Annotated in this window: 51 protein-coding genes and 1 tRNA gene (1 of these 52 running past the window's edge); 19 read left to right on the forward strand and 33 right to left on the reverse strand. The window is 66.2% G+C overall.

Annotated elements, in window-relative coordinates; genetic code table 11:
• The 4 genes from rpoC to V2B31_RS10430 all read right to left on the reverse strand — a co-directional run.
• Positions 1-2,386: DNA-directed RNA polymerase subunit beta' (gene rpoC / locus V2B31_RS10415; protein WP_328278180.1), on the reverse strand; the 2,386-nt coding region annotated here is incomplete at its 3' end.
• Positions 2,387-2,414: 28 nt separating this feature from the next.
• A complete protein-coding gene (locus V2B31_RS10420) occupies positions 2,415-2,696 on the reverse strand; it encodes a hypothetical protein (RefSeq protein WP_328278186.1) in 282 nt (93 codons plus the stop codon).
• Complete coding sequence (rpoB, locus tag V2B31_RS10425; protein WP_328278189.1) at positions 2,693-6,859, reverse strand: DNA-directed RNA polymerase subunit beta; 4,167 nt, start codon at positions 6,857-6,859, stop codon at positions 2,693-2,695. Before rpoB ends, V2B31_RS10420 begins: the two co-directional genes overlap by 4 nt.
• A gap of 306 nt (positions 6,860-7,165) precedes the next feature.
• Positions 7,166-8,329 carry an MFS transporter gene (locus V2B31_RS10430; RefSeq protein ID WP_328278193.1) on the reverse strand — a complete coding sequence of 388 codons (1,164 nt, stop codon included), beginning with the start codon at positions 8,327-8,329 and terminating at the stop codon, positions 7,166-7,168.
• 178 nt (positions 8,330-8,507) lie between these two features.
• Here V2B31_RS10430 and V2B31_RS10435 point away from each other — a divergent pair, with 178 nt between their 5' ends.
• Complete coding sequence (locus V2B31_RS10435) at positions 8,508-9,593, forward strand: helix-turn-helix transcriptional regulator (protein WP_328278197.1); 1,086 nt, start codon at positions 8,508-8,510, stop codon at positions 9,591-9,593.
• Here the strand turns inward: V2B31_RS10435 and V2B31_RS10440 are convergent.
• The 8 genes from V2B31_RS10440 to hflK form a co-directional block, all read right to left on the reverse strand.
• Positions 9,577-10,917 carry a cell wall hydrolase gene (locus V2B31_RS10440; protein WP_328278200.1) on the reverse strand — a complete coding sequence of 447 codons (1,341 nt, stop codon included), beginning with the start codon at positions 10,915-10,917 and terminating at the stop codon, positions 9,577-9,579. The genes V2B31_RS10435 and V2B31_RS10440 overlap by 17 nt on opposite strands.
• A gap of 18 nt (positions 10,918-10,935) precedes the next feature.
• A complete protein-coding gene (gene cysK / locus V2B31_RS10445; RefSeq protein WP_328278202.1) occupies positions 10,936-11,853 on the reverse strand; it encodes a cysteine synthase A in 918 nt (305 codons plus the stop codon).
• Positions 11,850-13,154 carry an MFS transporter gene (locus V2B31_RS10450; protein WP_328278204.1) on the reverse strand — a complete coding sequence of 435 codons (1,305 nt, stop codon included), beginning with the start codon at positions 13,152-13,154 and terminating at the stop codon, positions 11,850-11,852. Before V2B31_RS10450 ends, cysK begins: the two co-directional genes overlap by 4 nt.
• Before the next feature lie 89 nt (positions 13,155-13,243).
• Positions 13,244-14,362 (reverse strand): prolyl hydroxylase family protein, encoded by a 1,119-nt coding sequence (locus V2B31_RS10455; protein WP_328278206.1) that lies wholly within the window; start codon positions 14,360-14,362, stop codon positions 13,244-13,246.
• Between the two features lie 36 nt (positions 14,363-14,398).
• Positions 14,399-16,033 (reverse strand): helicase HerA-like domain-containing protein, encoded by a 1,635-nt coding sequence (locus V2B31_RS10460; protein ID WP_328278208.1) that lies wholly within the window; start codon positions 16,031-16,033, stop codon positions 14,399-14,401.
• A 161-nt stretch (positions 16,034-16,194) separates the two neighbouring features.
• Entirely contained in the window at positions 16,195-17,700 is a 1,506-nt protein-coding gene (locus V2B31_RS10465; RefSeq protein WP_328278210.1) for a Do family serine endopeptidase, read from the reverse strand.
• A 126-nt stretch (positions 17,701-17,826) separates the two neighbouring features.
• The gene (gene hflC / locus V2B31_RS10470) at positions 17,827-18,672 is read right to left on the reverse strand and encodes a protease modulator HflC (RefSeq protein ID WP_328278212.1); all 846 of its coding nucleotides are present in this window, start codon (positions 18,670-18,672) and stop codon (positions 17,827-17,829) included.
• Positions 18,672-19,778, reverse strand: coding sequence for an FtsH protease activity modulator HflK (gene hflK / locus V2B31_RS10475; protein ID WP_328278214.1), 1,107 nt, complete (start codon positions 19,776-19,778; stop codon positions 18,672-18,674). Before hflK ends, hflC begins: the two co-directional genes overlap by 1 nt.
• A 73-nt stretch (positions 19,779-19,851) precedes the next feature.
• On the opposite strand from hflK, the gene V2B31_RS10480 reads away from it, so the two are divergent.
• Positions 19,852-20,829 (forward strand): Mrp/NBP35 family ATP-binding protein, encoded by a 978-nt coding sequence (locus tag V2B31_RS10480; RefSeq protein ID WP_328278216.1) that lies wholly within the window; start codon positions 19,852-19,854, stop codon positions 20,827-20,829.
• Between the two features lie 174 nt (positions 20,830-21,003).
• Here the strand turns inward: V2B31_RS10480 and V2B31_RS10485 are convergent, their stop codons facing one another.
• The 5 genes from V2B31_RS10485 to zwf all read right to left on the reverse strand — a co-directional run bounded on the left by V2B31_RS10485 (position 21,004) and on the right by zwf (position 26,570).
• Positions 21,004-21,516 (reverse strand): hypothetical protein, encoded by a 513-nt coding sequence (locus V2B31_RS10485; protein WP_328278218.1) that lies wholly within the window; start codon positions 21,514-21,516, stop codon positions 21,004-21,006.
• Between the two features lie 41 nt (positions 21,517-21,557).
• A complete protein-coding gene (gene eda, locus V2B31_RS10490; protein WP_328278219.1) occupies positions 21,558-22,187 on the reverse strand; it encodes a bifunctional 4-hydroxy-2-oxoglutarate aldolase/2-dehydro-3-deoxy-phosphogluconate aldolase in 630 nt (209 codons plus the stop codon).
• A 1-nt stretch (position 22,188) separates the two neighbouring features.
• Positions 22,189-23,163, reverse strand: a complete 975-nt coding sequence (gene glk, locus V2B31_RS10495) for a glucokinase (RefSeq protein ID WP_328278221.1) — start codon at positions 23,161-23,163, stop codon at positions 22,189-22,191.
• 127 nt (positions 23,164-23,290) lie between these two features.
• A complete protein-coding gene (edd, locus tag V2B31_RS10500; RefSeq protein WP_328278223.1) occupies positions 23,291-25,117 on the reverse strand; it encodes a phosphogluconate dehydratase in 1,827 nt (608 codons plus the stop codon).
• The gene (zwf, locus tag V2B31_RS10505) at positions 25,110-26,570 is read right to left on the reverse strand and encodes a glucose-6-phosphate dehydrogenase (RefSeq protein WP_328278224.1); all 1,461 of its coding nucleotides are present in this window, start codon (positions 26,568-26,570) and stop codon (positions 25,110-25,112) included. The genes edd and zwf overlap by 8 nt, the downstream gene beginning before the upstream one ends.
• Positions 26,571-26,751: 181 nt before the next feature.
• Here zwf and V2B31_RS10510 point away from each other — a divergent pair, with 181 nt between their 5' ends.
• From V2B31_RS10510 to V2B31_RS10530, 5 genes are all read left to right on the forward strand, one after another.
• Complete coding sequence (locus V2B31_RS10510; RefSeq protein ID WP_328278226.1) at positions 26,752-27,363, forward strand: flavodoxin family protein; 612 nt, start codon at positions 26,752-26,754, stop codon at positions 27,361-27,363.
• Positions 27,364-27,556: 193 nt separating this feature from the next.
• Complete coding sequence (locus tag V2B31_RS10515) at positions 27,557-28,006, forward strand: hypothetical protein (protein ID WP_328278228.1); 450 nt, start codon at positions 27,557-27,559, stop codon at positions 28,004-28,006.
• Positions 28,003-28,938, forward strand: a complete 936-nt coding sequence (locus V2B31_RS10520) for a cation transporter (protein ID WP_328278230.1) — start codon at positions 28,003-28,005, stop codon at positions 28,936-28,938. The genes V2B31_RS10515 and V2B31_RS10520 overlap by 4 nt, the downstream gene beginning before the upstream one ends.
• Positions 28,939-28,999: 61 nt before the next feature.
• Positions 29,000-29,084: transfer RNA gene (locus V2B31_RS10525), tRNA-Leu, on the forward strand.
• A gap of 115 nt (positions 29,085-29,199) precedes the next feature.
• Positions 29,200-29,586 carry an endonuclease domain-containing protein gene (locus tag V2B31_RS10530; protein WP_328278304.1) on the forward strand — a complete coding sequence of 129 codons (387 nt, stop codon included), beginning with the start codon at positions 29,200-29,202 and terminating at the stop codon, positions 29,584-29,586.
• A gap of 13 nt (positions 29,587-29,599) precedes the next feature.
• Here the strand turns inward: V2B31_RS10530 and V2B31_RS10535 are convergent, their stop codons facing one another.
• Positions 29,600-30,730, reverse strand: a complete 1,131-nt coding sequence (locus tag V2B31_RS10535) for a pyridoxal phosphate-dependent aminotransferase (protein WP_328278232.1) — start codon at positions 30,728-30,730, stop codon at positions 29,600-29,602.
• Between the two features lie 62 nt (positions 30,731-30,792).
• Here V2B31_RS10535 and V2B31_RS10540 point away from each other — a divergent pair, with 62 nt between their 5' ends.
• Entirely contained in the window at positions 30,793-31,056 is a 264-nt protein-coding gene (locus V2B31_RS10540; RefSeq protein WP_328278234.1) for a hypothetical protein, read from the forward strand.
• 113 nt (positions 31,057-31,169) lie between these two features.
• Here the strand turns inward: V2B31_RS10540 and pgl are convergent, their stop codons facing one another.
• The 5 genes from pgl to V2B31_RS10565 form a co-directional block, all read right to left on the reverse strand.
• Positions 31,170-31,862, reverse strand: a complete 693-nt coding sequence (gene pgl, locus V2B31_RS10545; RefSeq protein ID WP_328278236.1) for a 6-phosphogluconolactonase — start codon at positions 31,860-31,862, stop codon at positions 31,170-31,172.
• A 4-nt stretch (positions 31,863-31,866) separates the two neighbouring features.
• Positions 31,867-32,343: a YbaK/EbsC family protein gene (locus V2B31_RS10550; protein WP_328278238.1), complete on the reverse strand. Its 477-nt coding sequence runs from the start codon at positions 32,341-32,343 to the stop codon at positions 31,867-31,869.
• Positions 32,340-33,338 (reverse strand): UDP-glucose 4-epimerase GalE, encoded by a 999-nt coding sequence (gene galE, locus V2B31_RS10555; RefSeq protein ID WP_328278240.1) that lies wholly within the window; start codon positions 33,336-33,338, stop codon positions 32,340-32,342. The genes V2B31_RS10550 and galE overlap by 4 nt, the downstream gene beginning before the upstream one ends.
• Positions 33,339-33,495: 157 nt before the next feature.
• Positions 33,496-35,670 (reverse strand): 3-hydroxyacyl-CoA dehydrogenase NAD-binding domain-containing protein, encoded by a 2,175-nt coding sequence (locus tag V2B31_RS10560; RefSeq protein WP_328278242.1) that lies wholly within the window; start codon positions 35,668-35,670, stop codon positions 33,496-33,498.
• A 124-nt stretch (positions 35,671-35,794) separates the two neighbouring features.
• Positions 35,795-37,003: an acetyl-CoA C-acetyltransferase gene (locus V2B31_RS10565; RefSeq protein WP_328278244.1), complete on the reverse strand. Its 1,209-nt coding sequence runs from the start codon at positions 37,001-37,003 to the stop codon at positions 35,795-35,797.
• A 220-nt stretch (positions 37,004-37,223) separates the two neighbouring features.
• Between V2B31_RS10565 and V2B31_RS10570 the strand changes: the two genes are divergently transcribed.
• Complete coding sequence (locus V2B31_RS10570; RefSeq protein WP_328278246.1) at positions 37,224-38,894, forward strand: MFS transporter; 1,671 nt, start codon at positions 37,224-37,226, stop codon at positions 38,892-38,894.
• On the opposite strand, the gene V2B31_RS10575 is transcribed toward V2B31_RS10570, so the two are convergent.
• The gene (locus V2B31_RS10575) at positions 38,887-39,498 is read right to left on the reverse strand and encodes a nucleotidyltransferase family protein (RefSeq protein ID WP_328278248.1); all 612 of its coding nucleotides are present in this window, start codon (positions 39,496-39,498) and stop codon (positions 38,887-38,889) included. The two genes, V2B31_RS10570 and V2B31_RS10575, sit on opposite strands and share 8 nt — an antisense overlap.
• 150 nt (positions 39,499-39,648) lie before the next feature.
• On the opposite strand from V2B31_RS10575, the gene folE reads away from it, so the two are divergent.
• From folE to V2B31_RS10600, 5 genes are all read left to right on the forward strand, one after another.
• On the forward strand, positions 39,649-40,260 hold the full coding sequence (gene folE, locus V2B31_RS10580; protein WP_328278250.1) for a GTP cyclohydrolase I FolE: 612 nt from the start codon (positions 39,649-39,651) through the stop codon (positions 40,258-40,260).
• A complete protein-coding gene (locus V2B31_RS10585; RefSeq protein WP_328278252.1) occupies positions 40,257-41,096 on the forward strand; it encodes an SDR family oxidoreductase in 840 nt (279 codons plus the stop codon). The genes folE and V2B31_RS10585 overlap by 4 nt, the downstream gene beginning before the upstream one ends.
• Before the next feature lie 89 nt (positions 41,097-41,185).
• Entirely contained in the window at positions 41,186-41,965 is a 780-nt protein-coding gene (locus V2B31_RS10590) for an enoyl-CoA hydratase-related protein (RefSeq protein WP_328278254.1), read from the forward strand.
• A gap of 188 nt (positions 41,966-42,153) precedes the next feature.
• On the forward strand, positions 42,154-44,466 hold the full coding sequence (locus V2B31_RS10595; protein WP_328278256.1) for a TonB-dependent receptor: 2,313 nt from the start codon (positions 42,154-42,156) through the stop codon (positions 44,464-44,466).
• Positions 44,466-45,689 carry a dipeptidase gene (locus V2B31_RS10600; protein ID WP_328278258.1) on the forward strand — a complete coding sequence of 408 codons (1,224 nt, stop codon included), beginning with the start codon at positions 44,466-44,468 and terminating at the stop codon, positions 45,687-45,689. Before V2B31_RS10595 ends, V2B31_RS10600 begins: the two co-directional genes overlap by 1 nt.
• Positions 45,690-45,785: 96 nt before the next feature.
• On the opposite strand, the gene mmsB is transcribed toward V2B31_RS10600, so the two are convergent.
• The 3 genes from mmsB to V2B31_RS10615 form a co-directional block, all read right to left on the reverse strand.
• Positions 45,786-46,670 (reverse strand): 3-hydroxyisobutyrate dehydrogenase, encoded by an 885-nt coding sequence (gene mmsB / locus V2B31_RS10605; RefSeq protein ID WP_328278260.1) that lies wholly within the window; start codon positions 46,668-46,670, stop codon positions 45,786-45,788.
• Between the two features lie 22 nt (positions 46,671-46,692).
• Positions 46,693-47,784 (reverse strand): enoyl-CoA hydratase/isomerase family protein, encoded by a 1,092-nt coding sequence (locus V2B31_RS10610; protein ID WP_328278262.1) that lies wholly within the window; start codon positions 47,782-47,784, stop codon positions 46,693-46,695.
• A gap of 156 nt (positions 47,785-47,940) precedes the next feature.
• Positions 47,941-49,083, reverse strand: a complete 1,143-nt coding sequence (locus V2B31_RS10615) for an acyl-CoA dehydrogenase family protein (protein WP_328278265.1) — start codon at positions 49,081-49,083, stop codon at positions 47,941-47,943.
• 132 nt (positions 49,084-49,215) lie between these two features.
• Between V2B31_RS10615 and V2B31_RS10620 the strand changes: the two genes are divergently transcribed.
• The 4 genes from V2B31_RS10620 (at position 49,216) to V2B31_RS10635 (ending at position 52,708) form a co-directional block, all read left to right on the forward strand.
• Complete coding sequence (locus tag V2B31_RS10620) at positions 49,216-50,118, forward strand: LysR family transcriptional regulator (protein ID WP_328278267.1); 903 nt, start codon at positions 49,216-49,218, stop codon at positions 50,116-50,118.
• 38 nt (positions 50,119-50,156) lie between these two features.
• A complete protein-coding gene (locus V2B31_RS10625; protein ID WP_328278269.1) occupies positions 50,157-50,786 on the forward strand; it encodes a class I SAM-dependent methyltransferase in 630 nt (209 codons plus the stop codon).
• Between the two features lie 222 nt (positions 50,787-51,008).
• Positions 51,009-51,941 carry an ABC transporter ATP-binding protein gene (locus tag V2B31_RS10630; protein ID WP_328278271.1) on the forward strand — a complete coding sequence of 311 codons (933 nt, stop codon included), beginning with the start codon at positions 51,009-51,011 and terminating at the stop codon, positions 51,939-51,941.
• Positions 51,938-52,708: an ABC transporter permease gene (locus V2B31_RS10635; protein WP_328278273.1), complete on the forward strand. Its 771-nt coding sequence runs from the start codon at positions 51,938-51,940 to the stop codon at positions 52,706-52,708. Before V2B31_RS10630 ends, V2B31_RS10635 begins: the two co-directional genes overlap by 4 nt.
• A gap of 136 nt (positions 52,709-52,844) precedes the next feature.
• Here the strand turns inward: V2B31_RS10635 and V2B31_RS10640 are convergent, their stop codons facing one another.
• From V2B31_RS10640 to V2B31_RS10660, 5 genes are all read right to left on the reverse strand, one after another.
• A complete protein-coding gene (locus V2B31_RS10640) occupies positions 52,845-53,165 on the reverse strand; it encodes a hypothetical protein (protein WP_328278275.1) in 321 nt (106 codons plus the stop codon).
• Between the two features lie 91 nt (positions 53,166-53,256).
• Positions 53,257-54,567: an MATE family efflux transporter gene (locus V2B31_RS10645; protein ID WP_328278306.1), complete on the reverse strand. Its 1,311-nt coding sequence runs from the start codon at positions 54,565-54,567 to the stop codon at positions 53,257-53,259.
• Positions 54,568-54,739: 172 nt separating this feature from the next.
• Positions 54,740-55,669 carry a DUF808 domain-containing protein gene (locus V2B31_RS10650; protein WP_328278277.1) on the reverse strand — a complete coding sequence of 310 codons (930 nt, stop codon included), beginning with the start codon at positions 55,667-55,669 and terminating at the stop codon, positions 54,740-54,742.
• Between the two features lie 83 nt (positions 55,670-55,752).
• A complete protein-coding gene (locus V2B31_RS10655; RefSeq protein WP_328278279.1) occupies positions 55,753-55,980 on the reverse strand; it encodes a hypothetical protein in 228 nt (75 codons plus the stop codon).
• Positions 55,977-56,309, reverse strand: coding sequence for a hypothetical protein (locus V2B31_RS10660; protein WP_328278281.1), 333 nt, complete (start codon positions 56,307-56,309; stop codon positions 55,977-55,979). The genes V2B31_RS10655 and V2B31_RS10660 overlap by 4 nt, the downstream gene beginning before the upstream one ends.
• A gap of 169 nt (positions 56,310-56,478) precedes the next feature.
• On the opposite strand from V2B31_RS10660, the gene V2B31_RS10665 reads away from it, so the two are divergent.
• Positions 56,479-57,009, forward strand: coding sequence for a GNAT family N-acetyltransferase (locus V2B31_RS10665; RefSeq protein ID WP_328278283.1), 531 nt, complete (start codon positions 56,479-56,481; stop codon positions 57,007-57,009).
• Positions 57,010-57,016: 7 nt separating this feature from the next.
• On the opposite strand, the gene sppA is transcribed toward V2B31_RS10665, so the two are convergent.
• Positions 57,017-57,230, reverse strand: partial view of a signal peptide peptidase SppA gene (gene sppA, locus V2B31_RS10670; protein WP_328278285.1) — the final stretch only. The gene runs 1,670 nt beyond the window's last position; only the last 214 of its 1,884 coding nucleotides appear in the window; its start codon lies beyond the right edge, outside the window; the stop codon is at positions 57,017-57,019.

The following is a 57,230-nucleotide window of genomic DNA, read 5'->3' on the forward strand; positions in this document are numbered from 1 at the left end:
CCAGACGGCGGGTCAGGTAACCCGAGTTCGCCGTCTTGAGCGCGGTGTCGGCCAGGCCCTTGCGAGCGCCGTGGGTGGAGTTGAAATATTCAAGGACGGTCAGGCCCTCCTTGAAGTTCGAGATGATCGGCGTTTCGATGATCTCGCCCGAAGGCTTGGCCATCAGGCCGCGCATGCCCGCGAGCTGCTTCATCTGCGCCTGGCTACCACGGGCGCCCGAATGCGCCATCATGTAGATGGAGTTGATCGGGGCCATGCGGCCAGTCTCGTCCTTGGGCTGGGCGCGGATTTCGTCCATCATGGCGTTCGCCACCTGGTCGCCGCAACGGCTCCAGGCGTCGATCACCTTGTTGTACTTTTCCTGCTGGGTGATGAGGCCGTCCTGATATTGCTGCTCATAGTCAGCCACCAGCGCCTTGGTCTCATCGACATAGGTCACCTTGCTGTCGGGGATGACCATGTCGTCCTTGCCGAAGCTGATGCCGGCCTGGAACGCATGGCGGAAGCCGAGGCTCATGATCGCATCGGCGAACAGCACCGTGTCCTTCTGACCCGTGTGGCGATAGACCTGGTCGATGACGTCGCCGATTTCCTTCTTGGTGAGAAGGCGGTTGACCACGTCGAAGGGCACCTTGTGGCTCTTGGGCAGGCATTCGCCCAGCAACATGCGGCCCGGCGTCGTTTCGAACCGCTTCATATATTGCTTGCCGGCTTCGTCGGTCTGCGGCACGCGGCTGATGATCTTCGAGTGCAGCGTCACCGCTTTGGCGTAGAGCGCCTGATGCACTTCCTGCATGTCGGCGAGCAACATGCCTTCGCCCGGCTCGCCCTCGCGCTCCATCGACAGATAATAGATGCCAAGCACCATGTCCTGCGACGGCACTATGATCGGCTTGCCGTTGGCGGGCGACAGGATGTTGTTGGTGGACATCATCAGCACGCGCGCTTCCAGCTGGGCCTCAAGGCTCAGCGGGACGTGGACGGCCATCTGGTCGCCGTCGAAGTCGGCGTTGAAGGCCGAGCAGACGAGCGGGTGCAGCTGGATCGCCTTGCCTTCGATCAGGACAGGCTCGAACGCCTGGATGCCGAGGCGGTGCAGCGTGGGCGCGCGGTTCAGCATCACCGGATGCTCGCGGATCACCTCGTCCAGGATATCCCAGACTTCCTTGCGCTCCTTCTCGACCCACTTCTTCGCCTGCTTCAGGGTCATGCTGAGACCCTTGGCGTCAAGGCGGGCGTAGATGAAGGGCTTGAACAGTTCGAGCGCCATCTTCTTAGGGAGCCCGCACTGGTGCAGCTTCAATTCCGGCCCGGTCACGATGACCGAACGGCCCGAATAGTCGACGCGCTTGCCGAGCAGGTTCTGGCGGAAGCGGCCCTGCTTGCCCTTGAGCATGTCGGACAGCGACTTGAGCGGACGCTTGTTCGCGCCGGTGATGACGCGGCCGCGGCGACCATTGTCGAACAGCGCATCGACCGCTTCCTGCAGCATGCGCTTTTCGTTGCGGACGATGATGTCCGGCGCGCGCAGTTCCATCAGCCGCTTCAAGCGGTTGTTGCGGTTGATGACGCGGCGGTAGAGGTCGTTCAAGTCCGAGGTCGCGAAGCGGCCGCCGTCCAGCGGCACCAGCGGACGCAGTTCGGGCGGGATGACCGGCACGACGTCCAGGATCATCCATTCGGGGCGGTTGCCGGATTCCAGGAAGGACTCAACCACCTTGAGGCGCTTGATGATCTTCTTGGGCTTCAGTTCCGACTTGGTGACGGCCAGCTCGTCCAGCAGCGCCTGCTTCTCGCCCTCAAGGTCGAGGTCCATCAGCATCTGCTTGACCGCTTCCGCGCCGATCCCGGCGGAGAAGGCGTCCTCGCCATATTGGTCCTGCGCGTCGAGCAGCTCGTCCTCGGTCAGCAGCTGGAACTTCTCCAGCGGGGTGAGGCCCGGCTCGGTGACGATGTAGGACTCGAAATAGAGAACGCGCTCAAGCTGCTTCAACTGCATGTCGAGCAGCAGGCCGATGCGGCTGGGCAGCGACTTCAGGAACCAGATATGCGCGACGGGCGCTGCCAGTTCGATATGGCCCATCCGTTCGCGGCGGACCTTCGATACGGTAACCTCGACACCGCATTTTTCGCAGACGATGCCCTTATACTTCATGCGCTTATACTTGCCGCACAAGCACTCATAGTCCTTGATCGGACCGAAGATGCGCGCGCAGAACAGGCCGTCACGCTCGGGCTTGAACGTACGATAGTTGATCGTCTCAGGCTTCTTGATCTCGCCGAAGGACCACGACCGGATGCGCTCGGGCGAGGCAAGGCCGATCTGGATCTGATCGAAAGTCTCGGTCTTGGCAACCGGATTGGCGAAGTTGGTCAGTTCGTTCATTTTTCTGTCTCCGGACCGTGCAGGTCGTTCAATCTTCAGGTTGCGCTTCGATCGTCCAGCGTTCGTCGGCCTCGCGGTGTGCCACCCAGTTAACGGGGATGTCGGGCACGTCGTTCAAGCCGGGTCGATCAATCACGCAATCTAAACACAGCACCTGGGCTAACTTCGGGTCGTCGTCAGTCGAACCGCATTGGAAGCAAAGTCCATCTTCGTCCACTTGGACCGTGCGGACCTCGCTTCCATCCGCGACATGAATACAAACAACTACCGAGGCTTTTTCACTCCATTCATGTCCCGCGAACGGGATCACTCCGCCGCCTGCGCGAGGCCGTCGTCGTCGTCCGCGACTTCGTCCATCGCGGCGAGTTCGACGTTGAGGCCGAGGCTGCGCATTTCCTTGACGAGCACGTTGAAGCTCTCCGGGATGCCGGCCTCGAACGTGTCGTCGCCCTTGACGATCGCCTCATAGACCTTGGTGCGGCCGACCACGTCGTCGGACTTCACCGTCAGCATTTCCTGGAGCGTGTAGGCAGCGCCATAAGCCTGGAGCGCCCACACCTCCATCTCGCCGAAGCGCTGGCCGCCGAACTGCGCCTTACCGCCCAGCGGCTGCTGGGTGACGAGGCTGTAGGGGCCGATGGACCGCGCGTGGATCTTGTCGTCGACCAGGTGGTGGAGCTTCAGCATATAGATGATGCCCACCGTCACCTTGCGGTCGAACTTGTCGCCCGTCCGGCCGTCATACAGGTCCGACTGACCCGAATTGTGCAGCCCGGCCAGTTCCAGCATCTTCGACACGTCGGCTTCCCGCGCGCCGTCGAACACCGGTGTCGCCATCGGCACGCCGCGGCCCAGATGCTCGGCCAGATCGATGATCTGCTCGGCATCGCGGCCCTCGATCTGGTCCGCATATTGCGGGCCATAAGTGTCGAGCAGCCGCTGCTTGACCGCGTCGGGCATTGCGCCCGCTTCCGCATTCGGATTGGCCTCGCGCCAGTCTTCCAGAGCGTGCTTGATCTGCTCGCCGAGGCCGCGCGCGGCCCAGCCCAGATGCGTCTCGAAGATCTGCCCGACATTCATGCGCGACGGCACGCCCAGCGGGTTGAGCACGATGTCGACATGGGTGCCGTCCTCCAGGAACGGCATGTCCTCGATCGGCAGGATGCGGCTGATGACGCCCTTGTTGCCGTGACGGCCGGCCATCTTGTCGCCCGGCTGCAGCTTGCGCTTCACCGCGACGAACACCTTGACCATCTTCAGCACGCCCGGCGGCAGTTCGTCGCCGCGTTGCAGCTTGTCGACGCGATCCTCGAACTTCTCGACGATCAGCTTCACCGCTTCGTCATACTGCGCCTTGACGGCTTCGATGCCGGCCTGGCGCTGATCGTCCTCGACCGCGAACTTCCACCATTCGTGGCGCTCGACCTCGCCCAGCAAAGCCTCGTCGATGACGACGCCCTTCTTGACGCCCTTGGGCGCTGCCGAAGCGGTCTGGCCCAGCAGCATTTCCTGCAACCGGTTGAAGGTCGCGCGGTTGAGGATCGCGCGTTCGTCCTCGCGGTCCTTGGCGAGCCGGTCGATTTCCTCCCGCTCGATCGCCATGGCGCGCTCGTCCTTGTCGATGCCGTGGCGGTTGAACACGCGCACTTCAACGACCGTCCCGGCAACGCCCGGCGGCAGACGCAGCGACGTGTCGCGCACGTCGGACGCCTTTTCACCGAAGATCGCGCGGAGCAGCTTTTCTTCCGGGGTCATCGGCGATTCACCCTTGGGGGTGATCTTGCCGACCAGAATGTCGCCCGGCTCCACTTCGGCGCCGATATAGACGATGCCCGCCTCGTCGAGGTTGCGCAGCGCTTCCTCGCCGACGTTCGGGATGTCGCGGGTGATGTCCTCCGGCCCCAGCTTGGTGTCGCGGGCCATGACCTCGAACTCCTCGATATGGATCGAGGTGAAGACGTCATCCTTCACGATCCGCTCGGAGATCAGGATGGAGTCTTCATAATTATAGCCGTTCCAGGGCATGAACGCGACCAGCGTGTTGCGGCCCAGCGCCAGCTCGCCAAACTCGGTCGACGGGCCGTCGGCGATGACGTCGCCGGCTTCGATCAGGTCGCCGACCTTCACCAGCGGACGCTGGTTGATGCAGGTGTCCTGGTTGGAGCGCTGGAACTTCTGGAGCGTGTAGATATCGACGCCCGACTGGCCGGGTTCGACATCGCCCGTCGCGCGGATGACGATACGGGTGGCGTCCACCTGATCGACGATGCCCGCGCGCTTCGCCGCGATCGCCGCGCCGGAGTCGCGCGCGACCGTGCCTTCCATGCCGGTGCCGACGAACGGCGCTTCGGCGCGGACCAAAGGCACCGCCTGGCGCTGCATGTTGGAGCCCATCAGCGCGCGGTTGGCGTCGTCATTCTCCAGGAAGGGAATGAGCGAGGCCGCGACCGACACCAGCTGCTTGGGGCTGACGTCCATCAGCGTGATATGGTCCTTGGGCGCCATCAGGAATTCGCCGGCTTCGCGCGCGGAGATCAGGTCTTCCACGAAGCTGCCATCCTCGTTCAGCTCGGCGTTGGCCTGTGCGATCGTGTGCTTGGCCTCCTCCATGGCGGACAGATAGACGACATCGTTCGTCACCTTGCCGTCGATCACGCGGCGATAGGGCGTCTCGATGAAGCCGTACTTGTTGACGCGGCTGAAGGTGGCGAGCGAGTTGATGAGGCCGATGTTCGGGCCTTCGGGCGTCTCGATCGGGCAGATACGGCCATAATGGGTCGGGTGAACGTCGCGCACCTCGAAGCCCGCGCGCTCGCGGGTCAGGCCGCCCGGCCCGAGCGCCGACACGCGGCGCTTGTGGGTGACTTCCGACAGCGGGTTGGTCTGGTCCATGAACTGCGAGAGCTGCGAGGAGCCGAAGAACTCGCGCACCGCGGCCACGGCGGGCTTGGCGTTGATGAGGTCGTTCGGCATGACCGTGGACACGTCCACGCTCGACATGCGCTCCTTGACCGCGCGCTCCATGCGCAGCAGGCCGACGCGATACTGGTTCTCCAGCAGCTCGCCGACCGAGCGGACGCGACGGTTGCCGAGATTATCGATATCGTCAATCTCGCCCTTGCCGTCCTTGAGGTTCACCAGCTCCTTGACCACGGCGAGGATATCCTCGGTGCGGAGCGTCGTCACCGTGTCCTCGGCGTCGAGGTCGAGGCGCATGTTCATCTTGACGCGGCCGACCGCCGACAGGTCGTAGCGCTCGGGGTCGAAGAACAGGCCGGCGAACAGCGATTCTGCCGTTTCCTTCGTCGGCGGCTCGCCGGGGCGCATGACGCGATAAATGTCGGCCAGCGCCTGGTCACGATCCTCGGCCTTGTCGGCCTTCAGCGTATTGCGGATCCAGGGACCGGTGGTGACATGGTCGATGTCGAGCAGTTCCAGCCGGTCGATGCCCGCCTTGTCGAGCTTTTCGAGATTCTCCGGCGACACCTCGTCGCCCGCCTCGATATAGATTTCGCCGGTGCTCTCGTTGATGAGGTCATAGGCGCTGTAGCGGCCATAGACTTCCTCGGTCGGAATGAGCAGCGTTTCCAGCCCGTCCTTCTCCGCCTTGTTCGCGGCGCGGGGCGAAATCTTGTGACCGGCGGCGAACACGACTTCGCCCGACTTGGCGTCGACAATGTCGAAGGCGGGCTTCAGGCCGCGCCAGGCTTCGGCGACATAGGGAATCTGCCAGCCGCCTTCCCCGCGCAGGAAGGTCACCTTGTTGTAGAACTGGCCGAGAATGTCCTCGGCGTTGAGGCCGAGCGCATAGAGCAAGGCCGTGACCGGCAGCTTGCGCTTGCGGTCGATGCGGACGTTGACGATGTCCTTGGCGTCGAACTCGAAGTCGAGCCACGAGCCGCGATAGGGGATGACGCGCGCGGCGAAGAGATATTTGCCCGACGCATGGGTCTTGCCGCGGTCATGGTCGAACAGGACGCCCGGCGAACGGTGCATCTGGCTGACGATCACGCGCTCGGTGCCGTTGACGATGAAGGTGCCGTTCTGCGTCATGAGCGGCATGTCGCCCATATAGACGTCCTGCTCCTTGATATCGAGCACGGAACGGGTTTCGGTGTCGGCGTCCACCTCGAATACGATGAGGCGCAGCGTCACGCGCATCGGCGCAGCGTAGGTGATGCCGCGCTGGCGGCATTCTTCCACGTCATATTTGGGGTCTTCCAGCTCGTAATGGACAAAGTCCATTTCGGCGGTGCCGGCGAAGTCGCGGATCGGGAACACGCTGCGCAGCGTCTTTTCCAGGCCAGACACATAGCCGATCGACGGATCGGACCGCAGGAATTGTTCGTAGCTCTCCCTCTGAACCTCGATCAGGTTCGGCATCTGCACCACTTCGTGGATGTCGCCGAACACCTTGCGGATGCGCTTCTTCGCGCCGGTGTTGCTGATGGGGGGGAGAGCTTTGGTCGCCATGCGGTTCCTGCCTGTAACGGTTCGTCGTGTTTTCCCGCATTGCAGCGGAAATTCAGTCCGGTTGCGGCGTTATGACAGGTGATTCGCGCCTGTCATATCACGCAAAAAAGTGCGGGCCGGGACTGTCCGATCCGCACTGTCAGCGTCTTGAAGACCCGCCGATTTCCGCCCAATCCCGCCGGTTTCGTGAGCTACGCGACACCGGACCCCGGGCGGACCGGGGGACGATCTCCTCTTGCCGATGGCAGAAGGCAGATCGGTTTGGAACACGCCATATAGGCGCGGAATAGGATTTTGTGAAGGGGGTCAGTCCGATCCCCTGTGCCGGACCATCGCAACGAGCGGCGCCGCCAACACGGCCAACGCCGCATAGACGAGGATAGCGAGGGTGTAGCCGCCATCGGCGCCGCGCAGCGCATCGGTCAGCACCGGCGCCAGCGCGCCGATGAGGGCGATCGACGCCGTCACTACGCCGAGCATCCGGGGGAAGGCGGCTGGCCCCACCACATCGGCGAGCAGCATCGATCCGGCCTGCCCCGGCAGCGCGCTCGCCACCCCCCAGAGCAGGACGAAGGCGGCGAGGCCCGCCAGCCCCATCGGCCCGGCGCTTGCCAGCGCCGCGCTGCCCGCCGCCAGCATCAGGCTGATCGCGACCATCGCCTGCCGTGCGCCGACCCGATCGGTCACCAGCCCCGCCATCAGCAGCGCCGGAAGTCCGACGAGGTTGGCGAGGCTGTAGGCGGCGACAGCGCGCCCCTGACCGAGCCCCTGGTGCATCAAGGCGTCCACACTGGCGAACAATATCCCGTTGATCGCCAGTTGCAGCAGCGTCATCGCGCCCGCCACCAGCAGGAAGTCCCGCTGCGCAAGCGCCACGCGGGAGGGGCGCACGCTACCCTCCGTCACGCCCGCCGGCCCGCGCGTCACCAGCAGCACAAGGGGCAGGCCCAGCGCCAGCATCAGGCCCGCGCCGCGCGCCATGGCCCCGCGCCAGCCCCAAAGGTCGATCGCCCAGGCGCTCGCCGGCGGCAGAGCCGCGCCGGCGACAATGGTCGCGCCCAGGAAGATCGCCAACGCCGTCCCGCGCCGCGCGGCCATGTCCCGGGTGATGATCGCGATTCCCGGCACGATCGTCGCGGCGGCGACGCCGACGCCGGCGATCGCCATGGCGCAGAGCAGCGCCAGCCGATAATGGCTGGCCGCCGCTCCCGCCCATCCCGCTGCGCTCAGCAGCACGCCGGCCGCTACGATCCAGCGCGCGTCCATCCGGGTCAGCGCCCAACCGACGGGCAGGCTGGCCAGGCTCATCGCGGTCAGCAGCGCGGTCCCGGCCCATCCGGCATGGCCGCCGAAATCCCGCGCCATGGCCGGCATCACCAGCCCCAGCGAGAAGAGCGTGACCCCCTGCGCCAGAAAGGCAATGATCGACAAGGCGGCCACCGATAACCAGTGGCGGCCTGTCCGGCTCAAGTTCTGCGTTCCATCATGGCAAGGCCCATCTGGTAACGCACGCCGGCATGCACAATGGAAATCGCAACCATATCATAGGTTAAAATAGAAAATGACCGATTTGTCCAATGCTCTTGTCCGGGTAGACGTGTAAGCAGGGCGCCCCGCAACAATCGGTTGGTCGGCCGAGGATGAAGAATTGATCCGCACCGAGGAGATTTACGACGCCGCGACCGACGACGCCGCGTTCGATCGGCTGGCGGCGCGCTTGGCGGAAGCGGTAGGTGCGCGGTCGGGCGTGCTGCACTGGGGTCTAGGGCCGGCGCATGTCGCTGAGGTGAGCTATTCGGGCTATTTCTCCGGCGAGCAGATGGCCCTTTATGACGAGGAATTTCTGGGCGACGATCTGTGGGGGGAGGCGCTGGAAGGGCTCGCCCCCAACCGGGTCTGGGATGTCGAAGCGCTGGTGCCCGACCGCGCCTATGAAGGCAGCCGCATCTATAATGAATGGATTCGCCCGATGGGCGACGACACTTTCCGCTGCCTTGGCGGGATCGTTCAGCATGGCGAGACGATCGGCCATGTCGGGCTGCATCGCGGCAAGAGCCAGGCGCCCTTCGACGATCGGCAGCGCGCGCTGGTGCAGGACAGCGTCGGCCATATCGGCCGCATGTTCGACATCCGTCGCAAGCTCGATCGGGCCTCTGGCCAGGGCAAATCGCTGCGTGCGACGCTGGACCTGGTCGATCATGCGGTGTTCCTGCTGGGTGCGCAGGGCAGGCTGATCGACGGCAACCGCGCGGCCGAGGCCATGCTGCGCCGCCAGGACGCGCTGATGCTGCGCCACCGCCACATTGCCGCTCGCCGTGTGCAGGACGATATGCTGCTCCAGGCAGCGCTGCGCGCGGCGGCGGACCGGGAGTCGACGGAAGCCACCGCCTGTCTGATCCAGCGCGCGGGCGGCTTGCCGCTCGCCGTGTCGGTTGCCGCCATCTGGTCGGGCGATCAGCGGCAGATCGTCCTCATCGTCACCGATCCGCAGGCAGGCGACCCCGGGCTCGCCGCGCGCGTCCGGGCGCTTTACGGCCTCACCCGCGCGGAGGCGGAGGTGGTGGTGGGCCTGAGCGAGGGCAAGCCGCTGGAGCAGGTGTCGCAGGAGCGCGGCGTGGCCCTCGCCACCGTCCGCACCCAGATGAAGACCATCTATCTGAAAATGGATTGCAGCCGCCAGTCCGAACTGGTCGCTCGCGTCGCCCGGCTGCCCCGGCTCAACGCCCCGGACTGACGGCGTTCGCAGCGGCGGGCGGGACCGGCGGCGCGATCTTCACCGTCTCGAACCGCTCCTTGCGCCGCACCCCGGCAAGCCCCGGCTGCGCGGACGGCGCGGCGGCAGCCCTCGGCACGCGATCGCGCATACAGTCGCGGGGCAGGGCGCGCGGCGTCTGCGCGCAATTCCACAGCGCCCGCTGCAAGCCGCTGCCGAGCGCATGGATATAGGCGAAGCTCATCGCGGCCATCTGCGGCTCGGTCAGCGGCAGGCCGGCGGGCGCGCTCCCCGCCTTCCATCCCATGATCCGGCAGTCGGGCCGCCCCGCGCAAAAAGTCTGCGCGATGGCGGGCCAACTGTCGGGCGCGCTGCCGCGTGGCAGTTCGACCAGAAACCCCTTGCCGTCGGGCGCGATGCCCACCAGCCGCGCGCCGCTGATGCTCTTGCCCAGCGACTCCGCCCCGATCGCCTGCTGTGGCTTGGCGGCGAGTGCCGCCAATCCTTCCACCGGCGGCGTCGCGGCTGGCAGGGGCGGAGCGCCCGGCGACGCATCCCCATGGGCGAGCGAAAGCCCGGCGATCTTCGGGATCAGCGGCTCGCCGCCGGAGCGGCTCAGGCGAAAGGCCTGCGGCGTGCCCCACCATCCGCGCCAGCGGAAGAAGAGGTGCGTGCCCACCGCCACGATCTTGTCCAGGCTGCCGCTCCAATAGGGCACCACCCAGTCGGTATGATAATGGGTGGCATGGCCGACCGGCCTGAAAACCTTACCCGCCAGCGCGGCGCGGGCGATCTCCCGCGCGCGGTTCCAAGCCGCCTCGCCGGGCGTCCGCGCCAGCGCGCCGTCGCAGGTGAAGGTGAACTGGCATCCGGTGGCGCGCTCCTGTCCCTGGAACACCACGCCGCACACGGTCTTGGGAAAGGCGGGATGGCGGACCCGGTTCAGCACCACCTGGGCCACCGCCTGCTCGCCGACAGCATCGTCGCCCGCTTCGTACAGTTCGGCCGCTGCCAGGCAATCGGTAGCCCGCGCCAGATCATCCTGCGACCCCTCAAAGACGAACGGCCGCGCCGCCGGATTGGGATCGCGCGAGAAGGGGATGGCGGCGTTGAGCGCCCGCGCCTGATCGGCGGGCAAGGCATAGACCTGGACCGGCTCGACCGGCGGCGGCGGGGTGGCAGGCCGGCGCAACCGCGCGGCGGCAACCGCATCAAACCGCGCCGTAGCCCCGTCGCGCGGCCGGCTTTCCCAGGACGCCACCGCCATCGGCAGGCCGATCAGGATCAACGCCCAGACCAGCCAGACAAGCGGATGCGGCCGGTCGCCAAAAACGGGAGATGTCATGCGACCGGCGCTTCGCCCTTACTCCGGCAGGAAGTCGGGCACGGAAAGATACCGCTCGCCCGTATCATAGTTGAAGCCCAGCACACGGCTCCCCGCCGGCAGTTCCTTCAGCTTCTGCCCGATCGCCGCCAGCGTCGCGCCAGACGAAATGCCGACCAGCATCCCTTCCTCACGCGCGGCACGGCGGGCATAGTCCTTGGCGTCGGCGGGATCGACCTGGATCACCCCGTCGAGCAATTGCGTATGCAGGTTCGCCGGCACGAAGCCCGCGCCGATGCCCTGGATCGGGTGTGGTCCCGGCTGGCCGCCGCTGATGACCGGGGACAGCGTCGGCTCGACCGCGAAGACCTTGAGGTCGGGCCACGCCTTCTTCAGCACCTCGGCGGTGCCGGTGATATGCCCGCCGGTGCCGACCCCCGTAATCAGCGCGTCGATCGGCGCGTCGCCGAAGTCGGTCAATATCTCGACCGCCGTCGTATGGACATGCACGTCGATATTGGCGGGGTTCTCGAACTGCTGCGGCATCCAGCTGCCCGGCGTCTGCGCCACCAGCTCCAGCGCGCGCTCGATCGCGCCCTTCATGCCCTTCTCGCGCGGGGTCAGGTCGAAGCTCGCGCCATAGGCGAGCATCAGCCGCCGCCGCTCGATCGACATGCTCTCGGGCATGACCAGCACCAGCTTATAGCCCTTGACCGCCGCGACCATGGCAAGGCCAACGCCCGTATTGCCCGACGTCGGCTCGATGATCGTGCCGCCCGGCTGCAACGCGCCCGACGCCTCGGCCGACTCGATCATCGCGAGAGCGATTCGGTCCTTGATCGACCCGCCGGGGTTCGACCGCTCCGACTTGATCCACACCTCTGCGTCGCCGAATAGGCGCTGCACGCGGATATGCGGGGTGTTGCCGATGGTTTCGAGTATCGAGGCAGCTTTCACGAGGTCTTCTCCTGATGGGGGTCCGCTCGCCCGATGTCGGGTGGATCGAAACTACGTGCAAGGCGCAATTCTGGAAAGAGCCGCGCCCAAATGAGCGTGATGACGATCGCGCCGATGCCGCCGCCGATCACCGCCGCTACCGGCCCCACCAGCGCCGCCAGGAAGCCGCTTTCCGCCTCGCCCAGCTCGTTAGAGGCGGAAATGGTCAGCTGCGACAGGCTCGACACCCGTCCGCGCATCGCGTCGGGGGTATGCAGCTGCACCAGCGACTGGCGGATGAACACCGACACCATGTCCGCCCCGCCCAGCACCACCAGCGCGCCGATGCCCACCTCCATCGCGATGGAGCGGGGCAGAAATGCGGTGCAGCCGAAGACGATGGTGGCGATGCCGAACAGCACCACCGCGCCCAGCATCTTCAATCCGACTTCGCGTTTCATCGGCCGGAACGAGAACCAGAGCGCCATCAGCCCCGCGCCGATCCCCGGCGCGGCGGCGAGATGACCGAGGCCCGCCGATCCCACATGCAGTATGTCGCGGGCATAGACCGGCAGCAGCGCGGTCGCGCCGGCCAGCAGCACAGCGAACAGATCCAGCGTGATCGTCGCGAGCACCAGCCGGTTGCCCTTCACATATATGAGGCCGTCGACCATCTGCCGGATCGGATGGCGGGTGAGGTCGCGCGCCGGCTGCGGCACCCTGCCGATGAAGAACATTGCGCCGAGCGCCAGCGCATAGAGCGCGCACGCCAGCGCATAGGCGCCCCAGGGCGTCGCCGCATAGGCATAGCCGCCGAGCGCCGGCCCGGCGATCATCCCCGTCTGCCACGCGACGCTGGAAATCGCGATCGCATTGGGCAGCACGGCTGCGGGCACCAGATTGGGCGCGAGCGCGCCATAGGCCGGCCCGTTGAACGCACGCGCAATGCCGACGATCACGGCGATGCCGAAGATCAGCGTGAGGCTGACCCAGCCCTCATAGGTCGCGAACGCCAGCAGCGCCGAAGCCGCCGTCAGCAAGGACAGCGTCAGCCGGGTAATCATCCGCCGGTCGAAATGGTCGGCAACCCACCCCGTCACCGGCGTCAGGAAGAAGAGCGGCAGGAACTGCGCCAGGCCGATAAGGCCAAGCTGCGCCGAAGCGCCCGCCGTGCTCATCGTTTCCCGCGCGATATTATAGGCTTGCCAGCCCAGCACGATCATCATGCTATACTGCGCCAGCACGGCCGCGAACCGCCCCACCAGATAGGCGCGAAAATTGGCGAAGCGCAGCGGATGGCGCGGCGGGGGAGGGGCCGTCATGGGAAGCGGCTTAGCCGGCCCGCCACCACCAGCGCAATCGCGCGAGCGCCCCCACCGCGCTGCTTTTCCTTGTCATGTCCAAAATCGCCCTATCCGGCCGCGCTGTCCTGCGTCGCCAGCCCGGCCTGATAGCCCTGCAATTCCGGCGCGACATAGGCCATGTTCGCCTCGCGCAGCCGCGCGCCTTCGTCATCGTAGAAGAAGGGCAGGAAGGCGTAGCGCCGGCCCCGCGTCACCGGCGTCGCTTCGTGCAGCATAGAGCAGGAGAAAAGCACCGCACCGCCGGTCGGCGCGCGATAGAGGCGCTGGCCATATTCGGGAAAGCGCAGGTCGCCGCCTTCATAGTCCTCGGCATTGAGATTGATGGTGCAGGCGAATTTCCGGTGGGCCGTGCCCTTGGTGCTATTGTCGCGGTGCGGGCGGAAATGGCCGCCCACCGCGCCGTCATAGCAGGCAACCATGAACCGCTCGATCCGGGTGGACTTGAACTGGAAAGCGCGCTCCAGCATCGGCCGGATCGTCCGTCCCATCAGCGCTTTCAGGCCATCGACCAGCTTCATATCCTCGATATGATAGTCGGCGCGCCTTTTGTGGCTATGGTCCATCTTGTGGACGGTGATGCCATTCTCCTCGCGCATGAAGCCCGATTCCTCGCCGCCATGCCCGTCATAGAGGCCGATCAGCCGGCGGCAGAGGTCGGGCGGCAATATGCCAGGCAGCACCAGCACCGGCGCGGTCGGCAGCTCCACCGGACGGTCCACCAGCCCGCGCAATTCCGCCATGATCTCAGCGACTTGGTGCAGCGGCGCCTGCCGCCGGACCCGCAGCATCGGATCGACCAGCAGCCAGAAAGGGGTATATTCCGCCTTCGTCCCGTCCAGCCGGGCCGCGCCATATTGGCTCGACACCGTCCCCTCATAATCCAGGAACCAGCGGATGCCCGGCAGGCTCTGCGCGATCCGCTGCTGCGCCGCGTCCTGCGGGTCGATCGTGACGCCGAAGAAGCAGGCGCGTTCATCGTCAAACAGGTCGCGGTACGCGGCCAGCGCGGCGAGCGGCCCCGCCGCCGCCTCATGCCCGGCCGACCCTATGAACAGCATCACCATCCACCGTCCAGCGGCGGAATCGAAGGCGTAGCGCGGGTTGCCATCCAGCGCCGGGGCGCGGAACCAGGGCACAGGCTCGCCGCTGACGAACAGCTTCTGCATGGCGCGGATGCTACACGCTCCGGCGCGGCGCGCCAGCTATTTGAACAGGCTGCCCAATATGCCGCGCACCAGCTGGCCGGCAATGCCGCCGGACGAGGACCGCCGCCGCGACGATCCGCCGAACACGGCGCGGCCCAGTTCATTGGCGACCTGCCGCCCGACCGACGATCCCGCTGCCCGTGTCGCCGACTGCACCGCCCGATCGAGGGCGCTCGGCTTCGCCGCTTCCCGCGCCGCCGCCGCGTCCCGCCGCGCCTGCTCTTTCAGGTCCGCCTCGCGCTGCTTCGCCTCGACCTTGGCCTGCGCCGCTGCCGCCTTGTCGGCCTCGGCCTGCGCCTTCTGCGCCTGCGCCGCCGCAGCCGCCGCCTGGCCGCGCGCGGCGAGAATTTCCTCAGCCGACTCCCGGTCGACCGCCTCGTCATATTTGCCGGCGCAGGGCGAGATCGACTGGATGATCGCCCGTTCCTTCGGCTCCAGCGGACCCAGGCGCGAGCGGGGCGGGGCAATCAAAGTGCGCTGGACGATGCCGGGCGATCCATCCTCCTGCAACAGCGACACCAAAGCCTCGCCCACCTTCAATTCGGTGATCGCGGTTTCGACATCAAGGTCGGGATTGATGCGGAAGGTCTCGGCCGCCGCCTTGATCGCCCGCTGGTCGCGCGGGGTGAAGGCGCGCAGCGCGTGCTGCACCCGGTTGCCGAGCTGGCCCGCCACATCCTCTGGAATGTCGATCGGGTTCTGGGTGACGAAATAGACGCCCACGCCCTTCGACCGGATCAGCCGCACCACCTGCTCGATCTTGTCGGTCAGCGCCTTGGGCGCATCCTCGAACAACAGGTGCGCCTCGTCGAAGAAGAAGACGAGCTTGGGCTTGTCGGGATCGCCCACCTCGGGCAGCGTTTCGAACAGTTCGGACAGCAGCCACAGCAGGAAGGTCGCATAGAGCTTGGGGCTCTGCATCAGCCGGTCGGCGGCCAACACATTGATATAGCCGCGCCCCTTTTCGTCCACCTGGATCATGTCGTGGATGTCGAGCGCGGGCTCGCCGAAGAAATGGTCGCCGCCCTGGCTTTCCAGCTGGAGCAACTGCCGCTGGATCGCCCCGACGCTGGCCTTGGTCACATTGCCGTAGCGGGCGGACAGCGTATCAGCATTCTCCGCGCAATAGGCCAGCATCGCCTGCAAATCGCCGAGGTCGAGCAGCAGCAACCCTTCCTTGTCGGCATATTTGAAGGCGATCGTCAGCACGCCTTCCTGCGTCTCGTTGAGACCCATCAGCCGCGCCAGCAGCAGCGGCCCCATCTCGCTGACGGTGGTGCGGACCGGATGGCCCTGCTGCCCGTACAAGTCCCAGAAGATCGCCGGATTGTCAGCATAGCTGTAGTCGGCGATGCCGACTTCCGCCGCGCGCGCGACCAGCTTCTCGGCGTTCTTGGCCGTGGGGGAGCCGGCCATCGAAATCCCGGCGAGGTCGCCCTTCACATCGGCCAGGAACACCGGCACGCCGAGCGCCGAGAAGCTCTCCGCAATGCCCTGCAAAGTCACCGTTTTGCCAGTTCCTGTCGCGCCGGCGATCAGGCCATGCCGGTTGGCGCGGCGCAGGTTCAGATATTGGGGCAAGCCGCCATCCTTCTCCGGCGCGCCCAGACCGATGAAGATGCCGTCACTCATGCCACCATCCCTCCCCAAAACGCCGTCATCCCCGCGAAGGCGGGGATCCATCTCCTGACGTCACCAGATCGGATGGCGTGGGAGATGGATTCCCGCCTTCGCGGGAATGACGAGTCTTCTAGCAACAATCGCTGCGGCGGAAAGGGGCGGCAAGCGCCCCCTTACTTATCCCGCAACCGCACCGGCAGGAAGATCGCCGGCTGGCCGCGCCGCAGAACCTGGAGCAGGATGGCGTTGCGGCCCTGCGCCGACACCGCCTTCACCTGCGCGTCAAGGTCTGCCTGGCTCAGGACCGGGCGGTTGTTGGCGCTGATGATGACATCGCCGCGCCGGAGCCCCTTGGCCCCCGCGTCGGTCGATCCGTCCACTGCGGTGATGACGATGCCGCGCGTGTCGGCGGCGATGCCGAGCTGGCGGATGATCGTCGGCGTCAGCGGGATCGCCGAAATACCGAGCGACTGCTGCGCCGCCTGGCCCGGGGCCTGGTCCTGCTGGCTGAAATCGTCGCCATCCTGTTGCTGGGCGAAGCTGTTCAGCTCATCCTCGGACGGGCGCTCGCCCACCACCGCCGTCACCGTCTGGCGCTGGCCGTTGCGGATGAGGACGATCGGCACGCGCGACCCGATCGGCTGGCTGGCGACGATCGAGGAGAGATTCTGGTCGGGGCTGACTTCCTGGCCGGCGACGCTGACGATCACGTCGCCCGCCTTGATCCCGGCCTTGTCCGCGCCCTTGCCTGGCTCCACGCCCTGGACGAACTCCCCGCGATTCTTGGCCAGCCCCAGCGAGTCCGCAAGGTCTTCGCCCAACGGGCTGATCTGCACGCCCAGATAGCCGCGCTTGACCGACTGGCCCTTCATCAGCGTGTTCACGATCGGCGCGGCCTGCTCGGACGGAATCGCAAAGCCGATGCCGACATTGCCGCCCGAGGGCGACAATATCTGACTATTGATGCCGATCACATTGCCGCGCATGTCGAACATCGGGCCGCCGCTATTGCCCTGGTTGATCGACGCATCGGTCTGGATGAACTTGTCATAGGTGCCGCCGGTGCCGCGATGCAGAGCGGAGATGATGCCCGCCGTCACCGTGCCGGAGAGGGCGAAAGGATTGCCGATCGCGACCACCCAATCGCCCACCCGCGCCTTGGTGCTGTCGCCGAACTTGACGAAGGGCAATGGCTTGCTGGCCGTGATCTTGAGCACCGCAAGGTCGGTCGCCGGATCGCGGCCCACCAGCTTGGCGGTATATTCCTCGCGATTGGTGAGCGTCACCGTGATCTGCTCGACGCTCGCACCTTCCGCGCCCGCCGACACCACATGGTTATTGGTGACGATGTAACCATCGGCCGAAATGATGAAGCCCGAGCCGAGCGACTGCGCCTGCCGCGTCTGGGGCTGGCCGCCCTGGCCCTGGCCGAACAGGTCGCCGAACGGGGTGCCGGCAAAGGGGTTCTGCACCTTCACCCGCTGCTTGGTCGAGATGTTGACCACCGCCGGCTGGAGCTTCTCGACCATGTCGGCCAGGCTCGCCGGCGCGCCCGCCGGGGCTGCGGCCTGCAAGCCTTCATTCTGCGCGACCTGCGCGCCGACATTGGAAGCGGTGGTGACGGCGATGGCGGTGCCGCCGAGCAGCAGGGCGCCGGTGATGGCATAAGCGTAACGCACTCGTGACGGTCCTCTCATGGATCTTCAGGATGGGAAGGCGGGACTCTGAACAGGAGCCCAGGAAATGCGCCGCCTTGCCTTAACCCTCATTGAATGGCGCTGGTTCCGTAACGAAGCCGGCCCGGATCAGCGCCTTCCCTGGAATTGCCGCAGGAATTCATTGTCCGGCGACAGGATGATGTTGGTCTGCCCGTTCCGGTCGGGGGAGAAGGTGTAGCGATAGCTCTGCATCGCCCGGTAGAAATCATAGAAGTCCGGGTCTTTGCCATAGCTTTCGGCGTAGATGCGCGCGGCGTTGGCGTCCGCCTCGGCGCGGATGATCTGCGCCTGCTTGGTGCCCTGGGCGCGGATCGTCAGCGCTTCCTGCTCGCGCGCCGTCCGCATCCGGGTGAAGGCGCTGTCCAGCGGCGTGCCGTCGGGCAGGTCGGCGCGTTTGATCCGCACATCCACGATCTCCGCGCCATATTGGCGGGCGACGCGGTTGAGGCCGGTCTCGATATTCTGCATCACCTGCCCCCGCTCGGGCGAAAGCAGCGCGGCGAAGGGCCGCTTGCCCAGCTCGTTCCGCAGCGCCGACCCGAGGATCGGGCGCAATGCGTCGGATACGCGCTCCTCGCTGCCCGCCGCGATATACATGCGCAGTGGATCGACAATGCGGTAACGCGCGAACGCATCGACCTGCAAGCGCAGCTGATCGGTCGAGAGCACCTGCTGCCGATCCATTTCCACCGAGAGCACCCTTTTGTCGATCCAGACGATCTGATCGACGAAGGGCGCACGCACGATGACGCCCGCGCCGGTCTTGCCGAACGTCTCGTTGGGGCGATAGCGGTTGATGATATATTCGGGATTGCCGAAGCGGACGATCACGCCCTGCTTTGTTTCGGGCACGATCGCGACGGTGCTGCCCAGCAGGATCAGCGCGAACAGCACGATCAGCGCCAGGGCGACGGGGTGGCGGAGCGCGCCCATTACTGCGCCTCCGTCGCGCCGGCGGCCGCGCCCTGCGCCGCGCGCCGCTTGATTTCGGGCAGCGGCAGATAGGGCGTCACATTGCCGCCCTCCACGATGGTCTTGTCGACGCCGGACAACACGCCCTCCATGGTTTCATAATACATACGGCGGCGGGTGACGTCGGGCGCGAGCCTGTACTGCTCATAGACCTTGTCGAAGGCGGCGGCCTCGCCCTGTGCTTGCGCCGTCACCTGCTGGGCGTTGGCGCGCGCCTTGTTGAGATAGCTCTGCGCTTCCTGCTGCGCGGCGGACACCGCCTTGAAGGCGTCGTTGACCGCGGCCGGCGGGTCGGCCTGCTTGATCGCCACGCCCTGGATGCGGATGCCCGAACGGTATCCGTCCAATATCTCCTGCATCCGCAGTTCGACCTGCTGCTCGATCGTGGTCCGCCCCGCGCCCAGCGCGTCGTCCAGGCTGACGCTGGCGAGCACGGACCGCATCGCGCTTTCCGCCACTTCGCGCACCGTGTCGTCCGGCTCGCTGAGCTGGAACAGATACAGCTCGGGATTGCGGATATTCCACCGCACCGAATAAGCGAGGTCGATGATATTCTGGTCGCCGGTCAGCACCAGATTCTCGCTCTCCGCGCTCACCGATCCAATGTCGATGGTGCGGATTTCCTCGACATCGACCGTCGTCACCGCCTCGAACGGCGCGGGCAGCGTCAGGCTGATGCCGGGTGACAAGGTGCGGCTATATTTGCCCAGCATGGTGACGACGCCGCGCTCCTGCGGCCCGACCCGGTGGAAGCTGGTGAGCACCAGCCACAGCAGCACGACGATGCCGACCGCGATCGGCCAGATCGCCCGGCCGGTGGCGCGCGGCGGAAGACCGCCGAAACCGCCGCCGCCATTGCCGAAACTTTCCCGGCCCCGCCGCAGCAGTTCCTCGATCGCGGACGGGCCTTTCTGCCCGCCGGCGGGCTTGCCCGGCTGGGTCCACGGATTGCGCGGCCCGGCGTCGCCGCCTTTCTGTCCGTCGCCGTCCGGCCCGTCATTCTTGCCGCCCCAGGGGCCTTGGACCATCGCTGTTATCGCGGGCATCCACCCGAAGTGTCGTTTCATGCCTCTTCTATAGGTAGGCTCGGTACCGAAAAACAGTGCAAATGGGCGCGATAATTTCCTAGAGCGTCGCACCATGACCGATCTAGCCGATTTCGCCGCCCGCCTCGCCGCTCTTACCGACGGCCGCGCTAGCGCGCCGCGCGTGCGCGACGGGGTCATGACCCTGACGCTCGACGTCGCCGGCCTGTCCGCCCAGCAGCGCGAAGGGCTCGCTGCGGCGATCCGCGAAGGGGCTCTGGCCGTGGACAATGTGCGCGAGGTGCGCGTCATCGAAACCGCCGAGCGGCAGAGCGCCCCCACGCCGCCGCGCATCCTCGCCGTCGCGTCGGGCAAGGGCGGCGTCGGCAAATCCACCTTGTCTGCCAATCTCGCCGTCGCGCTGCACCGGCTGGGGGTGAAGGTGGGCCTGGTCGATGCCGACATTTACGGCCCCTCGCAGGCGAAGCTGATGGGCAGCGAGGACAGCAAGCCGACCGCGCAGGACAAGAAGCTCAATCCCGTCACCGGCACGCTCGGCATCCCGATGCTGTCGATGGCGCATCTGGTCGAACCGGGCAAGGCGCTCGCCTGGCGCGGGCCGATGGTCGGCAATGCGCTCACCCAGTTGATCGAGGCGGCGTGGGGCGACACCGACCTGCTGGTGGTCGACATGCCGCCCGGCACCGGCGACATTCAGCTCACCATGATCCAGAAGCACAAGCCCGCCGGCGCGTTGATCGTCTCGACCCCGCAGGATCTGGCCCTGATCGACGCGGCCCGCGCCGTCAGCCTGTTCGCGCAGGCCGGCGTGCCGATGGTCGGCCTGGTCGAGAATATGGCCGGCTATGCTTGCCCCCATTGTGGCGAAATTTCCGACCCCTTCGGCCAGGGCGGCGCGGAACGCGAAGCGGAAGCGCTCGCCATGCCCTTCCTCGGCCGCATCCCCCTCGCCATCGACATTCGCCGACGCTCCGACGCCGGCGATCCCCCGGCGGCGGGGGACGGGGTTCATGCCGATGCGTTCATGAGCGTCGCGCGCAAAGTGGCGGACTGGTTGAAAACGGCGGGATAAATATCCCTCTCCCCTGGGGGGAGAGGGCTGCGAAGACTTGGCAGCTTGCTGCCTAGTCGTAACTGGGTGAGGGGTCTGGACGCCACGACAACGCGCTGCCCCCTCATCCAACGTCGCCTAGCCGCGACGCGGCAAGGCTCCGTATCCTTCTCCCCCCAGGGGAGAAGGAGCGTGTCAAGGCTGCGGCAGGCGCGCCTTCATCGCGTCGATGCGGTCGTTCTGCTGGTCCACAAGCGACAAAGCGGCGGCGCGCGCGGCGTCTATGTCGTCCAGGCCGCCCGTCGCCTTGCCGTCCGCCACCGCATTGCTGCGCTGGACATAGAGGGTGTCGAGGCTGGCGAGCGCCGAGACGCTGTCGTTGCGCGCCGCCTCCAGCGCGCTGATCGCGACCTGCGCGGCAACCCAGGCGTCGCTCGACACCGCCGCGCCGGCTGCCGCGCGCACCGCGCGGTCGGCCTTGTCATGCGCCGCATCGAACGCCGCCGCGCCCTTGTCCGCCTGTTCGACATAGCTTGCGATCTCGGCCGACAGCGCCGCATCGGCGGGGACAGGCGCGGGCGGCGGCGCGACATCGGCCACCGGCGCGCTCTCGATCGGCCGCTTGGCGAGCGAAGGGTAGGTTTCCGGCGCGCCGGCGCAGCCTGACAGCAGGAGAGCGAGGGCGGCAAGGAGGCGGCGCGGTGTCATGCCTGCCCATCTAGGGGGCTGCCGCGCCGCGCGCAACCGGATCAAACGCCGGCGCGGGGCAGGGCGGCGGCGTCGCGCGCCAGCGCCTCGATCCGCGCCGGATCGACCGGCCCCTTGGGCACCAGCCATGTGCCGCCCACGCATTTGATGAAGGGCTGGGCCAGCCAGTCCGGCGCATTGTCGAAGGTGATGCCGCCCGTAGGGCAGAAGCGGGCTTCGTACAGCGGCGCGGCCAGCGCCTTGAGCGCCGGCAGCCCGCCCGATGTCGCCGCCGGGAAGAATTTGAAATGGGTCAGCCCCATGTCCATGCCGCGCATGACGTCGGCGGCGGTCGCGGTGCCGGGCAGGAAGGGCAGGCCAGCGTCGATCGCCGCGCGCCCCAGCGGCTCGGTAAGACCAGGGCTCACGGCAAAGCGCGCGCCCGCTTTCATCGCCTCGTCCAGTTGCCGGGGGTTCAGCACTGTGCCCGCGCCCACCACCGCGCCCTCCACCTGCGCCATCTCGCGGATCACGTCGAGCGCGGCGGGCGTGCGCAGAGTCACCTCCAGCGCCGGCAGCCCGCCCGCTACCAGCGCGCGCGCGATCGGCAGTGCGTCCTCGACCCGCTCCACTACCAGCACCGGGATCACCGGGGCCAGTTCCATCACCTGTGCTACGGTCAGGTCGCTCATCTCACTTCTCCCGGAAAGCTGCTGCGGCCCCGAACAGGCCGATTTCGTCATGGATGGCGCAGCGGATCGGCACGGTCGCCATCAGGCTCTCGAACCGGCCCTTCGCCGTGAAGCGGGCGTGGAAGCCGCTCTGCGTCAGAAAATCCTTCATTCGCTGGGTGAGGCCACCGGCCAGCACCACCGCATGAGGGCCATGCGCCAGCGCGAGGTCGCCCGCGACCGATCCATAGCACATACAGAAGCGTTCCAGCGCGCGGCGCGCGAAGGGATCGCTACCGTCGAGCGCGGCCTGCCACAATTCGGGGTCTTCCATCAGCACGACCCGCTCATGCCCGATCGTCGCCAGCGCCTTGTAGATATAATTGAGCCCCGGCCCCGACACGATCCGCTCGGTCGAGACGCGCAGGAACTTGTCGCGCAGATAGGAGAGGATGCGCTCCTCGATATGGTCGAGCGGCGCGAAGTCGAGATGCCCGCCTTCGGTCGCCACGACATGCGGCTCGCCATTGTCATAGGCGATCATCGCGACGCCCAGGCCCGTGCCCGGCCCCAATATGGTGACGCCGCCATCATAGGGGAAAGGCCGGTCCTCGCCGAACAGCAAAGGCAGATTTTCCGGCGGCAGGCGCGAGACCGCAAAGGCCACTGCCTCGAAATCATTGACCAGCCGCACGGTGCGCACGCCCAGATCCTCCGCCAGTGTGTCGGCGCGGATCACCCAGTTGCTGTTGGTGAGCTTGATGACCTCGCGCCCGATCGCTGTTGCAAAGGCGATCGACGCGGCGTCGGGCAGAGGACCGGCGCCGGCCGCTTCCTCATCGGCGGCGAAGGCGGCCCAGCAGGTCTGGAGGCTGGCATAATCCTCCACCTTATATTTGCGCACCGTGCCGAGCGTCGGCACGCCCTTGTCGTCGAGCGACGCGCGGGCGAAGCGGGCATTGGTCCCGCCGATATCGGCGGCGATGATGTCGGTCATAGTCAGGCGCCTCTGATTTTTTTGTTCGTCATCCCCGCGAAGGCGGGGATCCATCTCCGGCCGTGCATCTTGTCGCATCGTTGGGAGATGGGTTCCCGCCTTCGCGGGAATGACGTTTGTTTTGGATTTAAAGCTCGCTCTCCATCGCCGCCAGCATGGCCGACGCGCCCTGTTCGGCAAGGTCGCTGTGATGGCGGAACAGGGCGAAAAGCTCGCGGCCCGTGTCGTAGGGCGGGGGCGGGGCGGAGGGCTGCTCGCGCGCGTCCCATTCCGCCGCCTCGACCAGCGCCTCGACCACGCCGCTTTCCGCGCAAACCCGGACCATATCGCCATCGCGCAGCCGGCCGATCGGGCCGCCGCCCAAGGCTTCCGGCGACAGGTGGATGGCCGCGGGCACCTTGCCGCTCGCGCCGGACATACGGCCGTCGGTCAGCAGCGCGACCTTGAACCCGCGATCCTGGAGCACGCCCAATGCCGGTGTCAGCTTGTGCAGTTCGGGCATACCGTTGGCGCGCGGCCCCTGGAAACGGACCACCACCACCACGTCGCGCTCCAGCTCACCGGCCTTGAAGGCGCGCAGCACATCGTCCTGATCGTGGAAGACGGCGGCGGGCGCCTCGATCGTCCATCGCTCCTTGTCGACCGCGCTCACCTTCATGACGCAGCGGCCGAGATTGCCCTGGAGCAGCTTCATGCCGCCATCGGGCTGGAAGGGATTGGACGCCGGCCGCAGCATATTTTCGTCGCGGCTTTCAGGCACATCCTTCCAGGTCAGCGCCTCATTCTCCAGCACCGGCTCCTTGCCATAGTCGGTGAGGTCCGCCCGCGCGACCGTCATGATGTCGCGGTGGAGGAGGCCCGCGTCGAGCAACTCGCGGATCACGAAGCTGATCCCGCCCGCCGCATGGAAATGGTTCACGTCGCCCGACCCGTTGGGATAGACGCGCGCCAGCAGCGGCACGACATCGGAAATCTCGGCAAGGTCGGTCCAGTCGATACTGATCCCCGCCGCGCGCGCGATGGCGGGCAGATGGATGGCTTGGTTGGTCGATCCGCCCGTCGCCATCAGGCCGATCATGGCGTTGACGATGGCCTTTTCATCGACGCAATGGCCGAGCGGCCGGTAATCCTCGCTATCCCAGCCGATCGACGCCACCCGATGCACCGCCGCGCGGGTCAGCTCGGTCCGCAGCTTCGTGCCCGGATTGACGAAGGAGGCGGCGGGCATGTGCAGGCCCATCATCTCCATCATCATCTGGTTGCTGTTCGCCGTGCCATAGAAGGTGCAGGTGCCCGCGCCATGATAGGAGGCGCTTTCGGACTCCAGCAGTTCCTCGCGCCCGACCTTGCCCTCCGCATAGAGCTGGCGGATGCGCACCTTTTCCTTGTTGGCGAGGCCCGAGGGCATCGGCCCGGCGGGGATCAGGATGGTCGGCAGATGACCGAAGCGGAGCGCGCCGATCAGCAAGCCCGGCACGATCTTGTCGCAGATGCCGAGCAGCAGAGCGCCCTCGAACATCGCATGGCTGAGCGCCACCGCCGTCCCCATCGCGATCGTGTCGCGCGAAAACAGCGACAGGTCCATGCCCGCCTGCCCCTGGGTCACGCCGTCGCACATCGCCGGCACGCCGCCCGCGACCTGCGCCGTCGCGCCGACTTCGCGCGCGGCGATCTTGATCTGCTCGGGGTAGCGGCCATAGGGCTGATGCGCCGAAAGCATGTCGTTATAGGCGGTGACGATGCCGATGTTCATCGCCTGGCCGGTGCGGATCACCGGCTTGTCTTCGCCGCTCGCCGCAAAGCCATGGGCGAGGTTGCCGCAGGAGAGTTGCGCGCGGTTGGTGCCCGCGTCGCGGCCGCGCTCGATCAGGTCGAGATAGTGTCGGCGGCGCAGTCGGCTGCGCTCGACGATGCGCTCGGTCACCTTGGCGATGGTCGGGTGAAGATCAGTCATGCCAGCTTGCTCCGTCGCGTTCGATCAGGGCAATGGCCGAGGATGGCCCCCAGTTCCCCGAACTATAGGGGGCGGGCTTCATATTGGCGTCCTTCCACCCTTCGATGATGCTGTCGATCCAGGTCCATTGCGCCTCCACCTCGTCGCGGCGCACGAACAACGTCTGGTCGCCGGCGAGCAGGTCGAGGATCAGCCGTTCATAGGCGATGCGGCGGCGCTGCCCCGCGAAGGCGGCGGTCAGGGAGACGTCGAGCGTCACTTCCTCCAGCCGCACTTGCCGTTCGAGGCCAGGCCGCTTCGACATGATCTGAAGCCGGATATATTCCTCGGGCTGAAGGCGGATGACCATGGTGTTGGGTTCAAGCCCCGTGCCATGCCCGTCGCGACCGAAGATGCTGTGCCGCACCGGCTTGAACTGGATCACGATCTCGGACTGGCGCGCGGGCATCCGCTTGCCGGTCCGCAGGTAGAAGGGCACCCCCTGCCAGCGCCAATTGTCGATATGCGCCTTCAACGCCACGAAGGTCTCCGTGTCGGACGGCTGGCCGAGTTCGTCGGCATAGCCGGTGACGATCTGGCCGCAGACGGCGCCCGGCGTATATTGGCCGCGCACGCTGTGGGTCTTGACCGTTTCGCCGGTCATCGGGCGGAGCGAGCGCAGCGCCTTCACCTTCTCGTCGCGCACGGCGGTCGGGTCCATGCGCGCGGGCGGTTCCATCGCGATGATCGACAATATCTGGAGCATATGGTTCTGCACCATGTCGCGCAGCGCGCCGACGCCGTCATAATAGGAAACGCGGCCCTCCAGCCCCACCGTCTCCCCCACGGTGATCTGCACATGGTCGATCGCGGTCGCGTTCCACAGCGGCTCGAACATGACATTGCCGAAGCGTAGCGCGAGGAGGTTCTGGACCGTTTCCTTGCCGAGATAATGATCGACCCGGAAAATCTGGCTTTCATCGAACAGCGCGCCGATGCCGTCATTGACCGCTTTTGAGGAGGCCAGATCCTTGCCGATCGGCTTTTCCATCGCGATCCGCGTGTCGGGGCGGATCAGGCCCGCATCGGCCAATCCTTGAGCGGTCGGCGCGAAGAGCGAGGGCGGGGTGGAGAGATAGACTGAGAGACCGCGCTCGGCCCGCCCATCGATCCGCTCGGCCAGCGCCGCCAGTTGATCGGCATTGCCCGCCTCGACCGGCTGATAGCAGATCATCGGCAGGAAGCTGCCCGCCAGCTCCGCCGTGTAGCGATCGCCCAGAAACTGCTGCAACGCCGCATCCACATCCTCGCGGAAGGCGTCATCGTCCATCTCCGAGCGGCCCGATGCGACGATCAGGAAATCCTCGGGCAGCAGCCCGTCGGCATGAAGATTGTAGAGCGAGGGAAAGATCATCCGGCGGGCGAGATCGCCCGTGGCGCCGAAGAGCAGGAACGTGGCAGACGGTTCGGTCAAGGGAATCCCCCCTCCGTTTGGAAGTTGTCTATGTCTGCACGATGGCGCTCTTATAGCGCGCGCCGATCGTTACGCAAGAAGGCTATCGGCGATGCGCGCCGCCCGCAACGCCGCTGTGCCGCAAGCGGGAACATGCGGCTCGCTGCCGCGCTTGGAGCCTTGCCAAACCCAAGGAGATTCCATGCTGACAGTCCAGCCCCTCAACTGCACGCTCAAGCGCGGCAGCGGGCAAGCCAGTTCGACCGACGCGATGATCGGCCTGCTCGCCACCGAATTTCGCGGACTGGGGGTGAGCGTCGCCGACACCATCCGGGTCGCCGCGCATAATGTCCTGCCCGGCGTCACATCGGACGAAGGCGAGGGCGACGAGTGGCCCGCGATCCGCGCGAAGATTCTCGCCGCCGATATCCTGATCCTGGGGACGCCGATCTGGATGGGGCAGGCGGGCAGCGTCGCCAAGCGGGTGCTGGAGCGGATGGACGCCTTCCTCTCCGAAACCGACGACAAGGGGCGGATGCCGAGCTGGTCGAAGGTCGCCGTCGCCGCGATCGTCGGCAATGAGGATGGCGCCCATGCCGCCTCCGCCCAGATGTTCCAGGCGCTCAACGATGTCGGCTGGACCATCCCCGCCATCGCTGCCTGCTATTGGGTGGGCGAGGCGATGGGGAAGACCGACTTCAAGGATCTGGAGCAGACGCCCGACAAGGTGCTGGAAACCGCGAAGATGGTGGCCGGCAACGCCGCGCATCTCGCCGGCCTGCTCAAGGCCAATCCCTTCCCCGGCCTGCCCTAAGAATGACTCTTGCCTTTTCGTATCTTGTTCCCCGGCGGAAGCCGGGGTCCAGGGTTCGAGACGGAGTGCGTGGGGCTCTGGGCCCCGGCCTTTCGCCGAGGAACAAGATTGATTTGGCTTCGTGTTTTCAAAGACGCATCTCGGTATCGCCAGATGGGAACCGGGGCCGGCTGGCGACCGTTCTAGCAGCGAAATGAAAAAGCTGCTGCCCACCGCCTGCCTGCTCCTCCTCGCCTGCGACGCCCTGCCGCGCGATCCGGAAGGAACCAGCGAGCGGATCGCGCGGAGCCACGTCATCCGCGTGGGACTCGCCACCGGCGGCACGGATCTCGGCCGCGCCGCCTCGGCCCGCCTGCTCGACCGGCTGGCGCGCGAAACCGGCGCGCGGCCGCAGCTCCGCGCCGGCGCGACCGAGCCGCTCTTCACCGACCTCCAGCAAGGCCGGCTTGACCTCGTCCTTGCGCCGCTGTCCCCCAAAAGCCCCTGGGCGACGATGGTCGCCTTCAGCCCGCCGCTCGCGACGCGCGGGCAGGGCAAGGACCGGCTCGATCAATATGCCGTCCTGCGCAACGGCGAGAATCGCTGGATCATGACAGTCGAGAAGGCCGCCCGCGCCGCCGCCGATCCGGGAGCCGGCCAGTGACCGATATCGACCGCCTCCCGCCGCATATCGTCGAGACCCTTCGCAAAGCCGAGCGGCTTCAATGGTGGAAGATCGGCTGGACTGTCAGCATCGTGATCGTGATGGGCCTTGTCATGGGGCAGAGCCAGACGATGAAAACCGCCTGGGTGGAAGACCTGCTGAGCCTGGTGCCGTCGATCGCCTTCCTCGTCGCCGCGCGCATGGAGCGCAAGGGGCAGGCATCGGCGCGCTTCCCCTTCGGCTTCGAGCGGGTGAACGGCCTCGGCTTCTTCCTCGCCGCCGTGGCGCTGGCGGCGACCGGCGCTCTGCTGCTGTGGGATTCGGCGATGACTCTGATCCATGCAGAACATGCGACGGTAGGATCGGTGCGCTTGTTCGGCCACGACATCTGGCTCGGCTGGCTGATGCTGGCGGCGCAATTCTATGCGCTCATCCCCCCGCTCATCATCGGGCGCAAGGAATTGCCGCTGGCGCAAATGCTCAACGACAAGCTGCTCCATACCGACGCTTTGATGAACAAGGCCAACTGGATGACGGGCGCGGCGGGCATGGCCGGCATCATTGGCCTCGGCCTTGGCTGGTGGTGGGCCGATTCGGTCGCGGCGGCGATCATCTCAGTGGACATCATCCATGACGGGTGGAAGGCGCTGCGCTCCTCCACCGCCGAACTGATCGACGGCGCGCCGCGCGCTCTGTCCAGCCCCGACCTGTCGGACGAGGCGCAGGCGCTCAAAGCCCGGCTGGAGCAACGCTATCCCGGCGCGGACGTGCGCCTGCGCGAAACCGGCCGCCTGATCCATGCCGAAGTCCATGGCGTCAGCGGCCCGCCCGACCCGATCGACCCAAGCGCCCACTGGCCCGCCGACGAGCAGCGCCTCTGGCGGCTCGCCCAGATCGCTTTCGTCCCCCCGCGCGCCGGCGATTCCGGCTGAGCGGCCGATTTTCGGCTGGACGAAGCCCCATGATTTTGCCATCTGGCCTCTCCCAACCGTTGCGGGTGTGGTGAAACTGGTAGACGCGCCGGACTCAAAATCCGGTTCCGCAAGGAGTGTCGGTTCGAGCCCGACCACCCGCACCACGGGCTTTCCAGCAGAAGCGCGCTGCCCAAGCAGAAGCAGATGCTCTCTTTAGCCCTCTCCCGCTTTCGCGGGAGAGGGTTGGGTGAGGGTCTTTCTTCCTTCACAGTGCAGCAAATGTACCCGGTCCGCCGCCAGATCAGCCCTCATGCCGCGGGGCTTCGACGCGATATGACCGATGCCGAACGCGCGCTCTGGGCGGTGCTGCGGAATCGACAACTGGAAAATGCGAAATTCCGCAGGCAAGCCACCATTGGACCATTTATAGTGGATTTTCTCTGCGTCGAAGCCGCCTTGGCCGTGGAACTGGACGGCGGCCAACATAGCGAGGAGCGCGACCATTCCCGCACCGATTTCCTGGAAGCGCGCGGCCTGTCTGTCATCCGGTTCTGGAATCATGAGGTGCTGGAGAATTTGGATGGCGTCATCGAAGCTATAAGATCGATGCTTCTGAAAAGAAGACCCTCACCCAAACCCTCTCCCGTGAAGACGGGAGAGGGCTAAAGGACCAGCCTGCTCAACCCCGCCCCGCAAACCAAGGCATCATCCGCGCGATCGCATCCTCCACCCGGTCGGTCGACACCGCGAAGCTGAAGCGCAGGAAGCGGTGCCCGTCGACCGGATCGAAATCGATCCCCGGCGCGGTCGCAACGCCCGTGTCGCGCAGCAGCGTCTGGCAGAAGGCGAGGCTGTCGTTGGTCAAATGCCCGACATCGGCATAGATGTAGAAGGCTCCGTCCGGCGGCGCGATCCGCTGGAGGCCGAGCGCGGGCAGCGCCTCGAGCAGCAATTGCCGGTTGCGGCGATAGGTCTCGACATGCCCCTCCAGCTCTTCGGTGCAATCGAAGGCGACCAGCCCCGCCCGCTGCGCCAGCACCGGCGGGGTCAGGAACAGATTGCCCATCCGCGCCCGCGCCACATCGATCAGGCGCGGCGGCACCACGATCCAACCCAGCCGCCACCCGGCCATGCTGAAATATTTGGAAAAGCTGTTCACGATCACCGCGTCCGGCGCATATTCCAGCATAGAGCGCGCCGGCTCGCCGAAGCTCAGCCCATGATAGATTTCGTCCGACACGATGGCGATGCCACGCTCCGCGCACACCCGCGCGATCGCCGCCAGTTCGTCCGCCGGGATGATCGTGCCCGTGGGATTGGCGGGGCTCGCAAGGATCAGGCCGTCGGGCGCCGGGTCGATCGCCGCCAGTGCGTCCGCGCTGATCTGATAGCGCTCCGCCGGCCCGCAGGCGACCTCGACCGGCTCCAGATACAGCGCCTTCAGATTATTGCGATAGGCGACATAGCCCGGCCGCGCCGTCGCCACCCGCGCGCCCGGCGCGAACAGGCTGGTCAGCGCCAGAACCAACCCCGGCGACGCGCCGCAGGTCAGCAGCACCTGCTCGGGATCGACCGCGACGCCATACCGATCGGCATAGAGCCGCGCGATCCGCTCTTTGAGCGCCACGCTTTCCCAATAGCCCATCGGCTCGGTGTCGAGCACCCGATGCGCCTCCGCAACCGCGGCGGCCGGCGCGCCGGTCGAAGGCTGGCCGAACTCCATATGCAGGATCGAGCGCCCTTGCGCGCTGAGCGCATGGGCTTCGCGGCTGATGGCGATGGCGTGGAAGGGGGCAATGTCGGCGATCATGAACTTGGCTAACCTATGTGAGTTTCGGCAACATGCGCGGGCGAAACCGCGTTGGAAGGGCCATGAACCAGACCATGCTCACCGCCCTGCAATATTATGGCGCGGGCGCGGCCACCCTTGCCGCGCTCATCGTCTCCCTCAATCTCGGCCGCCGCGTCACCGGATGGGCCTTCGTCCTGTTCGTGACAAGCTCCATCGCCCTGATCGGCTGGGGCTTTCTTGACGAGAATAGCGAAGGCATCGGCTGGCAGAATGTGGCTTTGCTGGTCATCAACGCGATCGGCGTCTGGCGGCATCTGATTTCGGGGCATGGGGCGCGAGAATAACATTTCACCCCGTCATCCCCGCGAAGGCGGGGATCCATCTCCGGCGCTACCTCTTGGTGCAAGGTCAGGAGATGGATTCCCGCCTGCGCGGGAATGACGATGTGGGTATGAACTCACCCCTCCGCGATCCACACTTCCACCGGCACCTTGTCCTGCAACAGCGCCAGCCGGATAGGCAGTTCCTCCACCGGCCCGCCCGCCAGCGCGCGATCATAGACCGCCCTCTTGCCCGCCCCGCCGATCTGGAGAAAGATATGCCGGCTGTCGAGGATCGCGCTGGCGGTCAGCGACAGGCGCTGGTGCGGCGCGGCGGGCGGGGTGACGGCGATCGTCCGCGCGCTGGATGACAACCCCTCGGCCAGTTCCGCCGCTTCTGGGAACAGCGAGGCGGTATGCCCGTCATCGCCCATGCCCAGCAGCACGATGTCGAGCGGCCAGGGCAGGGCCGCAATGGCCCGCTCTGCCTCCGCTTGGCCCGCATAGGCGTCCGCAGCCTCATTCTTCATCGGCACGAAGCGCGCTTCCGCAGCCGGCCCCTGTAACAGCGTCTCGCGCACCAGCCGCTCATTGCTGTCGGCGCTCACCGGCTCGACCCAGCGCTCATCGACCAGCGTGACCACCACCTTGCCCCAGTCGATCGGCGCTTGCGACAACGCCTCCAGCACCGGCCGCGGCGACCGCCCGCCCGACACCGCCAGTGTCGCGACGCCGCGCGCCGCGATGGCATCGCCCAGGATCGCGGCGATCCGCGCGGCAAGGTCGGCGGCGGCCTGCGCCCCGGTAGCGAAAATATGTTCGGTCGGCATGGGCTTACTCCGGCGCGTCAGGAAGCGTGCAGATGTCCACCCATGTCGCCCCGGTCAAGACGCCAAGCCGCTCCGGCGTCAGCTCGACCGAGGTGGTGCGCGATCCCGCTGCCGGAAACACGGTCTCGAACACCTTCAACGAAACATCGCAATAGACGGGCAGGGGCGCGGCAAGCCCGAACGGGCACACCCCGCCGACTGGATGCCCGGTGATCGCCTCGACCTCGTCGCCGCCCAGCATCCGGGGCTTCGCCCCCAGCGCCGCCTTCGCCTTGCCGTTGGACAGCCGCGCGTCGCCCCGCGCGCAGACCAGCACGACTTGCTCGCCCACCCGCAGCGACAATGTCTTGGCGATCCGCGCCGGCTCGACGCCGAGCGCGACGGCCGCCTCCGCCACCGTCGCCGTGCTCACCCCCTGGTCGATGATCGCCACGTCGGGCGCGTGCGCGGCGAAGAAAGCGCGGACGCTCGCCTCGCTCATTCCCGCTCCCCAAGCTTGCGCTCCCACGCCAGCGCATGGCCGACGATCTGGTCGAGATCGGCAAAGCGCGGCTCCCACGGAAAGGTCGCTATGATCGCGCTGTTGTCGGAAATCAGCTTGCCCGGATCGCCCGCGCGCCGCCCGCTCATGATCCGCTTGACCGGCATGTTCGTCACCCGGTCGACCGCATCCAGCACCTCCAGCACCGAAAAGCCCCGGCCATAGCCGCAATTGAGCAGATGGCTGCGCTCCGGCTCCGCCATCAGCGCTTCCAGCGCCAGCAGATGCGCGGCGGCGAGATCGGTCACATGGATATAGTCGCGCACCCCAGTCCCGTCGGGCGTATCGAAATCCGTGCCGAAGACGCTGACGCTCTCCCGCTTGCCCAGCGCCGCCTCGACCGCGACCTTGATGAGGTGGGTCGCGCCCGCCGTCGACTGCCCCGTCCGCCCCTCCGGGTCAGCGCCGGCGACGTTGAAATAGCGAAGCGCGCAATAATTCATCGGATGCGCCGCCGCCACGTCGCGCAGCATATATTCGGTCATCAGCTTCGACATGCCATAGGGATTGATCGGCCGCTGCGGCGTATCTTCGCGCACCGCTTCGACGTCCGGCGTGCCATAGGTGGCGGCGGTCGAGGAAAAGATGAAGTGCGGCACGCCCACGCGCACCGCGCTCTCGATCAGGTCGCGGGTCTTGGCGCTGTTGTTGTGATAATATTTGAGCGGATTCTCGACCGATTCCGGCACCACGACCGAGCCTGCAAAATGCATGATCGCGCGCACGTCATGCGCGCGCAGCGTCGCTTCCACCAGCGGCTGGTCGGCAATGTCGCCGCGCACCAGCGGCACGCCGTCCGGCACCGCCCAGTCGAACCCGGTGACCAGATTGTCGATCACCACCACGCCATAGCCCGCGTCCTTGAGCGCCAGCACCGCATGGCTCCCGATATAGCCCGCGCCGCCGGTGATCAGGACAGTGGGTTTTTCGGTCATGTCGTCTCCTTGCAAGCGTCGCGAAGACGCCTAACCCGAAGACGTTACGAATTACAATCGCAGCCCGCCATCCTGTGCCCCGGCGAAGGCCGGGGCCCAGGGGACGAGGCGCAGCGTCAAGAACCCTGGACCCTGGCCTTCGCCGGGGCACAGCATGTTAGGCCGCCTTAGCCGCCGCGCTCCCGTAGAAGGTCGCGCCGCTCGCCGCCATGTCCCGCAACTGCTGCGTCGGCGCGAACCTTGGCCCATGCGCCGCCGCCAGCCGGTCCAGTGTCTCGACCACCTGCGCGATCCCGACCGTGTCCATATGGCTGAACGGCCCGCCGGTATAAGGCGCAAAGCCCCAGCCGAAGATCGCGCCGATGTCGCCATCCTCGGGCGTCTCCAGCACGCCTTCCTCGAAGCAGCGGGCGCATTCGATCAGCTGGCGATACAGCAGCCGCTCCTTCACCGCATCGACATGCGGTTGGTGGATCGCGCGCGGGAACATCTCGGCGATGACGGGCGATAGATGCTTCTTGCCCCCCTCGGGATAGTCATACCAGCCCTTGCCGTTCTTGCGGCCCAGCCGCCCGGCCTCGACCATCTTCACCGCGACATCGTCGGACGCCTGATGGACATAGGCGTCGCCCAGCTCCTTCTTCGCCGCCGCCATGATCTTGACGCCCAGCTCGATCGACACTTCGTCGCTCACCGCCAGCGGCCCGGTCGGCATCCCCAGCTGCTTGCCCGCATTCTCGATCAGCGCCGGGTTGACGCCTTCGCCGATCAGCTCCGCGCCTTCCTGCACATAGGTGCCGAAGCTGCGCGAGGTGTAGAAGCCCCGGCTGTCATGCACCACGATCGGCGTCTTCTTGATCTGCGCCACGAAATCCAGCGCCTTGGCGATCGCGGCCGGCCCGGTCTTCTCGCCCAGGATGATCTCGACCAGCGGCATCTTCTCGACCGGCGAGAAGAAATGGACGCCGATGAAATTCTCGGGCTTAGACCAAGCCTGCGCCAATTTGGTGATCGGCAGGGTCGATGTGTTCGACCCGAAAATCGTGTCAGCGCCCAGCACCGCCTCGACTTGTTTCGTGACCTCGGCCTTGATCGCCACATCCTCGAACACCGCCTCGATCACGAAGTCGCTGCCGGCGAGCGCCGCATAGTCGGTGGTCGGCGTCACGCGCGCCAGCGTCTCGGCCATCTTCTCGGGCGTCATGCCCTTGCCAAGGCGCTTCTTGAGCTGCTCCTCGACATGCGCCTTGCCCTTTTCGGCATAAGCGAGGTCGCGGTCGAACAGCACGACCTCCATCCCGGCCTGCGCCGCCACGGTGGCGATGCCGGCCCCCATCATGCCTGCGCCCAGCATGGCGAGCTTGCGCGTCGGAACCTTCGCTTCATCCTTGGGACGGCGCGCGCCGCGTTCGGCCGCCTGCTTGTTCACAAAAAGCGTGCGGATCATGTTGCTCGCCTGCGGGTCGGCGGCGACCTTGGCGAAATATTTGCTCTCGACCCGGATCGCCCGGTCCATGGGCAGGGTGATGCCTTCATAGACCGCCGACAGCAGGGCGATCGGCGCATTCATGTTCCGCTGCGTCTGCTTCAGCGTCATCGGTAGCGCGCCCGCCATCGTCTGCACGAAAGCGGGGTTGAAGCCGCCCGCGCCGCCCGGCACCTTATAGCCCTTGACGTCCCAGGGCTGCGTATTGGCGGTCGGGTTGGCCTTCACCCACTCGCGCGCCGCGTCGAGCGCCGTGCCCTGCGGCACGACCGCATCGACCACCTTCAGCATCGCCGCTTCGGCCGGGCGGAACAGCTTGCCCTGGAGCATATACATCAGTGACGCCTGCACGCCCATGATGCGCGGCAGCCGCTGCGACCCGCCGCCGCCGGGGAACAGGCCGATGAGGATTTCGGGCAGGCCAAGCTGCGTCTTGCTACTGTCGCCCACGAAGCGGCGATGACAGGCCAGCGCCAGCTCGAACCCGCCGCCCACGCACGTTCCCTCGATCGCGCAGGCGACCGGCTTGCCGCAGGTTTCCAGCCGCCGGAGCAGCTGGTTCAGCACGAACACCTTGTCGAAGATATCGGCCGGGGCAGGGCGCTCGCCGCTTCCTGTCGCCAGCATCGACCCGAAATATTTGAGGTCCATGCCGGCCATGAAGCCGCTGTCCTTCCCCGACGCGATCACCGCGCCCTTGATCGCCTCGTCCGACGCGATGCGCGCAATCGCTTCGTCCAGATCGGCAAGCAGGTCGGGGCCGATGACGTTCATCGACTGGCCCGGCACGTCGATGGTCAGGATGGCGATCCCATCGCCGTCGATGGTGAAATTGATGCTGTTCATATGTCCGCTCCCAAAAAGCCCCTCCCCTTTAGGGGAGGGGTGGGGGTGGGGTGGTCCGCGCTCGCACAGCGTCTAGGACCGCCCACCCCCCGACCCCCTCCCGCCTGCGGGAGGGGGAGTGAAATCAAACCCGCTCGATAATGATCCCGGTGCCCATCCCCGCGCCGACGCACAGGTTGACGAGCGCGGTGCCCTTGCCCGAGCGCTCCAGCTCATCCAGCGCCGTCCCCAGCACCATCGCGCCCGTCGCGCCCAGCGGATGCCCCATCGCGATCGCGCCGCCATTGACGTTGATCTTGGCGTGATCCAGGTCCATCGCCTGCATGTAGCGCAGCACGACCGAGGCGAACGCCTCATTGAGTTCCCACAGGTCGATGTCGGCGGTCGTCATCCCGGCGCGCGCCAGCAGCTTGCCCGCGACGAACTCCGGCCCGGTCAGCATGATGAGCGGCTCCGACCCGATCGAGGCCATCGCCTTGATCTTCGCACGCGGTTTCAGCCCATATTTCTCGCCCATCTCCCGGTTGCCGACCAGCACGGCGGCAGCCCCGTCGACGATGCCGCTGCTGTTGCCGGCATGATGGACATGGTTGACCTTCTCCAGCTCGGGATAGCGCAGCAGCGCCACCGTATCGAAGCCCGGCATCTCCTCGCCCAATGCCTCGAAGCTCGGCTTCAGGGCGCCCAGCGACTGCATCGTCGCGTCGGGGCGCATATGCTCGTCATGGTCCAGCACGACTTGCCCGATCACATCCTTCACCGGCACGATCGACTTGGTGAAGCGCTTATCGTCCCACGCCGCCTTGGCGCGTCGCTGGCTCTCGACGGCATAGGCGTCCACATCGTCGCGGCTGATGCCGAACTTGGTCGCGATCACGTCCGCGCCGATGCCCTGCGGCGCGAAATAGGTCTTGTAGGCGACCGCCGGGTCCATCGCCCAGGCGCCGCCGTCCGACGCCATCGGCACGCGGCTCATCGATTCGACCCCGCCGCCGATGGCGAACATCGCTTCGCCCGAAAAGACCTTGGCCGCCGCCATGTTGACGGCCTCCAGCCCCGACGCGCAGAAGCGGTTGATCTGCACCCCCGGTACGGTCTGGGCGTAGTCGGCGTTCAGCACCGCGACCCGCGCAATGTCTCCGCCCTGTTCGCCCACCGGACTGACGCAGCCCAATATCACATCGTCCACGTCCGCCGTGTCGATCTGGGTGCGATCCCGCACCGCCTCCAGCACCTGAGTCGCGAGCTGGATCGGGGTTATCTCGTGCAGCGATCCGTCCGCCTTGCCCCGGCCGCGCGGCGTTCGGACAGCGTCGTAAATATAGGCTTCCATTGTCTTTTCCCTCTCCATCGGCCCGATGCGGCGCCTGGAATGCTGAGGTGAATGTATTTACGTTTACGTAAAGTGCAAGCCTCTCCTTGCGCCGCCGCCCTGCCGTAGCGTCACCGCCGCGACATGCCCCGCAAACCGCTCAACAGCTGTCCCACTCGCTGTTCTCTTAAGCGCGAATCTCCATCGTTGCGCGCTTGCCGGATGCGCCTATATCGGCCCCATGGACAGCGTCGCCGCCCCCTTGGCTGAAAAGCCGCCGTCCCCTTTCTCCATCCCCACCTTCCGCGCAATCTGGCTCGCGAGCCTCGCGTCCAATTTCGGCGGGCTCATCCAGTCGGTCGGCGCGGCATGGATGATGACCTCGCTGTCCGCCTCGCCGCTGCTGATCGCGCTGGTGCCGGCGGCGACCACCCTGCCGATTATGCTGCTTTCGCTCTGGGCCGGCGCGGTCGCCGACAATCTCGACCGGCGCAAGGTGATGATCGCCTGTCAGGTCGCGATGCTGCTGGTCTCCGCCACGCTCGCCGCCACCGCCTGGGCCGGGTGGATGACGCCCTGGCTGCTGCTCGGCTTCACCTTCCTCATCGGCTGCGCGACGGCGGTGAACGGCCCCGCCTGGCAGGCCTCGGTCGGCGACATGGTGCCGCGCGCCGTGCTGCCGAGCGCGGTGGCGATGAACAGCATGGGCTTCAACCTCGCGCGCAGCATCGGCCCGGCGCTCGGCGGCGTGATCGTCGCCACGGCAGGCGCGGCCGCCGCATTCCTCACCAACGCCTTCAGCTATGTCGCGCTGCTGACGGTGCTGTTCCGCTGGCGCCCGACGCTCCCGCCCAAGCTGCTGCCGCGCGAGCGGATCGGCGTCGCCATGCTCGACGGCATCGGCTATGTCGCTGCCTCGCCGAAGATCAGGCTGGTGCTGCTGCGCTCCGGCGCATTCGGCATCGGGGCGAGCGCCGTGTCCGCCCTCATGCCGCTGGTCGCGCGCGACCTGCTGGGCGGCGGGGCGCTCACCTTCGGCATCACCAGCGGCGCGTTCGGCCTCGGCGCGGTGCTGGGCGCGTTGTCCTCGCGCCGGTTGCGCACCCGCTATTCGGTCGAAGCGATCGTGCGCTGCTCGGCTCTTGCCCTCGCGCTCGGCACCGCCCTGACAGCGGCCAGCCCCTGGCTCGCCCTCGCTCTGTTTGGCTATATGCTGGCCGGGGCAGGGTGGGTGCTGGCGCTCTCGACCTTCAACGTCTCGGTTCAGATGTCCGCCCCGCGCTGGGTCGTCGCCCGCGCCGTCGCGCTGTACCAGATGATCGCGTTCGGCGGCATGGCGCTCGGCGCATGGCTGTTCGGCTGGATCGCCGAGCATCAGGGCGTGGTCGCCGGCCTCTATGCCGCCGCCGGCGCGCAGTTCGCCGCCGCGCTGCTCGGCCTGTGGCGCCCCTTGCCGCAGGTGGGGGAGGACAATCTCGACCCGCGCGGCGACTGGCACGAGCCCGACACCGCCGTTCCGGTGGAACCCCGCAGCGGGCCGATCGTCGTCACCATCGAATATCGCATCCCTGCCGGATCGGTCGTCCCCTTCCTCACCGCCATGGCCGAGCGCCGCCGCATCCGCCGCCGCGACGGCGCGCATGGCTGGCAGTTGCTGCGCGACCTCGGCGAACCGGACCTCTGGGTCGAACGCTATCATGTCGCGACCTGGCTCGATTATGTCCGCCACAACCAGCGCCGCACCGTGGCCGACATCGCCAACAGCGACGCGATCCACGCCCTCCACGCCGGGCCGGACGCCCCGGTGGTCCATCGCCGGATCGAGCGCCAGACCGGATCGCTGCCCATCAGCCGCGGCCCCGACGCCCGCGAAATGGGCGGCGGCCTGACCGACCCGACCCGGCTTAGCTAGGGCTTCCGCCCGGCGTGATCTGCGGCCGCCCGACCAGATCCTCGGGCGTGTCGATATCGTGCAGGATCGCGCCGCTCGTCTCGATCTGCAATCCCCGGCTCAGCAGCGCCCGCGCCCCCTGATCCCCTTTCAGCCCCAGCAATTCCTCGAAATGCTTGCGGCCGATGAAGGCGGGCGGCGAGGAGGAGAAGCCGTCGGTGCTCGCCACCACCGACCGTATGTCCTCCGCCGCCAGGCAGATGCGGTTATAATGGCTCTGCGGCACGTCGGGCATGTCGGCGAGGCAGATGAGGATGCCGCGTATCTTCTGGTCGGGCATCACATGGCGCACCGCGCGCACGATGCTGCCCGAAATGCCCTCCTGCGGCCGATCGTTGGTGATGATGGTATAGCCGCGCCGGTCGAGCTTGCGATGGATCACCGGCGCGAAGCGGATTGGCCGGGCTACCGCCACCAGCTCGGCAAAGGCCATCGACGCCACCGTCTCCAGCGTATGGGCAACGACCGGCTTGCCGCGCAATTCGGCCATCAGCTTGTCCTCCTCGCCGAAGCGCGACGACATGCCGGCCGCCAGCAGCACGGCGGCGATCCGTTCAGTGCGCATCTTGAAGAAGCTGAGGTTTCATTATTTGGCGTCCCGATGCGCCGATGTGCCACCACTATGCACTTGTGTCCAGTTGGGCGGAAAAGCTCTGGTCAGCGGCGGGGCGGCTCGCCATATGCGGGCGTAACGAAAACAGGAGTGATGCTGCCCATGGCCCACGATATCGACGCCGACGCCGAGACGGTCGGCGAGGGCAAGCTGCCCGTCCCCGCCGAGGTGAGCGAGGCGATCCGCACGCTGATCCGCTGGGCCGGCGATGCGCCCGAGCGGGAAGGGCTGCTGGAAACGCCCGAGCGGGTGGCGCGCGCCTGGCGCGAATATTGCCGCGGCTATGACGATGATCCGGCCTATCATCTCTCGCGCATCTTCCATGAAGTTGGCGGCTATGACGATGTCGTGCTGTTGAAGGGCATCCCGTTCCAGTCGCATTGCGAACATCATATGGCGCCGATCACGGGCAAGGCGCATATCGCCTATCTGCCCGGCGAATATGTCGTCGGCATATCGAAGCTCGCCCGCGTCCTCCACGCCTTCGCGCACCGGCTCCAGGTGCAGGAACGGCTGACCTCCGAAGTCGCCAACTGCATCTGGGAGAATTTGAAGCCCCAGGGCGTCGCCGTCGTGATCGAGGCCACCCATGGCTGCATGACCGGGCGGGGCGTGCGCACCCCCAATGTCATCATGAAGACCAGCCGTATGCTGGGCGTGTTCCGCGATGACGAGAAATCGCGCGAGGAAGTGCTCAAACTCATCGCCTCATGACGGACGCCCAGGAGCCACCCTATCGCCCGCTGGGCAAGGCGGCGGGCGCAGCCGATCCGGTCGGCGCGCCGCTCGCGCAGAAGCGGCTGGCGCTCGTCACCGGCGGGCATCGGCGGCTGGGCGGCATCATCGCCGCCGCGCTAGCGAAGGCGGGCCATTCGCTCGCTATCCATGGCAGCCACGACACGCGCCTCGATTCCCATCTCGCCCTGACCTTCGAGGAGGAGGGCACGCAGTGGGAAGGCTTCGTCGTCGATTTCGCCGACCCGGAAGGCGCGGAGGAACTGGTGGCGATGGTCGCCGAACGCTTCGGTCGCCCGCCCGACATATTGGTGAACAGCGCCGCCCTGTTCGGCCAGGACCGGCTGGAGGATGTGACCGCCGACGACCTGATGCGCCATTATGCCGTCAATTGCGCCGCGCCGGCGATGCTGACCAAGGCGTTCGCCACCATCCCCGCCGGGCCGGGCGATCGCTGCATCGTCAACATCCTCGACCAACGGATCGACCATCCGCATGCCGATCAGTTCGCCTACACTCTCTCGAAGCTGGCGCTCGCCGGCCTCACCCGCACCGCGGCGCAGAGCCTTGCGCCGCGCGTCCGGGTTAATGCGGTAGCGCCTGGCCTTACCATCGCCACGCCCGACTATGACGCGGACCAGATGGCCCGCCTTGCCGACCTGATGCCGCTCGGCTTGCTGCCGCAAGCGGAGCAGATCGCGCAGGCCGTGGTCTATCTGACGCAGGCGACCGCGACGACCGGCCAGACCCTCTATGTCGATGGCGGCGCGCATCTCAAAAGCTACGACCGCGACTTCATGCATCTGTGCCGATAGGTCTGGCGGAAATGCCGGGCCGGCGGGGGCTGGCGCAGCAGCGTCGCTGCCCATAAAGCGGGGGACAAACAGCTTGAAGGGAGATAGCGATGGCCTATGAAACGATCCTGGTCGAACAGCGCGACGCGGTGACCCTCATCACCCTCAATCGGCCGCAGGCCTTGAACGCGCTCAACAGCCAGGTGCTCGCCGACTTAAGCGCCGCTTTCCGCGCCTATGACGCCGACCCGTCGCAGCGCTGCGCGGTGCTGACCGGCAGCGGCGAAAAGGCGTTCGCTGCCGGCGCCGACATCAAGGAAATGGTCGAGAAAGAGGCGGCCGACTTCTTCCTGGAGGACTTCTTCTCCGGCTGGCAGACCGGCGTCGTCGCCACCCGCAAGCCGTGGATCGCGGCGGTGCAGGGCTTTGCGCTCGGCGGCGGATGCGAGCTGGCGATGATGGCCGACTATATCATCGCGGGCGATACCGCGAAGTTCGGCCAGCCCGAAATCAAGCTCGGCGTCGCGCCGGGCATGGGCGGGTCGCAGCGCCTGACGCGCGCGGTGGGCAAGGCGAAGGCGATGGATATGTGCCTCACCGGCCGGATGATGGGCGCGGAGGAGGCGGAACGCGCCGGTCTTGTCAGCCGCATCGTGCCGGCCGCCACCCTGCTCGACGAAGCGCTGAAAGACGCCGCGGCCATCGCCGCGATGCCGCCGATGGCCGCGATGATTAACAAGGAGATGGTCAACATCGCCTTTGAAACCGGCCTCGCCCAGGGGCTGCTGACCGAACGCCGCCTGTTCCAGATATTGACCGCCACCGAAGATAAGAAGGAAGGCATGACTGCCTTCGTCGAAAAGCGCGCCGGCGTCTGGAAAGGCCGCTAAGGCTTTACCTTCCATAAGTCCGCCACCCGCCGGTTGAGAAATTCTCATTGGCCGGTGGCGGACTGTGCGGCCACTCTCGTTTCACAAAGAAACTATAATGGGCGCCCGCCCTATCGGCGCGGCGGCCGGGACAGGATGGGGCGCGTCCGCGCCACCTGAGAGGCTCGTTGTGAAACAGGGAGCCTTCCATGCCGATATCATCCATCCTGCCTCTGTCCTCGCGCGCCACGCTGCTCGCGGCCTGCGCCGCCAGCGCCCTCGGCACCGCCCAGGCGCAGGAGCCGGCGGCCGCCGAGGATGATCTCATCACCGTGACCGGCCGTCGCGTGTCCGACGCGACCAAGGCGATCGGCACCGATCAGGCGACGGCGACGATCGCGATCACGCGGGAAGCGCTGCTGTCCGCGCCGGCCGGCATATCGGGCCTCAAAATGCTGGAAAGCCTGCCCGGCTTCAACGTGCAGGCGAACGACGCGCTCGGCCTGTACGAATTCGGCAATTCGGTGTTCGTGCGCGCCTTCAATTTTCAGCAGATCGGTTTCACGCTGGACGGCGTGCCGATGGGCCGGTCAGACCAGTTCGGGGGCAGTCCGATCTTCCGCTATGTCGAAAATGAAAATCTGGCGAGCGTCACCGCCAGCCAGGGCGCGGGTGATGTGTCGCTGCCGAGCTACGCCTCGCTCGGGCCGATCGTTCGCTATGCGACGACCGATCCAGCGGAGGAACTGGGCGGTACGGTCCAGGGAACGATCGGCAGCGACGATTTCCGCCGGCTCTTCGCCCGGCTGGACACAGGCAATCTCGGCGGCTTTTCCGCTTATGCCAGCTATTCCAAGCTGAGCGCCGACGTGTGGCGCGGGCCGGGCACGATCGACCGCGAACATGTCGAGGCGAAAGCCAAATATGACATCGCGCCGGGTTCCTCGATCGCCTTTCGCTTCCTGTACAACGACTATTTCGACTATGATTCGCCCGCCATCACCAAGGCACAATATAATGGCGTCCCCGGCGCAGACCCGCTGAGCGGTGTCGGCATCAACCGGTCCGGCCGCTATTACGCCTATCTCGCGACCGTGCCCGTCTTCCCAGTCACCGCGCCCGGCGTCCAATATTCGAACACCGGTTACAACCAATATTATAAGCAGGCGATCAATTCGCGGACTGACTATCTCTACAGCTTGCACGGCGACTTCGCCGTGACCGACGAGCTGCAACTGAACCTGACCGGCTATTATGAGGACAAGAAGGGCTATGGCGTGTCGCCGGAAGCCTATGCGACTTCGCTCGCGTCCCATAATGCGGAACGGCTGATCGTGCCAGGCCTGTTCGCCCCCAGGGGGCTGCAATATGGCCTCTCGACGATCGAAGGCACGCGATATGGCGTGCTGGGGTCGCTGACCTACAGCTTTGGCCCGCACAGCATTTCGGCCGGCTTCTGGGGCGAGAATGACGATTATCATCGCACCCAAGCGCGCTACAATCACGCCAACGGCAACCCCGACGGCGAGCCGCTGCTGAACGAGCCGGTTCATCTCCAGCGCGACTATCGCTCCAACCGCCAGACCATCTCGAACTTCGCAAAGCTGCAACTTGCCTTCCTTGACGAGAGGCTGAAGTTCGACCTGGGCTTCAAGACGCTGGGGATCGCCTACCGCATCAACGGCTACCGCAATCCGGCCGACTATATCAATCGCCGGACCCCGGTGCTGCGCGACAGCTGGACCGACTGGTTCCTGCCGCAGATCGGCGCGGTGTTCAACGTGACCGACCGCGAGCAGATTTTCGCCTCCTACTCTGAAAATATGGCGCTGCCGCGTGGCGCCGACGACATTTTCTCGGCCGCCAGCCCGATCGTGCCCGGCCCGAAAGCGGAAACCGCGAAAAACTATGAAATCGGACTGCGCACCAATCGGCCGCTGTTCAACGCCTCAATCGCGGCCTTCTACACGCAGTTCGACAATCGCCTGCAATCCTTTGGCGCGATCGTCCCTGGATCGACCACGACCGAAACCTTCTTCCAGAATGTCGGCGGCGTGAAATCCTACGGCTTTGAACTGTCGGGCATCATCAAGCCGGCGCAGTTCGTCTATTTCACCGCCAACGCAACCTACAATATCGCGGAGTTCGAGGACAATTATTCCTCGCTGACGATCAAGGGCAACCGCGTTCCCGACAATGCCAAATGGCTGTTGCAGGGCGGCGTCACGGTCGAGCCGGTCGACTGGCTGGTCGCGAATATTTCCGCCCGCTACCTGTCGGCCCGCTTCACCAACTTCGTGAACAGCGAAAGCATTCCGGGCTATACCGTCGTGAACGCCTATGTGGATGTCGGTGACGGTCTGACATTCGGGCCGCTGAAGGGCGTCAAACTGCGGTTCAACGTCGATAATCTGTTCAACAAGGACTATCTCGGCACGATCACGACCGGCACCACCGGGCTCGCCACCTTCCGTCCGGGACCGGACCGGACGATGCAATTGTCGCTGCGAGCCGATTTCTGATGCGGCGGCTGGCGATCACATTCGGCCTGATCGGTGCGGCGACAGCGGCGCAGGCGGCGCCGCCCATCATCAGCAAGGCGGAACTCGCGCTGCACCAGCGCCTCCTGACGCTCGACAGCCATCTCGACACGCCCGCCTCGCTCGACCTGCCCGGCTGGTCGATCGAGGAGGAGCATGGCGTCCACAGCGACTATACCCAGGTCGATCTGCCCCGCATGAAAAAGGGCGGGCTCGATGGCGGCTTCTGGGCGATCTACACGTCTCAGGGGCCGCTGACGATCGAGGGTTTCCGCAAGGCGCGCGACTTCGCGATCCTGCGCGGCCTGTCGATCCGCTCGATGGTGGCGGCCGATCCCGCCAATTTTGCGCTGGCGCTGAAAGCGAAGGACGCCGCGCCCATCGCTACGGCGGGCAAGCGGGTCGTCTATCTCTCGATCGAGAACGCCTATCCGCTGGGCGAGGACGTGTCGCTGCTCAAGACCTTCTACGACATGGGCGTGCGGGTCGTGGGCTTCGCCCATTTCGCGCACAACCAGTTTGCCGACAGCTCCACCGACCCGTCGAAGAAGCCGCGCTATGGCGGCCTCTCGCCGCTGGGCAAGGAGTTGCTCAAGGAGATAAACCGCCTCGGCATCGTGCCCGATGCATCGCACAGTTCGGATCAGGTGTTGGACGACCTGCTGGCGCTCTCGACCACGCCGGTGCTGCTCACCCACTCGGGCTGCAAGGCGGTCTATGACCATCCCCGCAACATCGACGACGATCATCTCAAAGCGCTGGCGGCCAAGGGCGGCGTCATCCAGATGAACGCCTATGGCGCCTATCTGCGCGCGTCCAAGCCCAACCCGGAGCGGCAGAAGGCGATGCAGGCGCTGTTCGCCCAGATGCGCGAGGACGCGAAGCTGTCAGCGGAAGCGCGCGCCGCGCTGCTGGCGAAGCGGCGGGAGATCGACCGGCTCTATCCCGACACCGACCGGGCGACCTTTGATGATTTCATGGCGCACATGCTCCATGCGCTCAAGGTCGTGGGGCCGGACCATGTCGGCATCGGCGCGGACTGGGACGGCGGCGGCGGCGTCGTCGGCATGGAGGATGTGGTCGACCTGCCCAGGATCACCGCCGCGCTGCTCAAGGCGGGTTACGGCGAGGCGGACGTGCAGAAAATCTGGTCCGGCAACGTCCTGCGCGTGCTGGCGGCAGCGGAGGTAGCAAAGGAAAAGTAAGTCAAATTACGTGCTCCGGCGAAAGCCGGAGCCCAGAGCGGCTACGCACCGCATATGAACCCTGGGCTCCGGCTTTCGCCGGAGCACGACACCGGATTACTTCCCCTCCAGCATCTCGATCATCAGCGAAAAGTCACGCCCGGCCTCGCCCCGATTGGCGAGCAGCTGATACAGCGCCTCGGCCGCATTGCCCATCGGCACCGATGCGCCGACCGACGCCGCCGCCTCGGTCGCGAGCTTCAAATCCTTGAGCATCAGCCCGACCGCGAAACCGCCCTGATAGCCATTGTCGGCCGGGGTCTGCGGCCCGACGCCCGGCACCGGGCAGTAGCTGGTCATCGACCAGCTCTGCCCCGACGACACGCTGCTGATATCGTAGAAGGTCTGCGGGTCCAGCCCCAGCTTCTTTGCCATCGCAAAGGCTTCGCAGGTGGCGACCATCGTCGCGCCGAGCAGCATGTTGTTGCAGATCTTGGCCGCCTGCCCATTGCCCGCACCGCCGGCATGGATCACCGCCTTGCCCATGGCTGACAGGATCGGCTTGGCCTTGGCGAAGGCCGCATCCGCGCCGCCAACCATGAAGGTCAGCGTCCCGCCATTGGCCGCAGCGATCCCGCCCGAAACCGGCGCGTCCACCATCTCGAAGCCCTTGGCCGTGGCGGCCTCGATCACTCGCCGCGCGGTCGCGACGTCGATGGTCGAGCAATCGAGGAACAGCGCGCCCGCCTTCGCCGCGCCGAAAATCTCGGCGGTATAGACGCCCTCGACATGCTTGCCCGCCGGCAGCATCGTCACGACCGCATCGGCCCCGGTCGCCGCATCGGCCGCGCTTGCCGCGCGGGTCGCGCCATGGCCCTCCGCCTTCGCCAGCGCCTCCACTGACAGGTCGAAGGCGCGCACCGTATAGCCGTTCTTCAGCAGGTTGGCGGCCATGCCCCCGCCCATATTGCCAAGCCCGATGAAGGCGATCGTCTGGGTCATGCCGCTTGTCCTCTCTAATCCGTCAATCCTGCGTGCCGGTCAGCCGGGGCAGGGGGCTCCATTGCTTTTCCAGCGGCAGGGGCGCGAAGATCGCGCCGATCGTCGCATCGCTCACCTTCTCCAAGCTCGCCGGGTTCCAGCGCGGCGCATTATCCTTGTCGAAGATGACCGCGCGCACGCCTTCCACGAAGTCGGGCCGGCGGATGACCGCGCAGGCGAGGCCATATTCCATCGCCATATTGTCGGCGAAGTCCGTCTTGGCCGCACCCTCGACCAGCTGGCGCAGCGCGACCTTGATGGTCTGGGGCGATTTGGTGGCAAGCACAGACAGCTGTTTGGTCGCCCATTCGCCCCCGTCCGCCTCCAGCGCGGCGACGATCTCCTCCGCCTTGTCGGACGCGAACAGCCGGTCGATATCGGCCCGCGCGGCCGCCAGCTTCGATGGCGGCGGCGTCTCGGCATTCTCGCCTAATATCTCGCCGATTCCGGCCGGATCGGCGATGATCCGCGCCTTCACCGCATCCAGCTTGTCCGACGCCATATAGTGGGTGGCGATGCCGATCGCCGTGCAGTCCGCCCCGTCGATCCGCGATCCCGTCGCCGCCAGCCACGCGCCGACCCGTCCGGGCAGGCGCGGCAGGAACCAGCCGCCGCCGACGTCGGGAAACAGGCCGATCCCGGTTTCCGGCATGGCGAAATTCGTCCGCTCGGTCGCGACGCGGAACCGCGCCGGCAGCGACAGGCCCACGCCGCCGCCCATGACGATGCCGTCGATGAAGGCGACGATCGGCTTTTCATAGACGAACAGCAGATGGTTCATCCGATATTCGACGTGGAAGAAGGCCTCGGCCTCGACGCAGTCGGCCTTTGCGCTGTTGGCGATCAGCGCGATGTCGCCGCCCGCGCAAAAGCCACGGGACAATTTGGGATCGCCATCCGGCGAGGCGACATGATCGATCATCACCGCGACCACCGCCGGATCGTCCGCCCAGCCAAGCAGCGCCTCGTTGATCGCGCCGCACATCTCCGGCGTCAGCGCATGGATCGCTTTGGGCCGGTTCAGCCGGATGCGGCCGACGCCATTCTCGATGAAGGTCAGAACCTGATCGGTCATTCCACATCCCTTCTCCCGACAGGGAGATACATCCAAACCCGGCTTTACCCCGTCATCCCCGCGAAAGCGGGGATCCATCTCCTCCGCCATCCGCCTGACGCGAGGTCGGGAGATGGATTCCCGCCTGCGCGGGAATGACGGACAAGCGCGTATGGCTCATTGCCGAAGCATGTCCCGCGCAATAATCATCCGCATCACCTGATTGGTCCCCTCCAGGATCGAATGGACGCGCAGGTCGCGCCAGAAACGCTCGATCGGATAGTCCAACAGATAGCCATAGCCGCCGAACAGCTGGAGCGCGCGATCGACCACCGACGATCCGGTGTCGGTCGCAAAGCGCTTGGCCATCGCGGCAAAGCGCGTCTTGTCGGGCGCATTCTCGGTCACCTTGACCGCCGCCGCGTAAAGCAGGGTCCGCGCCGCCTCCAACTCGGTCTGCATGTCGGCAAGGGTGAACTGCGTATTCTGGAACTCGGCGATCGCCTGGCCGAACTGCTTGCGATCCTTGGTGTAGGCCACCGCTTCGTCGATGCAGCGTTGGGCCCCACCCAGCGAGCAGGCGCCGATGTTGAGCCGCCCGCCATCCAGCCCCATCATCGCGATGCGGAAGCCTTCGCCTTCGCCGCCCACCAGATTTTCCGCCGGCACCCGCACCCCATCGAAATTGACCTGCGCGGTCGGCTGCGAATGCCAGCCGAGCTTGCGCTCCTGCGCGCCGAAGCTGACGCCGGGCATGTCCTTTTCGATGACGAGGCAGCTGATCCCCTTCGGTCCCTCCTCGCCGGTGCGGACCATCACGACGTAGATCTCATTCTCGCCGCCGCCGGAGATGAACTGCTTGGAGCCGGTGACGACATAATGATCGCCGTCGCGCACCGCCCGCGTCTTGAGCGCCGCGGCGTCCGATCCCGATCCCGCCTCGGTCAGGCAATAGCTGCCGATCCGCTCCATCGGCACCATCGAGGGCAGATATTTGTCCTTGAGCGCCTGGCTGCCGAAGCGGTCGATCATCCACGACGCCATATTGTGGATCGAGATGAAGGCGCTGGTCGACGGGCAGCCATAGGCCATCGCCTCCATGATGAGCGCCGCCTCCAGCCGCCCGAGCCCGATGCCGCCCGCTTCCTCCGACACATAGATGCCGCCGAAGCCAAGCTCCGCCGCCGCCCGGATCGTGTCGCGCGGGAAGATATGCTTCTCGTCCCACTCGGCCGCATGCGGGGTGATCGCGTCGGCGGTGAAGCGCTGCGCCATTTCCTGGATCGCGCGCTGGTCGTCGGTGAGGTCGAACTGGGTCATGCTCTCCTTCCGTCATGCGGCCTGTCGCAGGCCCGGCATGATCGCTTGTCGCCATGCTTGTAGCAACCCGGCTCGATTGCCAGCAACGGCGAAGTTGTGCATGAACGCCCTGCAATTTTGCAGGGGTGGCCGATGTTCGACTGGGATGATCTGCGCGTGTTCCTGGCGGTCGCGCGGATGCGGAAGGTCGCGCCGGCGGCGCGCGCGCTCGGCATCGACGCGACCACCATCGCGCGCCGTCTTGCGCGGCTGGAAAGGGCGCTGGGCGCCGACCTGTTCGAGCCGGCGGCGGGCGAGCGGGCGCTAACGCCGCGCGGGCAGGCGCTGCTGCGCCATGCCGAAGGGGTCGAGAGCGCGGCGCTCGCGGCGATGGAGGAGGTACAGGGGCGGGCGCAAAGGCTGACGGGGCAGGTGCGGCTGTCGGTCGCCGAAGGGTTCGGCACCTGGGTGCTGTCGCCCGGCATCGGCGATTTCAACCGCCGCCACCCCGGTATCCGGCTCGATCTCGTAACCGCCTCCGGCTTCCTCAACCCCTCCAACCGCGAAGCCGACATGGCGGTGATGCTCGCGCGGCCGCAGCGCGGGCGGCTGACGGTGCGGCGGCTGGGCGACTATCGGCTGCATCTCTATGCGTCGCCCGCTTATCTTGAGCGGGTCGGGCGGCCGGGCAAGCCGGCGGACCTGCGCGATTGCACCCTGATCGGCTATGTGCCCGAATTCATCTTCTCCCCCGAACTCGATTATCTGGACGAGGTAGAGGCGGGGCTGGAGGCCAATCTGCGATCGACCAGCATCATCATGCAGCAGCGGATGATCGCGGAAGGGGCGGGGATCGGCGTTTTGCCCGATTTCATCGCCCGCCCCGATCCCGCGCTGATGCCGATCATGGCCGACAAGGTGGAGATCACCCGCAGCTTCTGGCTGGTGATGCACGGCGATCTGCGGCGGTTGGCGCGGATCGGGGCGGTGGCGCATTGGCTTCAGGAAAGGGTCGACACGCTAAAGTCAATCGACGCGGCCCGTCCGCCCCGCTAAGGGGGACGATATGGAAACGGAGCGGTCGCATTTCGCCCATGCAGCATAGGCCCAAGCGCAGCCGGGCGATCGCCCTGCCCAATAGCGAGTTTCGCGCGCGCGCGACCGAATATCTCGATTTCCTCGCCGCCTGGGTGAAGAAGCCGCGCCAGACCGCATCGGTCGTGCCGTCGAGCCGCCATCTGGCGAAACTGATGGTGCGCGACATCGACCCGCGCGACGGCCGCGTGCTGGAATTGGGGGGAGGGACCGGCGTCTTCACCCGCGCGATCCTCGAAACCGGCCTGCCGCCCGAAAAACTGGAAGTGGTGGAGATCAATCCCGCCTTCGCGCGCGGGCTGCGCCGCCATTTTCCGGCCGTCTCGGTGCTGGAAACCCCGGCGCAGATCGTCTCGACCGCCACCGCCGGCGAGCCGGGCGACTATCAGGTGGTGGTGAGCGGCCTGCCGCTGCTGGCGATGGAACGCCACGTCCATGCCGACATCTTGTCCGAAGCCTTCCGCATGTTGAAGCCGGGCGGTCGTTTCGTCCAGTTCACTTACTCGATGCGCCCGCCGGTCGGCCGCGACATTCTCGACGCGCTTGACCTGGAGGTCGAACGGCTGGGCCAGACGGTCCGCAACTTTCCGCCCGCCACCGTCTTTCGTTTCTTTCGCAAGGGCGAATAGCTTGTCTTGATGCTGCCGCGCCCTATCTTGGCGGCTCCTGGTGGTCCGATTCTGACATTTGACACTCTGCCGGCTTGGGGGCGATCAAATGTCAGAATCTCTTCGGGCCACCAGCAATCTTAGATTCTAGTGGATTTTACGATTTTGACATTTGCAGGCCCATCCCAGCCGCCAGGGGGTGCAAATGTCAAAATCAATCCACTAGCGGGGGCAGAGCCATCCATGGCATCCATCATTGAAGTCAGCGGCCTGACGAAACGCTATGCGTCGGGCTTCGAGGCGCTGAAAGGCGTCGATCTCACGATCAACGAAGGCGAGATTTTCGCGCTGCTCGGCCCCAATGGCGCAGGCAAGACGACGATGATCTCGATTATCTGCGGCATTGCCCGGCCCACCGGCGGCAGCGTGACCGTGGCAGGGCACGACATCCTGCGCGACTATCGCGGCGCGCGTTCGGCCATCGGCCTCGTGCCGCAGGAACTCAGCACCGACCAGTTCGAGCGGGTGATCGACACCGTCACCTTCAGCCGCGGCCTGTTCGGCAAGCCGCGCAATGACGTCTATATCGAAAAAGTGCTGCGCGACCTGTCGCTCTGGGACAAGCGCCACAGCAAGATCCTGGAACTGTCGGGCGGCATGAAGCGCCGCGTCATGATCGCCAAGGCGCTCTCCCACGAACCGCGCGTGCTGTTCCTCGACGAACCCACCGCCGGCGTCGACGTGGAGCTGCGCCGCGACATGTGGAAGCTGATCGGAGAGCTGCGCCAGACCGGCGTCACCATCATCCTCACCACCCACTATATCGAGGAAGCGGAGGAGATGGCCGACCGGGTCGGCGTCATTACCAAGGGCGAATTGCTGCTGGTCGAGGAAAAGACCGCGCTCATGAAGAAGCTCGGCAAGAAGACGCTGACGATCGTGCTCGCCGATCCGATCGCCAGCGTGCCGGCTGAACTGGCTGACTGGAACGTGACGCTCCACGCCGACGGCAACGAGATCGAGTATATCTTCGACACCCAGGCGGAGCGGACCGGCGTCTCCTCGCTGCTGCGCCGGCTGGGCGATCTTGGCATCAGCTACAAGGATCTGAACACCCGCCAGAGCAGCCTGGAGGATATCTTCGTGGAACTGGTCCATCAGGAGAAGGCCGCATGAGCCTCCACAATCTGCGCGCCATCGCCGCCATCTACGCGTTCGAACTGCACCGCTTCCGCCGCACCTGGCTGACGGGGCTGCTGGTCCCGGTCATCACCACCTCGCTCTACTTCGTGGTGTTCGGCGGCGCGATCGGATCGCGCATGACGGAGATTGACGGCATCCCCTACGCCGCCTTCATCGTGCCCGGCCTCATCATGATGTCGATGTTCACTGAAAGCATCTTCAACGCCAGTTTCGGCATCTATATGCCAAAGTTCACCGGCACCATCTACGAACTCCTGTCCGCGCCCGTCTCCGCCACGGAAACGATCATCGCCTATGTCGGGGCGGCGGCGACCAAGTCGCTGATCGTGGGGAGCATCATCTTCGTCACCGCGCATCTTTTCGTCGATCTGCCGGTGGCGCATCCGGTCGCCATGGCGGCCTTCATGGTGCTGATCGCGGTCAGTTTCTGCCTGTTCGGCTTTATTCTCGGCATCTGGGCGCAGAGCTTCGAGCAGTTGCAGGTGATCCCGCTGCTGCTCATCATGCCGATGACGTTCCTGGGCGGCGCATTCTACTCGGTCAAAATGCTGGCCGAACCCTGGCGCACCATCACCCTGTTCAACCCCATCGTCTATCTGATCTCGGGCTTCCGCTGGACCTTCTTCGGCCAGGGCGACGTGGCCATCGAATATAGCCTCTTGTTCGTCGCCGGAATGCTAACGGTCTGCCTCGGCATCATCGGCTGGATGTTCAGGACGGGCTATCGGTTGAAGAAGTGACCACCATATGCTCTCTCCCCTTCAGGGGAGAGATACGAAGGCTTGGCAGCGTGCTGCCTAGCCGGAGTAGAGAGGGGGATGGCGTGAAAGCCCCTCTCCCAACCCTCTCCCCTGAAGGAGAGAGGGCTAAGCGCCCTCAAGCCGCGGCGCTCTCCGGCGCGATGGCGAACAGGGTCACGCCCTTATATTTGTCGTCATCTTCATTGTAGAGGCCGTACATGCCGTCAAACGCCTCTTCCATGACCTGAAGGTCGGAAAGACCGGCAACCTTGAACGTGCCGAGCTTCAGTTCGCGCGGCGGGCGGCCATCGCGGTCGGTTGTCACCGCATCGATATACATTTCGTCATGGCGCGTGTAGAGGATGTGCGGCGCCAGCGTGACCACCATCCTGTTGTAGGTCACCTTGAGGCTCTTCTGAAGCGCAATGGCTTGCAAAATCTCGGTCGGGGCTTGCATGATGCGCCTTGAATGACCGATTTGCGCGATATTTTCAATTGCTTTGTGCGCCGCACCATATCCCTGCCGTGCACGCAGCGGGACGAACCGTTCAGCCCGGCAGTAGCCCCAGCCGCCCGCGCAGGCTCCAGCGGACGACCAGCAAAATCGCCACCGCGCCGAGCCCGCTCGCCAGGCCGAGCCAGATGCCAAGCCCGTCCAGCCCCAATGGGAAGGCAAGCAGCGTACCGACGCCAATCCCCACCAGCCAATAGCCGATCAGCGCGAAGATCATCGGCACTGTCGTATCCTGCAACCCGCGCAGCACCCCCGCGCCGACCGCCTGCGCCGCGTCGACCAACTGAAACAGCGCGGCCACGCCCAGAAAGCTGACCGCCAAAGCCGCCGTGCGCGCATTGGCGGGCGCATCGAGATCAAGGAAAGCGCCGATCAGCATCCGTGGGGCCAACACCAGCAGCGCCGCTGCGCAGAGCGCAAAGCCCGTCCCGATCATCAGCGCCAGCCACCCCGCGCGCCCGATCGCCGCCCGATCGCCCCGGCCATAGGCGATCCCGACCCGCACCGTCGCTGCCTGGCCGATGCCCATCGGCACCATGAAGACCAGCGCGGCGATCTGTATCGCGACCGCATGGGCCGCCAGCGAATCGCGCCCGATCAGCCCCATCAGGAAAGCCGAGGCGTTGAACACCGTCGTCTCAAACCCCAAAGTGATCGCAATCGGCAGGCCGAGCGCCCAAACCTGCCGCTGCCGTTCCCGATCGCGGGTCCAGAAGCGGCCCATCAGCCGGTAGCGGCGGAATCGCCGGTCGGTGAGGATCACGGCGAGCAGCCCCAGGAACAGGAAGGCCGAGGACAGGCTGCTCGCCAGCCCCGCGCCAAAGAGGCCCAGTTCCGGCAGGCCCAGATGGCCGAAGATCAGCGCCCATCCCGCGATCACGTTGAACGGGATCGCCGCCAGCATGATGACCAGGCCCCAGACCGGCCGCTCCAGCGCCGCGATGAAGTTGCGCAGCGTGGTAAAGCCAAGGAAAGGCAGCAGCGCCCATTGCAGCCCATGCATCAGCTCGCCCGCACCGCGCGCCAGATCGGCGTCCTGCCCCATCGCGCGCAGAATCGCTTCGGCCTGGTACAGGATCACCCAGGCCGGCAGCACAAAGAAGAGCGCGGCGCGCAGCGTCTGCTGGACGGTGCGGCGCACGTCGCGGACGCTGTGCCGCCGCCGGCCGCGCTCGCTCGCGATCAGCGGCGATGCGGCGGTGACGAGGCCCATGCCGAAGATCAGGAAGGCGTGGAACAGGTTGATCGCGAGCGCCCCCGCCGCCACGCTCTGCGCGCCCCGTCGCCCGAGCAGCAGCAGGTCGCTCGCGGCGATCGCCGACCAGGCGATGTTGCCCGCGATCATCGGCAATGCCAGCGCGACCAGCGCGCCAGCCTCGATTCGCCAGGGGGAAGGGTGAGTCACGTCATTCCATCCGAATTTCGCAAAAACCACCGTTCGTGCTGAGCCTGTCGAAGCACGCGCGCGCCCTTCGACAGGCTCAGGGCGAACGGTGGTGGTAATCAGGGGCAGTGCGTCAATGCTTCTTGATGGGCAAGAGATGCAGCATCGCTACCACGACTCCGCCGACAACCAGCCCGACGATCGCCGCGCCTGTCGCATTGACCAGCCAGTCGAGCAAGCCGCCAATCGCCGGCACGGCATGGGCTGCGCCCTCGGCGACATGGTGGATCGCGCCGGGAATGAGATCCCAGTGAAACTCATGCAGCCCATGGACGATCAGGCCGCCGCCGACCCACAGCATCGCCGCCGTCCCAACCACGCTCAGCACCGACATCAATATTGGCATCGCCTGCACCATGATGCGGCCTAGTGTCCGGGTCGCCGGCTTTTCCGCCAGATGCAGGCCGATATCGTCCATCTTCACGATGAAGCCGACCAAGCCATAAACGCCCGCCGTGATGAGCAGCGCCACGACCACCAGCACCACCGCCTGTTCCCAGATCGGCTTGTCCGTAACAGTGCCGAGCGCGATCGCCATGATCTCGCCGGACAGGATGAAGTCGGTGCGGATCGCGCCCGACACTTTCTGCTTTTCGAGTTCGGCCGAACTCAGCGTTGCGGCAGCCTCCGCTGCCTCGTCATGACCGCCCTTGATGGCCTCCAGAATCTTCTCGACCGCCTCGAAGCACAGAAACGCCCCGCCCAGCATCAGCAGCGGCGGCAGCAGCCAGGGCGCGAAGGCGCTCAGCAGAAGTGCGGCTGGCAGCAGGAACAGCAGCTTGTTGCGCAGCGAACCCTTGGCGATCTTCCAGATGATCGGCAGTTCGCGCTGAGGGCTCAATCCCATGACATAATTGGGGGTGACGGCGGCGTCGTCGATCACCACGCCGGCCGCTTTCGACCCCGCCCTGCCGGCGGCCCCCGCGACATCGTCCAGCGAGGACGCCGCCAATTTGGCGATGCCCGCCACATCGTCGAGCAGCGCGATCAGACCCGAAGGCATAGAATATCCCCTGTTGCGGGCAGGCGCGCCCCTCGGCCCGCCTCATAGAGAGGGCGCGGCAGGGGAGCAATATGGGGCGTCGCTCAGTAATTGCCGGGCGGATCGCTCGCCGGAAAGCTCTCGTCGCTCTGTTCGTCCACCACGTCCCAATCGGTATCGCCGGTCTGCGGCCCGGCGTCGCGCACGATCCCCGATGATCCTGCCGGCCCCCGGTCATCCTCGGTAGCGGGCGACCCCATCCAGTCGCGCCAGCCCTTGACCGCGAAATAGCCAAGCCCGCTAACCACGGCCAGCTTCAACAGCCCCTTCATCGATAGTCCTCCTGCCCTTTGCGAATATGCACCCAATCGGCGCGGTCATGACTGATCGCGTCCGGGGAAAGGCGCATGTCGCCCTCTTCGTCAGCGCCACCCAGCGCGCCCGGTTCGGCGGCGCTCTGCGGCACGGTCCAGCGTTCGCGCAGCGCGGCGTCGATCATCCGCTCCCACACGCCTTGATCGCCGACGGCGCGCATCGCAGCGTCGCTGTCTTTCATGATCGCAAGGATGCTCGCGGCCGCCTCCACCCGCTCGGGCCATTGCTCCGGCGCGTCGGCCGCCAAGTGGCGGGCCAGCCGCTCGATCAGGCTGCGCTCTGTCATGCCCCCCGAACGCAGGGGGCTTAGCGCTGTTCCACGCGATCGTAACGATGACGCACCAATATGAACATAAGGCAGGACCAGGGGTTGCTCCGGCCGGGCGGGCAAGAAGGAGAGACGCAGCGCAAGCCGGATCATTGTGTCTGCATGGCAGGCATGGCATCTGCGCTCCATGACCGCTCCAGCCATCGTCCGCCTCGCCACCCCGCAGGACGCCGCTCCGCTCGCCGCGCTCAAACTGACGGCCTTCCGCGAAACCTTTCTCGACGGCTTCGGCGTGCCCTATCCGCCAGCAGACCTGGCGCGCTTCGAGGCGGATAGCTATGGCGAGGCGCGCGTTGCGGCCGAACTGTCCGACCCGTCTCACATGACCTGGGTAGCGGAAGCCGACAACCGCCTGCTTGCCTATGCTCATGTCGGCCCTTGCAAGCTGCCCCATGCCGAGGCGAGCGCGGATCAGGGCGAACTTTACCAGCTCTACGCGCTTAACGCCGCGCAGGGCAGGGGCGTGGGACGCTCGCTGATGGACGCGGCGCTGGCATGGCTCGCCGATGCCTATCCCGGTCCGGTCTGGCTCGGCGTCTGGTCCGGCAATGCCCGCGCACAGGCGGTCTATGCGAAACGCGGCTTCGTGAAGGTCGGCGAATATGGGTTCCCGGTCGGCGACTGGACCGACCATGAATATATTTATCGCCGACCCTGAATCCCTGTTACCGCCATAGCCCCGCGATCATCGCTAGCATCCCGCGCTCCTCGGCCGGGCTCCGCAGCCGGGGCGCGCCATAGCCGCGGCATTCGAGGCAATCCGCCCTTATGCCCGCGCCCGTGACCAGCGCCTTCACATCGGCGACCGCCTGCATCGCCCAACCGCGCTGCGCCCGCGCCTGCCGCGCCAGCATGTCGCGGGCGGCATTGTCGTCCTCG

The sequence above is a fragment of the Sphingobium sp. genome (assembly GCF_036170395.1).
Classification (GTDB): Bacteria; Pseudomonadota; Alphaproteobacteria; order Sphingomonadales; family Sphingomonadaceae; genus Sphingobium.

Excerpts from the sequence above, each read along its gene's own strand:
- rpoB (WP_328278189.1), bottom strand. The coding sequence starts at position 6,859 with ATGGCGACCAAAGCTCTCCCCCCCATCAGCAACACCGGCGCGAAGAAG.
- V2B31_RS10440 (WP_328278200.1), bottom strand. The coding sequence starts at position 10,917 with ATGACATCTCCCGTTTTTGGCGACCGGCCGCATCCGCTTGTCTGGCTG.
- V2B31_RS10450 (WP_328278204.1), bottom strand. The coding sequence starts at position 13,154 with ATGACGGCCCCTCCCCCGCCGCGCCATCCGCTGCGCTTCGCCAATTTT.
- V2B31_RS10455 (WP_328278206.1), bottom strand. The coding sequence starts at position 14,362 with ATGCAGAAGCTGTTCGTCAGCGGCGAGCCTGTGCCCTGGTTCCGCGCC.
- V2B31_RS10460 (WP_328278208.1), bottom strand. The coding sequence starts at position 16,033 with ATGAGTGACGGCATCTTCATCGGTCTGGGCGCGCCGGAGAAGGATGGC.
- hflC (WP_328278212.1), bottom strand. The coding sequence starts at position 18,672 with ATGGGCGCGCTCCGCCACCCCGTCGCCCTGGCGCTGATCGTGCTGTTC.
- hflK (WP_328278214.1), bottom strand. The coding sequence starts at position 19,778 with ATGAAACGACACTTCGGGTGGATGCCCGCGATAACAGCGATGGTCCAA.
- V2B31_RS10480 (WP_328278216.1), top strand. The coding sequence starts at position 19,852 with ATGACCGATCTAGCCGATTTCGCCGCCCGCCTCGCCGCTCTTACCGAC.
- V2B31_RS10485 (WP_328278218.1), bottom strand. The coding sequence starts at position 21,516 with ATGACACCGCGCCGCCTCCTTGCCGCCCTCGCTCTCCTGCTGTCAGGC.
- eda (WP_328278219.1), bottom strand. The coding sequence starts at position 22,187 with ATGAGCGACCTGACCGTAGCACAGGTGATGGAACTGGCCCCGGTGATC.
- glk (WP_328278221.1), bottom strand. The coding sequence starts at position 23,163 with ATGACCGACATCATCGCCGCCGATATCGGCGGGACCAATGCCCGCTTC.
- edd (WP_328278223.1), bottom strand. The coding sequence starts at position 25,117 with ATGACTGATCTTCACCCGACCATCGCCAAGGTGACCGAGCGCATCGTC.
- V2B31_RS10510 (WP_328278226.1), top strand. The coding sequence starts at position 26,752 with ATGCTGACAGTCCAGCCCCTCAACTGCACGCTCAAGCGCGGCAGCGGG.
- V2B31_RS10515 (WP_328278228.1), top strand. The coding sequence starts at position 27,557 with ATGAAAAAGCTGCTGCCCACCGCCTGCCTGCTCCTCCTCGCCTGCGAC.
- V2B31_RS10530 (WP_328278304.1), top strand. The coding sequence starts at position 29,200 with ATGTACCCGGTCCGCCGCCAGATCAGCCCTCATGCCGCGGGGCTTCGA.
- V2B31_RS10535 (WP_328278232.1), bottom strand. The coding sequence starts at position 30,730 with ATGATCGCCGACATTGCCCCCTTCCACGCCATCGCCATCAGCCGCGAA.
- V2B31_RS10540 (WP_328278234.1), top strand. The coding sequence starts at position 30,793 with ATGAACCAGACCATGCTCACCGCCCTGCAATATTATGGCGCGGGCGCG.
- pgl (WP_328278236.1), bottom strand. The coding sequence starts at position 31,862 with ATGCCGACCGAACATATTTTCGCTACCGGGGCGCAGGCCGCCGCCGAC.
- V2B31_RS10550 (WP_328278238.1), bottom strand. The coding sequence starts at position 32,343 with ATGAGCGAGGCGAGCGTCCGCGCTTTCTTCGCCGCGCACGCGCCCGAC.
- galE (WP_328278240.1), bottom strand. The coding sequence starts at position 33,338 with ATGACCGAAAAACCCACTGTCCTGATCACCGGCGGCGCGGGCTATATC.
- V2B31_RS10560 (WP_328278242.1), bottom strand. The coding sequence starts at position 35,670 with ATGAACAGCATCAATTTCACCATCGACGGCGATGGGATCGCCATCCTG.
- V2B31_RS10565 (WP_328278244.1), bottom strand. The coding sequence starts at position 37,003 with ATGGAAGCCTATATTTACGACGCTGTCCGAACGCCGCGCGGCCGGGGC.
- V2B31_RS10570 (WP_328278246.1), top strand. The coding sequence starts at position 37,224 with ATGGACAGCGTCGCCGCCCCCTTGGCTGAAAAGCCGCCGTCCCCTTTC.
- V2B31_RS10575 (WP_328278248.1), bottom strand. The coding sequence starts at position 39,498 with ATGCGCACTGAACGGATCGCCGCCGTGCTGCTGGCGGCCGGCATGTCG.
- folE (WP_328278250.1), top strand. The coding sequence starts at position 39,649 with ATGGCCCACGATATCGACGCCGACGCCGAGACGGTCGGCGAGGGCAAG.
- V2B31_RS10585 (WP_328278252.1), top strand. The coding sequence starts at position 40,257 with ATGACGGACGCCCAGGAGCCACCCTATCGCCCGCTGGGCAAGGCGGCG.
- V2B31_RS10590 (WP_328278254.1), top strand. The coding sequence starts at position 41,186 with ATGGCCTATGAAACGATCCTGGTCGAACAGCGCGACGCGGTGACCCTC.
- V2B31_RS10595 (WP_328278256.1), top strand. The coding sequence starts at position 42,154 with ATGCCGATATCATCCATCCTGCCTCTGTCCTCGCGCGCCACGCTGCTC.
- V2B31_RS10600 (WP_328278258.1), top strand. The coding sequence starts at position 44,466 with ATGCGGCGGCTGGCGATCACATTCGGCCTGATCGGTGCGGCGACAGCG.
- mmsB (WP_328278260.1), bottom strand. The coding sequence starts at position 46,670 with ATGACCCAGACGATCGCCTTCATCGGGCTTGGCAATATGGGCGGGGGC.
- V2B31_RS10610 (WP_328278262.1), bottom strand. The coding sequence starts at position 47,784 with ATGACCGATCAGGTTCTGACCTTCATCGAGAATGGCGTCGGCCGCATC.
- V2B31_RS10615 (WP_328278265.1), bottom strand. The coding sequence starts at position 49,083 with ATGACCCAGTTCGACCTCACCGACGACCAGCGCGCGATCCAGGAAATG.
- V2B31_RS10620 (WP_328278267.1), top strand. The coding sequence starts at position 49,216 with ATGTTCGACTGGGATGATCTGCGCGTGTTCCTGGCGGTCGCGCGGATG.
- V2B31_RS10625 (WP_328278269.1), top strand. The coding sequence starts at position 50,157 with ATGCAGCATAGGCCCAAGCGCAGCCGGGCGATCGCCCTGCCCAATAGC.
- V2B31_RS10630 (WP_328278271.1), top strand. The coding sequence starts at position 51,009 with ATGGCATCCATCATTGAAGTCAGCGGCCTGACGAAACGCTATGCGTCG.
- V2B31_RS10635 (WP_328278273.1), top strand. The coding sequence starts at position 51,938 with ATGAGCCTCCACAATCTGCGCGCCATCGCCGCCATCTACGCGTTCGAA.
- V2B31_RS10640 (WP_328278275.1), bottom strand. The coding sequence starts at position 53,165 with ATGCAAGCCCCGACCGAGATTTTGCAAGCCATTGCGCTTCAGAAGAGC.
- V2B31_RS10645 (WP_328278306.1), bottom strand. The coding sequence starts at position 54,567 with ATGATCGCGGGCAACATCGCCTGGTCGGCGATCGCCGCGAGCGACCTG.
- V2B31_RS10650 (WP_328278277.1), bottom strand. The coding sequence starts at position 55,669 with ATGCCTTCGGGTCTGATCGCGCTGCTCGACGATGTGGCGGGCATCGCC.
- V2B31_RS10655 (WP_328278279.1), bottom strand. The coding sequence starts at position 55,980 with ATGAAGGGGCTGTTGAAGCTGGCCGTGGTTAGCGGGCTTGGCTATTTC.
- V2B31_RS10660 (WP_328278281.1), bottom strand. The coding sequence starts at position 56,309 with ATGACAGAGCGCAGCCTGATCGAGCGGCTGGCCCGCCACTTGGCGGCC.
- V2B31_RS10665 (WP_328278283.1), top strand. The coding sequence starts at position 56,479 with ATGACCGCTCCAGCCATCGTCCGCCTCGCCACCCCGCAGGACGCCGCT.